At 33.8% G+C, this 57671-nt stretch carries 39 protein-coding genes and 1 tRNA gene (1 of these 40 running past the window's edge); 23 read left to right on the top strand and 17 right to left on the bottom strand.

Annotation, left to right across the window (positions count from 1 at the left end):
* On the bottom strand, nt 1-653 hold the start of the coding sequence (locus KAOT1_RS01065) for a glutamine synthetase III family protein (RefSeq protein WP_007092812.1). It extends 1531 nt beyond the left edge of the window; only the first 653 of its 2184 coding nucleotides appear in the window; it begins with the start codon at nt 651-653; its stop codon lies beyond the left edge, outside the window.
* Nucleotides 654-848: 195 nt separating this feature from the next.
* Here KAOT1_RS01065 and KAOT1_RS01060 point away from each other — a divergent pair, with 195 nt between their 5' ends.
* The gene (locus KAOT1_RS01060) at nt 849-1865 is read left to right on the top strand and encodes a glutamine synthetase beta-grasp domain-containing protein (RefSeq protein ID WP_007092811.1); all 1017 of its coding nucleotides are present in this window, start codon (nt 849-851) and stop codon (nt 1863-1865) included.
* Between the two features lie 78 nt (nt 1866-1943).
* Here the strand turns inward: KAOT1_RS01060 and KAOT1_RS01055 are convergent, their stop codons facing one another.
* Nucleotides 1944-2126, bottom strand: coding sequence for a hypothetical protein (locus KAOT1_RS01055; protein WP_007092810.1), 183 nt, complete (start codon nt 2124-2126; stop codon nt 1944-1946).
* 12 nt (nt 2127-2138) lie between these two features.
* Here KAOT1_RS01055 and KAOT1_RS23635 point away from each other — a divergent pair, with 12 nt between their 5' ends.
* Nucleotides 2139-2261, top strand: a complete 123-nt coding sequence (locus KAOT1_RS23635) for a hypothetical protein (RefSeq protein WP_262494768.1) — start codon at nt 2139-2141, stop codon at nt 2259-2261.
* 354 nt (nt 2262-2615) lie between these two features.
* On the opposite strand, the gene KAOT1_RS01050 is transcribed toward KAOT1_RS23635, so the two are convergent.
* The gene (locus tag KAOT1_RS01050; RefSeq protein ID WP_007092809.1) at nt 2616-3563 is read right to left on the bottom strand and encodes a calcium/sodium antiporter; all 948 of its coding nucleotides are present in this window, start codon (nt 3561-3563) and stop codon (nt 2616-2618) included.
* A gap of 131 nt (nt 3564-3694) precedes the next feature.
* On the bottom strand, nt 3695-4810 hold the full coding sequence (locus KAOT1_RS01045) for an alpha/beta hydrolase-fold protein (protein WP_162014325.1): 1116 nt from the start codon (nt 4808-4810) through the stop codon (nt 3695-3697).
* A 376-nt stretch (nt 4811-5186) separates the two neighbouring features.
* Here KAOT1_RS01045 and KAOT1_RS01040 point away from each other — a divergent pair, with 376 nt between their 5' ends.
* The 3 genes from KAOT1_RS01040 to KAOT1_RS23485 all read left to right on the top strand — a co-directional run bounded on the left by KAOT1_RS01040 (nt 5187) and on the right by KAOT1_RS23485 (nt 9154).
* The gene (locus KAOT1_RS01040) at nt 5187-5549 is read left to right on the top strand and encodes a BlaI/MecI/CopY family transcriptional regulator (RefSeq protein WP_007092807.1); all 363 of its coding nucleotides are present in this window, start codon (nt 5187-5189) and stop codon (nt 5547-5549) included.
* Complete coding sequence (locus KAOT1_RS21725; protein ID WP_007092806.1) at nt 5546-7282, top strand: M56 family metallopeptidase; 1737 nt, start codon at nt 5546-5548, stop codon at nt 7280-7282. Before KAOT1_RS01040 ends, KAOT1_RS21725 begins: the two co-directional genes overlap by 4 nt.
* A gap of 390 nt (nt 7283-7672) precedes the next feature.
* Nucleotides 7673-9154, top strand: a complete 1482-nt coding sequence (locus KAOT1_RS23485) for a thrombospondin type 3 repeat-containing protein (RefSeq protein WP_007092805.1) — start codon at nt 7673-7675, stop codon at nt 9152-9154.
* 140 nt (nt 9155-9294) lie between these two features.
* On the opposite strand, the gene KAOT1_RS01025 is transcribed toward KAOT1_RS23485, so the two are convergent.
* The 7 genes from KAOT1_RS01025 to KAOT1_RS21720 all read right to left on the bottom strand — a co-directional run bounded on the left by KAOT1_RS01025 (nt 9295) and on the right by KAOT1_RS21720 (nt 32844).
* On the bottom strand, nt 9295-9996 hold the full coding sequence (locus tag KAOT1_RS01025) for a hypothetical protein (RefSeq protein ID WP_007092803.1): 702 nt from the start codon (nt 9994-9996) through the stop codon (nt 9295-9297).
* A gap of 31 nt (nt 9997-10027) precedes the next feature.
* Complete coding sequence (locus KAOT1_RS01020; RefSeq protein WP_007092802.1) at nt 10028-17539, bottom strand: Ig-like domain-containing protein; 7512 nt, start codon at nt 17537-17539, stop codon at nt 10028-10030.
* A 94-nt stretch (nt 17540-17633) separates the two neighbouring features.
* Nucleotides 17634-26138: a YegP family protein gene (locus KAOT1_RS01015; RefSeq protein WP_007092801.1), complete on the bottom strand. Its 8505-nt coding sequence runs from the start codon at nt 26136-26138 to the stop codon at nt 17634-17636.
* Nucleotides 26138-26968 (bottom strand): hypothetical protein, encoded by an 831-nt coding sequence (locus KAOT1_RS01010; protein WP_157559964.1) that lies wholly within the window; start codon nt 26966-26968, stop codon nt 26138-26140. Before KAOT1_RS01010 ends, KAOT1_RS01015 begins: the two co-directional genes overlap by 1 nt.
* Before the next feature lie 19 nt (nt 26969-26987).
* Nucleotides 26988-29075, bottom strand: coding sequence for a hypothetical protein (locus KAOT1_RS01005; RefSeq protein WP_007092799.1), 2088 nt, complete (start codon nt 29073-29075; stop codon nt 26988-26990).
* 11 nt (nt 29076-29086) lie between these two features.
* A complete protein-coding gene (locus tag KAOT1_RS01000; RefSeq protein ID WP_007092798.1) occupies nt 29087-29668 on the bottom strand; it encodes a toxin-antitoxin system YwqK family antitoxin in 582 nt (193 codons plus the stop codon).
* Nucleotides 29668-32844, bottom strand: a complete 3177-nt coding sequence (locus KAOT1_RS21720) for a C15 family peptidase (RefSeq protein ID WP_007092797.1) — start codon at nt 32842-32844, stop codon at nt 29668-29670. Before KAOT1_RS21720 ends, KAOT1_RS01000 begins: the two co-directional genes overlap by 1 nt.
* 514 nt (nt 32845-33358) lie before the next feature.
* Between KAOT1_RS21720 and KAOT1_RS23480 the strand changes: the two genes are divergently transcribed.
* From KAOT1_RS23480 to KAOT1_RS00975, 4 genes are all read left to right on the top strand, one after another.
* Complete coding sequence (locus tag KAOT1_RS23480; protein WP_007092796.1) at nt 33359-33511, top strand: hypothetical protein; 153 nt, start codon at nt 33359-33361, stop codon at nt 33509-33511.
* A 119-nt stretch (nt 33512-33630) separates the two neighbouring features.
* A tRNA-Arg gene (locus KAOT1_RS00985) sits at nt 33631-33704 on the top strand.
* Nucleotides 33705-33948: 244 nt separating this feature from the next.
* On the top strand, nt 33949-34401 hold the full coding sequence (locus KAOT1_RS00980; protein ID WP_007092795.1) for a response regulator: 453 nt from the start codon (nt 33949-33951) through the stop codon (nt 34399-34401).
* A gap of 37 nt (nt 34402-34438) precedes the next feature.
* Nucleotides 34439-36700, top strand: coding sequence for an ATP-binding protein (locus KAOT1_RS00975; protein ID WP_007092794.1), 2262 nt, complete (start codon nt 34439-34441; stop codon nt 36698-36700).
* Here the strand turns inward: KAOT1_RS00975 and KAOT1_RS21715 are convergent.
* The 4 genes from KAOT1_RS21715 to KAOT1_RS00955 all read right to left on the bottom strand — a co-directional run bounded on the left by KAOT1_RS21715 (nt 36690) and on the right by KAOT1_RS00955 (nt 40903).
* The gene (locus tag KAOT1_RS21715) at nt 36690-37259 is read right to left on the bottom strand and encodes a biliverdin-producing heme oxygenase (protein WP_007092793.1); all 570 of its coding nucleotides are present in this window, start codon (nt 37257-37259) and stop codon (nt 36690-36692) included. The two genes, KAOT1_RS00975 and KAOT1_RS21715, sit on opposite strands and share 11 nt — an antisense overlap.
* 129 nt (nt 37260-37388) lie before the next feature.
* The gene (locus KAOT1_RS21710; RefSeq protein ID WP_007092792.1) at nt 37389-38414 is read right to left on the bottom strand and encodes a helix-turn-helix domain-containing protein; all 1026 of its coding nucleotides are present in this window, start codon (nt 38412-38414) and stop codon (nt 37389-37391) included.
* A gap of 168 nt (nt 38415-38582) precedes the next feature.
* Complete coding sequence (locus tag KAOT1_RS00960) at nt 38583-39626, bottom strand: helix-turn-helix domain-containing protein (protein WP_007092791.1); 1044 nt, start codon at nt 39624-39626, stop codon at nt 38583-38585.
* Between the two features lie 119 nt (nt 39627-39745).
* Nucleotides 39746-40903 (bottom strand): DUF3095 domain-containing protein, encoded by a 1158-nt coding sequence (locus tag KAOT1_RS00955; protein WP_007092790.1) that lies wholly within the window; start codon nt 40901-40903, stop codon nt 39746-39748.
* Between the two features lie 189 nt (nt 40904-41092).
* Between KAOT1_RS00955 and KAOT1_RS00950 the strand changes: the two genes are divergently transcribed.
* From KAOT1_RS00950 to KAOT1_RS00890, 14 genes are all read left to right on the top strand, one after another.
* Nucleotides 41093-42238, top strand: coding sequence for an AI-2E family transporter (locus KAOT1_RS00950; RefSeq protein WP_007092789.1), 1146 nt, complete (start codon nt 41093-41095; stop codon nt 42236-42238).
* Nucleotides 42239-42313: 75 nt separating this feature from the next.
* Nucleotides 42314-42868 (top strand): helix-turn-helix domain-containing protein, encoded by a 555-nt coding sequence (locus KAOT1_RS00945; protein WP_007092788.1) that lies wholly within the window; start codon nt 42314-42316, stop codon nt 42866-42868.
* 18 nt (nt 42869-42886) lie between these two features.
* Nucleotides 42887-43333 (top strand): response regulator, encoded by a 447-nt coding sequence (locus KAOT1_RS00940; protein WP_007092787.1) that lies wholly within the window; start codon nt 42887-42889, stop codon nt 43331-43333.
* A 2-nt stretch (nt 43334-43335) separates the two neighbouring features.
* A complete protein-coding gene (locus tag KAOT1_RS00935) occupies nt 43336-45129 on the top strand; it encodes a CHASE3 domain-containing protein (protein WP_007092786.1) in 1794 nt (597 codons plus the stop codon).
* Nucleotides 45130-45381: 252 nt separating this feature from the next.
* Nucleotides 45382-45957 (top strand): hypothetical protein, encoded by a 576-nt coding sequence (locus KAOT1_RS00930; protein WP_007092785.1) that lies wholly within the window; start codon nt 45382-45384, stop codon nt 45955-45957.
* Nucleotides 45958-45995: 38 nt separating this feature from the next.
* Complete coding sequence (locus tag KAOT1_RS22605; RefSeq protein WP_007092784.1) at nt 45996-46148, top strand: lmo0937 family membrane protein; 153 nt, start codon at nt 45996-45998, stop codon at nt 46146-46148.
* A gap of 60 nt (nt 46149-46208) precedes the next feature.
* The gene (locus KAOT1_RS00925; protein WP_007092783.1) at nt 46209-46502 is read left to right on the top strand and encodes a YtxH domain-containing protein; all 294 of its coding nucleotides are present in this window, start codon (nt 46209-46211) and stop codon (nt 46500-46502) included.
* 53 nt (nt 46503-46555) lie between these two features.
* Entirely contained in the window at nt 46556-46945 is a 390-nt protein-coding gene (locus tag KAOT1_RS00920; RefSeq protein ID WP_007092782.1) for a hypothetical protein, read from the top strand.
* Nucleotides 46938-47276, top strand: coding sequence for a hypothetical protein (locus KAOT1_RS00915; RefSeq protein ID WP_007092781.1), 339 nt, complete (start codon nt 46938-46940; stop codon nt 47274-47276). The genes KAOT1_RS00920 and KAOT1_RS00915 overlap by 8 nt, the downstream gene beginning before the upstream one ends.
* A 12-nt stretch (nt 47277-47288) precedes the next feature.
* Nucleotides 47289-47519: a hypothetical protein gene (locus KAOT1_RS00910; protein ID WP_007092780.1), complete on the top strand. Its 231-nt coding sequence runs from the start codon at nt 47289-47291 to the stop codon at nt 47517-47519.
* 191 nt (nt 47520-47710) lie between these two features.
* Entirely contained in the window at nt 47711-48739 is a 1029-nt protein-coding gene (locus tag KAOT1_RS00905; RefSeq protein WP_007092779.1) for a helix-turn-helix domain-containing protein, read from the top strand.
* 108 nt (nt 48740-48847) lie between these two features.
* Nucleotides 48848-49786 carry a serine hydrolase gene (locus KAOT1_RS00900; RefSeq protein WP_238528670.1) on the top strand — a complete coding sequence of 313 codons (939 nt, stop codon included), beginning with the start codon at nt 48848-48850 and terminating at the stop codon, nt 49784-49786.
* A 65-nt stretch (nt 49787-49851) separates the two neighbouring features.
* On the top strand, nt 49852-52623 hold the full coding sequence (locus tag KAOT1_RS00895; RefSeq protein WP_238528669.1) for an Npt1/Npt2 family nucleotide transporter: 2772 nt from the start codon (nt 49852-49854) through the stop codon (nt 52621-52623).
* 25 nt (nt 52624-52648) lie between these two features.
* A complete protein-coding gene (locus tag KAOT1_RS00890; RefSeq protein WP_007092776.1) occupies nt 52649-53119 on the top strand; it encodes a hypothetical protein in 471 nt (156 codons plus the stop codon).
* Nucleotides 53120-53356: 237 nt separating this feature from the next.
* Here the strand turns inward: KAOT1_RS00890 and KAOT1_RS00885 are convergent, their stop codons facing one another.
* Nucleotides 53357-54682 carry a serine hydrolase gene (locus KAOT1_RS00885; protein WP_007092775.1) on the bottom strand — a complete coding sequence of 442 codons (1326 nt, stop codon included), beginning with the start codon at nt 54680-54682 and terminating at the stop codon, nt 53357-53359.
* Nucleotide 54683: 1 nt separating this feature from the next.
* Entirely contained in the window at nt 54684-57587 is a 2904-nt protein-coding gene (locus KAOT1_RS00880; protein ID WP_007092774.1) for a PEP/pyruvate-binding domain-containing protein, read from the bottom strand.
* Nucleotides 57588-57671 lie beyond the last annotated feature (84 nt).

Here is a 57671-nt window from a genome sequence, read left to right as displayed (position 1 = left end):
AAATATTCTTGTTCCCAACCTAAAGAGGCATTTACTTTAGAAACATTTTTATCAAAATACTTACAAACTGCTGTGGCTGCATTGTCTACAGCTTGCAACGCTCTAAGTAGTGGTGCTTTGTTGTCTAGCGCTTCTCCTGTATACGCCACAAAAATAGTTGGAATACATAGAGTTGTTCCATATATGAAAGCTGGCGATGTTGGATCCCAAGCGGTGTAACCTCTAGCTTCAAAGGTATTTCGAATGCCGCCATTTGGAAAACTAGAAGCATCAGGCTCTTGCTGTACCAATTGTCCGCCACCAAATTTTTCCATTGCACGACCATTTCCTATCGTTTCAAAAAAAGCATCGTGCTTTTCGGCAGTTGCACCTGTTAACGGTTGAAACCAATGTGTATAATGTGTTGCACCTTTGCTTATTGCCCACTCTTTCATTCCTGTAGAAATATGATCTGCAATTTTTCGATCGATTTTTGTACCGAATTCAATAGCATTCATAACACTTTGATAAGCATCTTTCGTTAAATGTTGCAACATGGCATGTTCATTAAAAACGTTTTCTCCAAACATTTCTGAACGACGTCCGTTTTCTTTAATTTCAACAGGTTTTCTATTTAATGTTTCTTGTAAGGCATGAAATCTGAGTGTAGACATGGTATATTTTGTTATTTTTTACAAATATATCAATTTTAGCACATTTTTTCAATCAAAAATAATCATACCCCTAAAAAATAGGGGTTGTTAATAAATTTTTGATAATTTACACAAAATTAACCTCAATTTCCTAGAGGTGATTTTAAAAATAATTTATATTTGTCAACGAATTTATTAATATGAATTTCATTTATTATGAGCAAATCTAAATTAGAATACATCTGGTTGGATGGATATTTTCCAACACAAAACATGAGAAGTAAAACTAAAGTTGAGGATAACTTTAGTGGAAAATTAGAAGACTGTCCAATTTGGTCTTTCGATGGTTCATCAACAAGACAAGCTGAAGGTGGTTCTTCTGATTGTTTGTTAAAACCTGTTGCCATTTACCCTGATCCGGCAAGGAGAGATGGTTATTTGGTAATGACCGAAGTTTTAAATGCAGATGGAACGCCTCACATTTCTAACGGTAGAGCTACGATTGAAGATGAAGATAATGATTTCTGGTTTGGATTTGAGCAAGAATATTTCATCATGGACAGAAAGACACAATTGCCATTAGGTTTCCCAATTGGTGGATATCCTGCGCCGCAAGGACTTTACTATTGTTCTGTTGGTGGAAAAAATACACACGGAAGAGATTTTGTAGAAGAGCACGCAAATTTATGTATTGATGCAGGGCTAAATTTTGAGGGAATTAACCAAGAGGTTGCTTCTGGACAGTGGGAATTCCAATTGTTTGCAAAAGGTGCTAAGAAAGCTGGAGACGAAATTTGGGTTGCACGTTATTTGTTAGATCGATTAACAGAAAAGTATGGATATTATATTGAATACCATCCAAAACCATTAGGTAAAGATATGGACTGGAACGGTTCAGGTATGCACGCAAACTTCTCTAACACTACCTTAAGAACTTGTGGAAGCCAAGAAGTTTATGAAAAAATTTGTGAAGCATTTAGACCAGTTGTAAAAGAGCATATTGCAGTTTACGGAGAGTTTAACGACCAACGTTTGACAGGAGATCACGAAACGGCGTCAATTAATGACTTTAGTTACGGAATTTCTGATCGTGGAGCTTCTATTCGTATTCCAATTATTACTGTTGAGAAAGGTTGGAAAGGTTGGTTGGAAGACAGAAGACCAGCTTCTAACGGTGATCCATACAAAATTGCAGGAAGAATTATTAAAACAGTGAAATCCGCTGGATATTAGTTATATAAGGGTATAACGGATATGCGAAAAGAGCTTACGCCATGTAAGCTCTTTTTTTTGTTTTGTAGTTTATTGAATTTATGAAGATGGACAATGAAGTGCCGTGTTATCTTGTAGGTAACATAACTTTCTATGTACTGTTTTTGGATCTGGAAGTGCGCTTGGTGGTTTTCCTGGAACGCCGCCATTTACATTTTCATAATTCACTTTTGAGATTGCTTTTTTGTTTAATACTAATGATGTGAGATTTCTTTTTTTCATTATAATAGTTTTATGATTTATATCTATATGGGTGAAAATCATAAAATCATTACCCAAAAAGAAAAGCAACCCGAAAATCGCGCTATCTACGTAATATCAAACCTATTAATGACAAACATCAAACGACTCGCATAACATTTCGGTATGACATTGTGGAGTATCTGATGTACAGTGCTGTGTGCAATTGGCTTGTTCTGTTTGTTGAGGACAATGATTGGGTTCGATTGACGGACAGTTTACATGGCTTGGCGGGCAACCTCTTGTAAAATTAGGATCTGTTCCGCCATAAATTTTAAGACGATGTAATGCTGAGATCGTTAGTTTTTTTAAACGTAATTTTTTTTTGGTGAGTTTTCATGATGTTAAGTTTTTGATTATAGATAATAAAATACTAAAAACAAACATCAACCTAGTACGGAAACACTATAATTAACACATTTTCAAATACTTAAAATTTACTTTTTTATTGAAAAATATATAGTTTTATGATTAAAACACCAAGTATATAAAAGTTATGTATGCTAAAAATAGTAATACACCTTCATAACGTTCTATTCCGAACTTTTTTGGGATAAATGCTAGTGGAAATAACACAAAAGCGAATCCTAACATCCAAAGGATGTCTCTATCTATAATTAAAGTATCTTCTACACGAATTTGTGTTATTACCGAAGTAATTCCTAAAACAGAAGCAATATTAAAAATATTAGAACCTATAAGATTCCCCAAGGAGATTGCTTTTTCCTGTCGTACTGCGGCAATAACAGAAGCTGCCAATTCTGGTACACTGGTTCCAATAGCAATCATGGTAATAGAGATTACTGCTTCGCTTACACCTAAGTTTTCTGCAACAGCTTTTGCTCCAGTTACCAAAAATTCTGAACCAAAATATAACGCTGTACCACCAACGGCAAGCCAAATAAGAATCTTTATATACGAAATGGTTGCCGCAGCATCATCAACTTCTTCAATATCAATTGCATCTTTATTTTTTCGCGCAGAACGAATTAGTATGAACAAAAATACTCCTAAAGCTATTAATAAAACGATCCCTTCTAATCGTGTTAACAAATTATCATTCCATAAAAAGTAATAAATCAATAGTGAGAAGAACATCAACGAAGGCCATGTGAGTTTATAAAAAGTATTATTGACAGCTATGGGTCCAATAATGGCTGTAATTCCTAAAACCAAACCAATATTGGCTATATTAGAACCTATCACATTGTTAATTGCAATTGCAGACAAACCATTTAAAGCAGCGTTTATACTTACCAATAATTCGGGTGCAGATGTCGCAAAAGATACCACTGTAAGCCCGATAACCATTTTAGAAATGTTCAATTTAAAAGACAATCCTACAGAAGCTCTCACTAGAAATTCTCCTCCAGCAATGAGCAGTAACAATCCAAAAATTACGTAAGCGATGTTCTCCATTGAAAATATTTTTTTGCGAAGATACTATTTACTTTTACATGTTAAACATCAATTATATTCTTGTACTATTTATTTTAGATGTTATGAATTAAACAGAAATTCATGAGATTTACTGAATATACATATGTTAGTTATTCTTCCTGTAACTTTTTTAATTGTGCAGTTGCATAACTATTTTTATAGATGGAATTTGATTTTTTAAAACTTTCAATCGCCTTTTCTTTATTTCCTGTAAGAATATAAAAATCTCCTAATGAACTATATACATAAAAATCGTTAGGATAGTTTGTGATGTTAAGCTTAAAAAATTGTTCTGCTTTTTTAAATTGTTGAACCTCCATCAATTGATTTGCTAAATCTTCAATATAATACCTTTTGGGTTTAATTTCTCTTTGAAATTCCTTCGATAATTTTGTGTAATAGTTCTTAACTTTGTTTAAAATATCGTTCTCTTTATCTATCAAGTCTTGCGTTGTAATATGTAATTGATAAAAATCAAATATGTAACGCAACGCATCATATTCAGCAATAAGTGGTACAGAACCGTGCGAATCATTTTTGTAATATTTTCCTTTGTATGACAGCTTATTTAGCGGATCTTTTTTTAATAGCGAATGTAATTCTAGAATAGCTCTAATATGTCGCGTAGTATAACTTGTATCTTTTTTAACTGTTATGGTGTCCATATTCTTGCCCATGGTGTTTGCTATTGCTAAAAAAAGTTTTTTATTATCATATCGTTCGTTAAACGTTGTCTTCTTAATTTTTTGTAATAAATTTTTATCATTCCACCACATTGAAGGATCAATAGCAACATAAGCATTGAATAATTCAGGCTTCTGTATGAGTGTGTTTATTACAGTCAAACCTCCAAGTGAATGTCCAATAAACATACGATATGATTCTGTTGCATACATTTTATCTATATAAGGTATTAGTTCTTTCTCTATGAATGAAATGAACGCATCGCCACCACCAGAATTTTCAACTTTAAGACGACTTAAATAATGTGGTACTTTTGTTGGTTTTGTAGGAGTTAAATCTCTAGTTCTATTTGTATTGGGAATTCCTACAATAATCATTTTTGGACAAATTGTACTTTTACTTAGCTGTTTCACCATTCCAACTACAGAATGAAAATGAGAATTTCCATCTAATAGATAAAGAACTGGATATTTTCTACTTTGAAGCGCAGCATTGGCATGTTCTTCAGGGAAGTGAATCCATATTTCCCGTGTTTCATTCAAAATTTTAGAATGTATACTGTCTTTTTTTCCAATAACAATATCACTTCTATTCTGACTGTAAAGGTTGTGAAAACAAAAACTTATAAAAAAGATTAAATATATTTTATGCATGCTTGACTATCATCTTTTAAGTGAGTCATAACTCTTTAATTTTATTTTACAATGTAGGAATGTTTTATAAATTATCAATACTTTTTCATCTTCCCCATACATAGTTATCATTTTTAAATTGATAAACCTCGCATATAATTGCTGTTGGTTTTGTTAAATAAACTATAAATTTCGTTGATTAACTATTTTTATAGTTGATTAACTGTTTTTTTAGTTTATATTTGTTCAGAATGAAACTTGAAATCACTCAAATTTGTATTGAATCATGCAAAAACTCACAAATAAAGAAGAAGAAATCATGCACATTATCTGGAAGCTAGAAAAGGCTTTTGTAAAAGATGTCATGGCAGAAATTGAAACGAAAAAACCGCATTACAACACACTTTCCACCATTGTCAGGAATTTGGAAGAAAAAAGATATGTAAGTCATAATGCGTACGGAAATACACATCAATATTATCCTTTGGTAACCAAGGAAGCGTATCGTAAAAAGTACATGGCTTCAGCGATTCAGCATTATTTTAATGATTCATACAAGAACGTTATTTCATTTTTTGCTAAAGAAGAAAAGATTAGTGTGGAAGATTTGAAAGAGATTATTAACCTTATTGAAAAAGAGCAATCATGAACGAATTCATCTTATTTTTCGCGAAAAGTACAGGAGTTTTATTATTGTTCTCGGGCTTGTATTTTTTAGTCTTACGAAAAGAAACATTTTTTAATGAAAATCGATTTTTCTTATTAGGAGGAATGATTTTTTCATTGCTAATTCCGTTTTTGGTCATTACAAAATATATCCAGATTCCCGCGAAAGTCATTGCCACCAATAGCGCTTTTGTTTTTGCAGAAACAAGCGTAACGCCTGAAACTACAATTTCATGGACAACTGTATTGTTTTATGTATACGTAACGGGCGTATTGCTTTTCTTTTGTAAATTTTTGATCGAACTTTTTTCGTTGTTCAAATTACTTTGGAAGGCTCAAATTTCACGACGCGACGAACAATTTATTTATATTGAAACCACAGCTTCTTTTTCGCCATTTTCATTTTTTAATTATATCGTGTACAATCCTGACTTGTACTCAGAAGCTGAGTTAAAAGCGATACTAAAACACGAACAAGCACATAGCCAACAGTTGCACTCTGTAGATGTTTTTGTAGCAAAATTGTATTGTATTTTTATGTGGTTCAATCCTTTTGCGTGGCTTCACAAGAAATTTATACTACAAAATTTGGAGTTTTTGGCAGATCGTGCTGCTATTAAACAAACTCCTTCCAAAAAAGAATATCAACTTACATTATTAAAGGTTTCTGGACATGCATATTGTCCTGCATTGACCAATAATTTTTATAATTCATTAATCAAAAAACGAATAGTTATGTTACAAAAAACTCAATCCAAACATTTTAACAGGTGGAAACAAGTCCTTATTTTACCAATGCTTATTGCGTTTGTATTTCTTTTTAATACGGAAGTCATCGCAAGAGAAATTGCTACTACTCCAACTACTGAAAGAGAAATTGTTGTAGGACAAAATGAAGTTGCAGGCGATTTAGTTGTCGTAATCACTAAAAATACGACTATTGAAGAACTCAAAGCATATAAAAAATTGTTTGCTTCACAAGACATCAAATTTAAGTATAGTGACGTGAATTTGAATTCTAAAGGAGAAATCAGCAGTATTTCATTAGTATTAACGTCTAAAAATAAAGAAGCTGCCAACGGAAAATTTAAATCTTCGGGCGATAAAGCAATTTCTGAAATTCAACTTGGAAAGCGCAATGACGAATTATTTATCAAATCAAAAGCATTTGAAAGTATTTCTAAAAGAAGTTATGCTTTTAAAGTAAATTCTGAATATGTAGAAGGCGACGGTGAAGACAAGAAAATTATCATCCGATCGAGTAAAGATGGAAAAGATAAGGTAAATACTTGGGTTCAAAAAGATGATGTAAAAACGATCAACATTACAAAAGAAAATGGAAAAGAAGTAATTATCGTAAATGGCAAAAAATTATCTCCAGACGAAATTATTGAAGAAGAAATTGAAATTGAAGAAGGTAAAAGCGGCGAAAATATCTTTGTATATGCTATTTCTGATGAAGATGATGTAGAAACAGAAGTTAAGATTGTAAAAAATAAAGAGAAAAAGATCGTTTTAAATACTTCAAACGAAAAGGAAATACCATTATTTATTTTGGATGGAAAAGAAGTTTCTAAAGATAAATTTTCGGCATTAGATCCTGATACTATTGCAACAGTTTCGGTGTTGAAAGGAGATTCTGCTACTGAAAAGTATGGAAAAAAAGGGAAAAATGGTGTTGTTATCGTAGAAACCAAAAAGAAGAAGAAAGAATAAGCAAAGTATTTTTAATTTTTCTACAATATTGTAAGCGACAAGGATGAAAATCTTTGTCGCTTTTTTTGTCAGCATCCATATTACTACTTTTTAACAAATTTTGAACCTCAAAGATCAATTTTCACTTTTTAAGGTGTACAAGTAATCTTCAAAATAACAAACAACAAAGCAATTATTTATAAAATACTAACAATCAGTTTCTTGCAATTTAATTTCACAAACTAACATTTATAAATACCAAGCGTGATATTTATAAATGCCACTATCGTGTCCTTTGTTTGCACAAAATAACGTCATTATTTAGCACTGTGATTCTGTTGCAACAAATCATTAAAGGTGTAAGCTGAAAAACCTAAAATAGAGTAAGTATATCAATAAATAAATTTAATCATGAAAACCAAAATTTTAAAGTGGGGAATATTCTTTTTTACGGCGATTTCCTTTATAGCGTGTAGTGAAGATCCAGTAATCAACTCAACATCTGATGAAGTCATTACACAAAAAGAAAGACCTTCATCAGGAGGAAATTTAGTATATTCTGACTTAGGATCTACCTATTCCAAAACACAAGCGAGAACTATTTTCGCAAAAACTCTTGCCACAGCAATTAGCGGCAATCGAGAAATAAAAGAATTTATTTACAACGAAGCTGCGACACAATATAACGGTGACTACGAAGTGTTATACGTTATGGTAAAAGACAGAAATATAGGAGGCGTACCTTTTCACCAACTTTTAAATGACACAGCAAGAAACTTACAATATGCACAAGAAGTTACTCCAGATTTCTTCTCGAATGAAATTTTAAAAGCCGATCCAAAACTTACGATCTTTTTAGAAGAACGTTATTTTAACAATGTACAAGCATATGACATGCCTGTAAATGTGGGTGTACAACCTGCTGAAATTCGTGAAGCACAATCCTCAGGATACACAGCATTTAAGGAAGATGGTTCAGAATTTGTTGTAACTGATTATTCGCAAGACACTGTTTTGATGGGTATCAAAGAAAATGAGCGAATTGAGTTATTCAATGTAAATACCTTTAATACAACTGATGGAAGACATATTGCTAAATTTTTAAGCGGTCCTTTGTGTAATACATTTTTACAACACATTATTCAATTGTTTTTCACGGCTATTATTAATGGAGACCAGTACTTAATTATACAAGTAACCAAATTATATGACATTTACAGATGTATTTGTTTAGGTGACTGTGGTGATCCAGATGCAGACGGCGATGGAGTTCCAGATGCAGAAGACGAATGTCCAAATGAAGCAGGTCCTGCATCAAACAATGGATGTCCAGAAGATCCAGAACCAGATTGTGTTGCTCCAAACTGTCACAGAACTACATTTGACAAAAAAGATGAAATCTACAAATTCAAATTCAACAACTGTTCGGCATATAGCTCAACATCAGAGTTATTTGAAGGAAAAAGAGAAATGCGTGCTGTAGTTGTATATAGCTACATGGATCCAGTAACAAACACTGTAATATCAACAGATATTAAGAAGGCAGGATCGTTTAGCAAAGGAAGCCTACGTGACGCTAACTTCTGGGGTACTTGTCAATCTACGAAATGGGTAACAACTAATTGGGAAACATTTAACTGGGATTACTGTACACACGGAGAACAAATTAAAATTTTCTGGTACGAAGAAGATCCAGGACAATGGGGAACTTTCAACTTGACTGTGAAGTTTAAATTAGGTCCTGTTGACGTAAACTCATCATTAGATATTCCTCTTAAAAATAATGATGATATACTAGGAGAATCTGTAGTACAGTATTGTGATGCAGCAACAGGAAGCGGAACCTTATATAATACAGGTAGTATTCAGTTTTATTACAGATTACAGCCATAAGAATATTCTACTATTTTTATAGAAAAAATTAAAAGGAGCTATCTGAAAAAATTCACGATGGCTCCTTTTCATGTTTTGGGAACAGAAAAAGCGACAAAGATGAAAACCTTTGCCGCTTTTTTTAGTTTGAATCAATTTGTTTAGACTGCAACAAATGACAGTCCAGAAATACTTGTCCAAGAAGTATTGTAACTATAACAAGATACTACTCCTGCTGCCGAAATATCAACTCGCCTCATTACATTTCCTGACACAATTGTACTTAAAATCAATTGCTTATCAGGTCGGTATCCAACTGGTAATTGAAAAATGGTTGTTTGTGCTCCTGTTGGTGTTCCATTTCGTACCAAACCTTGAATGTGTACGACACCATCTTTTTTACGATATCTTGCGGCTCCGTAACTTCCTACAGAATAGTTTTCTATACCATTCTGTAGCGTTGCATTTTGCCATCCTGAATCGCTTCCACCTGTTACTACTGTTACCGCTCCTGTTTGTCCGTTAACGCTTGTTACGGGCGCATGTTCTTCTGCCGCACGCTTTGCTCCTGCTGGAGTTACTGCTCTGACACTATCTGTACCCGTAGTAACTTCTGCAAGTGTTGCCAATTCTACTTTTCCGCGTGTAGTCGTTGTAGCATTTGGCACTGCGTTGTCTACAATATGATTTGCCGTTCTAGGCGTAATGTATTTGGTGTCGTTGGTAGATAAAGCTTCCGCTAAGGTTGCTTTATCTTCTCCTCTATTGACTTTACTATCAATGAGGTCTACGAATTCATCTTGTGTTGGACGATCTCCTGTTTCAAAATATGATTTTAGGGCTGTTCTGTTTTTTTCTGCCATGATCTATTTTTTTAATATGTTATTTTACGATTTATCTAATTGTGAATGTAGTTCCGATAACCATGTCTCCTATTCCTCCGATGTCAATCCAATTGTCTTCGTTTGGAATGGTCATGATATTTTCTTCAGTACTCAACATTCCTGATGTATTTTGTGCCACTACTTTAAAGTGGTGATATATTGGGTTTCCATCCGCATCTTGCGTTGCCAAACTGTGATCTTGCAATGTAGTATCAGCAAGTAAAACAAAAACTTCTGCTTCATTTGTGGTTACTTCATGAATTTTTTCCCAATTTCCTTGTGAATTCATTTTGTACACTGAATATGTTCCTTTGTAACATGTTTTTTCCCATTGCAATGCAATTTCGTTTACGTCACCATTTGCCGCAATTGGCTCAGAGATGTATTTTAAAGTTGGCGCTGGCGGATTTGCCACTTCAACCATCATACTTGCTACAATTTTTGAAGCTTGTGAAGGCGCATATTCCGTAATGATTTGTGGTGTGTTTGTACCAAAATTAGCTTCAGAATATTCAATACGCCTTGACACTGTTATGCGATAGAATAATCCGTCTCCGTATGGAACTTCTGCCAAATCATCAAAGTTGTCGTATACTGTCCACAGTTCGTTTCCTTCCAAACCTTCTGCTTCAACATCGATAGAATTTACCAATGTCATCGTACGAATTGATTGTGCATCAAGCTTATTGAAAGCTCTGTAAATATTCACTTTTTTAATGTTTTGCACTTCTGGATATGAATTGATTTCTAGCTGAATTTTTGGCTCAATTCCTAAGATTTGATTTTCCAATACTGGCATGATTCTTTTTACTTCTGGCGCTTCTGGAGCATTTGAGGTTACCAATTTTATTGGTCCTAAAGCTTCACTGAATTCTCCTAGTTTCATTTGCGAACTTAATTCTCGTGCCGCATAGAAATAGATATTGTTAGAAGTACCATCTAAGTTAAAGTCTGTAAACTGCGTTGTGTGCGGACTCGTGCTTGTTGTCTTCATCATTGGTGCCATTTCAAATGCTGGATCTGTTGGTAGTAATACACTACCATTTTCATCACGTAACACTTGTTTTTTGTTTACTGGCTCGTAACTTGGTCCGTTGATGTATGCATAAACCACAGGAACTTTTGTCAATGGTACAAATGCATTGTATAAAACTCCTTTTACAAATCCGAGTAATCGTTCATCACCAACAGCAATCTTTCCTACGTCTGTATTTACGGTATCACTTACATCGGTATTAAAAGGCGTTATAGGCGTATCTGGTGGAAATGCTGTATTTTCATTGATTCGTTGAATAATCACATTTGCCCATTCAAATAAGGCTACCTTATCTGGATTTGGAAATTTGTAATGATTATCTGGATCTACATCTACTGGCGGATAATATCTGTAATCGCCTTCATCTTCAAGTGTTTCAAAGTCTAGGAAGTTTTCCCAACGGTTTGCAAAGTAATCTTCTTCGTTTCCTCCTAATGCTTTGAGTTCTGCTCTAATTTCACGAACCGTTTCTTTTTCATAAAGCGCATTTAGAATAGCTTCGTCATTGGTTCTGTAAAATAATACGCCGTGAGGTTTGTGCGCATACTTTGTGGTGAGTGTGTATGTAGAACGTCCAAAGAAATCTGGGCGTGTTGCATATTTTGCTCCATCAGGTTGTTCTGGCTGTTCTGCTTCCACAATTTTTTGTGCAAACATGATTTTCGGAATACTGATGTTTGAGTAATATGGATTGCCTGTATCATGACTTCGCAAACCAACAATAGAGTTGCGAACTTCTTCGTTTTCTCCTGGCAACAGGTTTGCTTCTGTTAACCCATACGTCTGGTTTTCATATAAGTATACTTTGTATCCTGGATAGAAATTTACGGAAACATCAACACCTGTTTGAATTGGATCGTATGATGAATCTTGTGAGAATAAAGGATCAAGCGCTAATACTTCTACATCATTTTCTATTAAATCGCCATCGTGAACAATGTTTAGAATTTTTGCAACTTTCAATACTTTACGTTTTCCATTCGGATTGTCTACTGTGCGCACTCGTACTATTCCTCTGTACCATTCTACCGAATCTGAATCTGGAGAGAATTGCGAATGTTGGTGAAGTTTTACTCCGTGAAATGTAATTTTATACATTCCTTTGTGTCCCATTTCAATACTTCCATCAGGATTTAAGCTAATAGCTTCATTTTCAGGAACAATCGTTGTGTGATTGTTTGCAGGATCGGACCAAATTCCACGAGTTTTTTCTAGGTGACGTTCTAGTTCTCCATTGTCACCTTCTACCATAACAACTTCACGATGAATTTGATTGAACTCATTTACTTTTACTTGTAATGGTTGCGGATTTGGAGTTCCCCAACTTGATGGTGTTTGCATGTTTTCTATCGCAAGAAAAATACCATCATTCGTAATTTCAATCGCTTGCAAATTGTCTGCATCTGGCGAAGGAATATCGTCTACTAAAGCATCACTAATTTCTTTTTTGTATACTTTAAATTGTGGATATTCTGAGGTTTGAATTACTTCATGAATGATGTGCTGTTGCTCACCCAATACAAATACACCTCCTTCATAATTTGATTCCAATCCGTTTGGAATGTCTGGCGTTAAGGTTTGATCGACACTTGATAGATAGTATTCATCAACCGTAACGATAGATACTAAACTGTTTCCTGGATCGTCTACCACACTGATGACTTGCCCTGAGATGTTGTTTGGAATTTCATTTCTGAAAAAGATGTCTACGTTTTCTGCATGAATTTCATCATTATCATCAAAGATAGAAGTTGTGTCGGTTACCAATTCTGCATCTGTAATTACAGAGTCTGCTGGCACTGCGTAATCGATCAATTCTTGGTATGAGTGATAGTCAAATGAGATTCTCACTAAAGTTTGATCGGCATTTTCATCATCTTCAATAATCTGGTCATAACGTTGTTGCTCTTGTTGTGATGTTAATAACAATGGCTGCTCCTTTTGAATGAGATGCGGCTGAATGTTAGATGGTGGCAACAACGGATTTGCAGGTTGCAATTCTGTAATGATGGAAACTTCCGTTGGACTCGACGTTGCTCTTGAAAACCAGTTAATTCCGTAAGAACCATAGTAATGCCTTCCGCTTACAATTTGTTTGTGTACAAAGATTGGTTGTCCAACTTCTGGTAAGGTAATTGGAAATGCTTCGTAACGTTTTGATGCTTCTGAAACAGTTGAATCAATGTGTAAATAACGTTTGTCATGCGAGATTTCTGGTTTTTCCCAAGGACCAGGTAATATTTGTGTTTCTGGTCGTTTGCGGTATTCTAATCCTGCGTAGATTGGAATGGTGTATTCTTTCGCTTCAAATTGTGTATTTACCTGATAGAAAGGCGGATTGTATACGTCTTCTGGAATTTCTTCTGCGTATAAAGTTACGTAACGTTTTTTACCGTCGTGCGTGTATCCATCTTCATCTGTAATGCTAGAAGGTTCGCTAGTTTCTGTACCTAAGAATGCTCCAGGAACCACAGGTTCTAACGATATTGGCAATGGCAAACGCTCATCTGATGTTGCGGTTGGCAAACTCATACTTAAGTGTTGTACTTCGCGTGCGCCTTGTCCGTCTTCTAAGTCTCCGAAGGTTACATATGCTGCGATGTATACAAATTCTCCGCTTTGCACTTGTGAAGCTAAGTCTAAGAATCCTAAACCTAACATACGCGCCATATGATAGTCATACGAAGCAATGTTGAGCATGTCTAAGTTTGAAATTTCCATTACATCGTCTTCATCTTCTACTACAATGTTTTCATCTAGCGGAATTTCTTCAATGGCTTTTGGATTTGTTGCATCGTCACTTAGTGTGATGTATTTTTCAACAACTTGCTTTAGGTTTCTGTCGTAGATATCTGGTTCTACAACATTCCATTTATCAATATAGTTGGCAATATTTACGGTTGCATCATCATTAAATCGTGGCCATGTCCCGTTTACATCTCCCGAAGTTGGTTCTAACTGCTGTAACGCTGTGTTGTCATCTAAGGTTAATGCATAACTTCCCATAGCTGTCCAAGCACCGTTTTCATTCGCATTTTCGATGAAATCGCCATATAATTCGAGACGAACTTCCGTGATATACGTGTTGCTTCCGAGGAATCGGAATGTACGTCCGTTTTCACATAGTAATCGTACGTTTTGTAAGCTACTTCCTGAGAATGTTTTTCTATTTGTTGCTTTTTTGAGCGCAATTAAGGTGTTTGTTGATACCGATAAGGTTTCCGTTTGCAATGAGCTACTTGAAGCTGACGAACTTACTTTTGCTTCTACCGCAAAGAATAGGTTTCTTTTGCTTTCTACTTCAATGAGTTCATTTCCATAGTTTTGAATGAATCCTTGTGTGTTTGTCGCTGGATTGATCGCATTTCTAACTTGCGCATATTTTGTCGTATTTTTAAAATATACATGAAAATCTTTGTCTTCAATTCTGTAAATCCATAATGCATTTGCGTCGTCAACGATGTTTGGTGCTTGTGCAAAATCGATCGTTTTTGTGACTTTGGTATACGGCGCTCTGTACACACGTACAAAATCATCTTCTTTGTTGAAGTTATGTGCTGTCGATGCATAGTTTCCTTTTGGCAAGTGTTTTTCTCCTAATGCTCCAGAGAATACCCAACGTGTATGAATACCTTGCGCACTTCCATCATTTCCTGTTGATCCTGCTGCTTGAATGTAGAAGTTTGGTGACTGAATCGCAGTATGCTCCGTGATTGGAATTGAGGTATTCCCACAGTTTTCATTACAGTAATCTGTACGTTCTGCTTCTACGTCTGCAACAATTATTGCAACATTTTCAAATGTATGTGGCAAGTCATCAATAGCTGGTGTAAACGTGTCTGTTGTATAAGTTGCTTGCGCATATTGCGATGTTGGAACGTCTTCAGAAATACAGTTTTGCAATTCTAGGTTTGTTTTTGCTAGATATGCTGCGCCTGTTTCTGCGACCGATCCGACAAGGAATAATTGCTGATTTGCATCATTTACCAATTGATTGATATCGTTTTTACTGCCAAAGTCTAGTTTTCGCTTCCAGAGTTCATTTAATTGCCCATCAAATTTTATGACTTCACTCGCGCGATCGGTAGTGTAGTTTGCAATACAATAGAATGTTCCATTTTCTCCTTGAATAAGTTTCGTGTTTGTACTTAGCAGGTCTTGCGAAGCTCCTAAACTTGTTACTTTTACAGTGTATGAGTTTGAAGAACTGTTTAAAGTACTAAGAAACAGTTTGTTTGTATTGTAATGCACACCTGTTATGATATAACTTTCTAGTGGTGAAGCTATTGAAATTCCGCCTGTAATGTGCAATAATGCGTTGTTTCCAAAACGTTTTCCCCAGTTTAGAGCTAAGTTATTATCAAATGATAGTACAGCACCATGACGTATTGTTTGCCCAGATGGAGTTGTTGCCGAACCGACAATGGTAAATCCGGCTGGAGTGATGACTACATCCATGATTTGTTCATCTGATACGCCAGTTACTCTCCTTGATGAAATCATGTTTCCGTTTTCATCAATTTTGTACAATTCCATATCGTCTTCTAGCTGTTGTTCGTTATACCAAGCTGTGATAAGGTATTGCTGTGTTTGAGGATTGTGGTTAAGTTTTTTGATTCCTACTCCAGAACGTGTATTGGGAGAATACAATAGTTTTGACCAAAGAATGTTTCCTAACGAGTCAATTTTAAAGATAAAAAGATGCGACCTATTATTTTCTGTAGTTCCATATTGCCCTAAAACGATGGCACTTTGTCCATCATTACAGGTTACTACTGATGTTAGTGAGATTTTTTTACCCTGAATTGCCAATTGTTTTCTCCATACTATATTGCTATTGGCGTTTAACAACGTAACAATTCCGTAAGGTGAATCTGTTCCAACAGTAAGTACATTATTTGTTCCTATTTTACAAACTCCGTTATTGGAATTAGGTGAACCTCCATTCTTGAAGGAACTCGTAAAGAAACATTCACTTGAAATGTAAAACGTAACTGTCGTCGTTTGTGGACTTAGCGCACCATTTACAGAAAAACTTAGGTTTGCAGTTTCTTCTACACTTGTAGATTGCAATTCAGCTGTATACGTACCATCGCCATTATCATCTGCTGCGGTAATGGTTCCTGCGGAAGTATTTATTGCTACAGTTTCTCCACCAGAAGTGATGTTGTTTCCGTTGGCATCTTTTAGCTGTACTGTGATTATTGAAGTACTGCTTCCATCTGCTGGAATTGCATTTGGATTTGCCGTAATTGTACTTTGCTCAATATCTAGTGTTGGACATATTTGAATGATGTTTGGATCGTAGAAAGCGGTTTCCAATCCTAAATCTGTTGCGCTTACTTGTATGACCGCAGCTTCCACATCATTGATTGGTTGCTTTTCGATATTAATTTCACTGATTTCAGGATTTCCTACTTGCGTAAACGCTTCAACGCAGTCGTTTCCTTCGAGTTCTACATTGGTTTTGATGACATTTCTGTTAGATTCTTGCAAGAAGATGAAATTGTCAAATACCTGAAATTCTTCTGCGCCAATTCCGATGGAATTTCTTTTTGTCCAAAGACAGTTTAAATCCCAATCAAATTTAAAATAGCTTGTTGTTGAAGCACCAAACTCTTTGTAGTTGAAGTAAAAGTTGGAATTTGTAAATTCTAATTTGTTACTTTGTTGACTACTGTTTGCACTCAATCCGTCTATGATGATTGCTTTTTCAGGTACCAAGTTATTGTTCAAGTTGAGCGACGTTACTAAACGGTTTCCACTTGGAGAATGTGCTAGGTAGAGTAAGTCATTTTTCGGATAGATATGGTAATATCCAGATCCGCCACTTGTTTGTATTGATGAAAGATTTCGGTATCGAGCTCTGTCGACAATTTCTAGGTTAGTATTTAATTCCGTGATTCCGAAAGGAATGTTGGTAAATACGCCTGTTCCTGCCAGAAATATTCTGTCATTATAAACTGTCATTCCTGAAAACACCGTAAAGTTATTTTGTTCTGTATACGCTAGGTTTACACTTTTCACCATGTTTCCATTGTCGTTAATGATACAGACTGATTGACCTGCTATGAATACATAACGGTCTAATGAAATTTCCTGAATCATTGTTCGGTCGATATTGTATTCTGTATATCCATCAGTATCAACATCGTACTTCTTACTCCATCTTATTACACCAGCTTCACTCATTTTAAGTGCGACTGCTTTTGGTGTATTGCTTTCAATTTCATAGTGACCTCCGTAGATGATTAAATTTCCTTCGGTACCTGGAATGATTTGATTGATGAAGTGTAAGTTATCTATTTGCTTCGCCCAAATTAAATTATAGTTCGTATCAACTTTTACCACTTTTGCAGGAACGTTACGTACAACATTTGAGTTCTGTCTGTAATAAATACAGTAGATAAAGCCGTTGTGATGCAAGAATGGTTTGCAATACGCCAAATTTATGTTTTTGACGAAAAAATTATTTTCTAGTGCCATTTGATATTTTTTTTACTTTAGAAGTGATCTAAACTTTTTTTGATTTGAATGAAAAATTTAAATCACTTCTTCAAGTTCCTTTTTTGTTTATTGTTTATATGAGCGAGATATCATCTACGCGTACTGTATCGTCTATTACGTATTCACTTCCGTTCCAAATCAAGTATCTGAATCTAAAGCTTAGATTGATTGCTGTGATTTGTTGACTTTGGTGCATGATAAGTGCTTGCGAATAGTCTTTGGAATACAATACTTTGTATGTAGGATCATCTTGATCGTTTGCTGTATTGATTACACGTATTGCACCTCTTTGTCCGTCCGTACTGTTTTCTTCAAAGATTTCATCAGTTCCGTTGATTTTTTCAATTGGAATTTTTGGAATGTTGAAAGGTTCTGGATTTCTAACGAGTATTGCAATAATGTTTCCGTCGCTATCTAGTATTTTATTGAATTCTGTATTTACTGGTGGATCTAATGGAGTCATTCCTAATACACCTTCTAATACTCTGTCAAATACATCAAGGTATTGCGTTTCAATAGCATCACTGTCAGCATCGTTGTTTCCAACTACAATGTTGTACGCCGTTGCTACTTTATCTGCCATTAGCGTTGGTAATGCTACTTCAAATACCGCTTGTCTGGTATTATTGGTATCATTTTCATCTACCAACATGTAACTATTTACTTGCGCTCCAAAGTTTTTATATCGTGAAGTTTGGAACACGTAGTTGTGTACTTGTTCACTTGATAGCACATCGTTACTTTCCGTTTCAAACGCATTGTAAATTAACGCTGTATATAGCTTTTGTGGCTTCAGATTCGTCAATACAACTGAGTACGCATAGCTTTGTGGCTTGATAGCGTTTCCTACTGTGAATGTACATTCGATTGCATCATTGTTTGTGTTGATGTAATTGATGAAGTTGTTCAGTATTCGGATGTTTAACGGAATTCTTGGATCGTTGTCATTTACCCAAGTTGTGTCTTCCTCACCTGTAGCAAAGATTACATGTTCTATATTGACACCTGGATTTGCAGGATCTTCCCAAATAATTTTGCCGCCTACAACTGCTGGATTTTCGTGCAATTCTGTATCACTTATTCTAACATGCTGTTTTTGCAACGCGCTTCTGTATTCAGATAGTGTAACATTAAAGGTTCCAAGATCAAGTCCCATGTTGTCTTCAATTGTTACCGTTTCAGGAATTGTGATTTCAACAGTACTGTCAATTTGTAACCAAGTTGCTGTATTGATTGGCAATGGTACCGTTTCTTCATCAAAATTGATTGGCAATGGATACGGAATAACTACATTACTTACGGGATCTTTGATTGCAATGTGCATCGATCCTGTCAATTCTGGTGCACCTAAGTACGATTCCCAAGTACGTAACATGTGATATGTAAGTGGTTTGGTAAAGTACAGCGTTATTCTACATTGTTCTTGTCCATAGAATACAGGTTTTGCTTGTAATAAACTTCCGTCTGCATTTGGATACGATCTGTCGTAGTCAATGTATTGACGTAATGATGTTAGTGGATACGAATCAGGATTTGTAAGGTTTCCTGTTTCCGTGAGGTTTCCATTGGCATCTGCACGGTTTAAGATTGCATTGGTATCTTCGTCGTATTCATTACCATACGTTACACCATCTGCATTGTGGAAATGTCCTATTGGTCCTGCCGTTTTGAATCCGTAGTAATAGTCAAAGATACCTTCATTTTCGCCGTTGTCTACTTCATCTTTTAGCTTGTAATGCACGTAGAATTTAGAGTTTGGTCTCCAAATTGGTTGCGCAGTACGTTGTACAGCTTCTTCCATGTCTTCCTGTTCTTGCTCAATAGCACCTATTCCTGGAATGGTTTGATTGAACTCAAATTTTTCAACAGATAACCAACATACTTGTTGTAGTGATGTGTTACAGATATGCGGATCTTCATCGCCACCGCCATCACAATCACATTTTCCTAGTTCATATATTTTGTCTAAGATAATGTTAGCAAGATCAATTGCTGTTGATAGTATTGGTGGTCTCGCCGTTTGTGGATATGTGATTAAGTTATTGATATCAACTTCTAAGATTTCTAGTAATCCGTATTGAGGATATTGAGCGTCAAAGTTTTCAATGCTTTCAATCATTTTTAAGAAACAATGCCAATTGTCATAGAATGGCTCTTTTGCTTCGTAGTTGATGCAAGCGAATAGTTGTGCTTTTATTGTCTCATAGAATTCGCAGAGTGTTTCATCTTTGTTACAATCATTATTTCCTCCATCGTCCACAGGACATAATTCTTTTTCTAATTTTAGATTTTGTTCTGCAGTACGAATTTCATCAATGATTACTGGCTTAACTCCGAAATCTGCTACTTTTACAGACAACTCTGTGTATGTGAATGCACGTTCTTTTAGTAGCGTTGTTTTTTCGGTTTTCTTCGTCACACAACTGTCCATATCATTTTCTAAAACAGCTAAGTATTCACTTGAGACTAATGTGTATTTTTTCAATTCTTCGTCATAGAAAATATCTTTGATTCCTGCAACGTCTATTGGTGTGTTGAATTCATATTCGGTATCAATAGCTAAACTTTCATCACCCTGAATACTGATGTTGTATACCGGAGTTTCTACATTTACTACTGTAACACTTTTGTCTCTGTAAGAACCTGTAAGCTTCCAATTTCTGTACGCTGGTAATTTATTTGAACTTATTTCTTTGAATTCTTTATCACTGTATGGAATGTACGTGATGGTAGATTCTGACGATGAGATATTGTCTAAGATGAAGTATAGTTTTCCTTCATCCATAATCATATCTGTAATTTTCACTTCAAATTTACTATTGATGAGATAGTTGAATTTGAGTTTTAAGTTTGCATCAAAATTTATAATTGTACTACTCACTCTCAACGTTTTCACTTCAGTTTGTTGAACACCGATAAGTAATCCTTCTTCTGGATCTAAACAGCTTGCGCCAACTTCATACTCATATTGACCGCCATTGTCTATTCCTGTTTGATTAATGATATTACCACCTTGATCTATTTCAAGAACGTATAAGTGATCTTTTCTACTTGATAAACATGTGATGAAGAATGTTCTTTTTCTCGTTTTTACGACAGACATTCTGTGTTCATCTAATGCTTGTTCGCAAGTAAAGTAGCGTTGCCAGATGATTTTACCATCACTACTGTCTATTTTTAGATAGTACAATCTGTTAGTGTGACCTTTACCAACAATTAGTAGATTTCCGTCTGAGAGTTCTTCTATTTCATTAAATCTTATTGGTAGTGATTTTTCTGAGTAGTAGACTTTGCTAAACATTACTTTACCAAGTACATCTAGTTTTGTTAGTACACCATCATTGTCATTAGACCCTGCTACGTTTACAGATGGATATCCGATAGCAAAACAGTTTCCGCCAATGATTCTCATTTTAGCATACGAATTCACACGTTGTGAATCTGAAGCATCATAGTATTTGTACGAATTGAAAATTGTATTTGAAGTTGCAATAGCAGCTTCAGCCATTGGAGTTGCTTGTTTTGCTGTAACTAATACAGGTTGACTCTCGTCTGGTTTACAACCTTTTTCACCTATGACCATATCACTTGTACTTAGTAATTGTTTTAGACTGGCAATTTCGTTTTCACATTCTTTTAGTGTTTTGAAATATTCAATTCGTCTTGCAATTACTTCCCCTGTACTATCAATGATATTGAAGTAGAAACGTTGGTCTACAGTTTCTTTGATTTCAACACTATTGGCTTGAGTTAGCAATGTATTTACTGAGGTTTTTAGTTCTCCAACTGCTGCAGCCATGGAAACATAGCGCGTACTACTACTTAATACAATTTCACATTTAGTATTGAAAACTCTGAAACGATATTCATCAATTCCATCATTGTCAATTTCGTTGTAAATTTCAGCTACAATTCGTTTTTTTGGTGTTACAGATTGTACCGAACAACCTTCTGCTTCTAGTTGTGCAAGTCTATCTTCCAATGCGGCTAATTCTGCTTGTTGTCCAGCAGTTAATGGGATAATTTGACCTGTTTCACTATCGTATGTAGCTTCTTGTAATTCAGCAATTTCTTCACGAATTGCACGAATTTCTTCAGCATTGGCAGACTTTGGTGTTACCGTAATTTTTGAAGTTAATTCATTTTCGTTTGTATATGAAACCACACTGTTGAGTGCTGCTTTTGTTTTATATACTTCATGAATTTCTTCGTATTGCGGCGTACTATTTGTGTCGCTCAATATCGTTTTGTAGTAACGAATGGTTACTCCTTCTGCATAGGTTGTTAATTTTAAATCGGTTGTAACTGAAGCTTCTGGCAGAATAATTACTAAACGATCAGCATTACTGAATTGTAATGATTGTTCGTAGTCAAAATTATTTTCTACATCAGTAACTTCCATGCATCCTGCTGGTCCAGAATCATCTGATTCCGTTAAAACAATTTTTGAGCTTAGATTGACAGTTCCTTCCGTTGAGTTTCCACTACCACTTACTCGTTCTCGTGCCAAGTAAAGATTCGCAAAAAACATATCGTCTGAATCTGGATTTGGGAACGGAATATCAGATTCCACTTGAACATCAACTATTAAATTCCCTTCTGCGATAGTTACTTTTTTAATTTTGAAATTCGTGATTTCTTCTCCATCATTATTACTAAGAATCGTATTGATTGCTGTAAAATATTGCTGAGAGATTTCAGTTAAGTTGGTTGCAACTCCGTTTTCTTGTGTATAGATATTTTCATTTACTCCTAAGTTTGGAAAAGTACTATTTCCATCTTTTCTTAGTTTAATTCTATCAAAGTACACTTCATCATATGCTCCATCTCCATCAGATAGTGCAATTGTCCACTGTGTATTTAAAACATATACTGTTTTTTCAAAATCGTCGCCACCTTCTTCAATGGAATAGTATGCGCCATCAATGTAATGCCCTACGTAACCGTTTGGTCTGTAATATTTACTTCCTAATGGTTTTTGTAAGAAGTCAGAACAATCTCCTGTTTCTCGAGTAGTAACACAATATAATTCAGATGGTGTAATTCCGTATTCTTCAGGGATAAACCATCCTGGTTCTCCAGCTTCCATGTATGAGAATGGATTTGTAGCTAATAATCGAATGGAATCGTATTGATCGCCATTTCGTTGCCAATATCCAATACGTAAATGATCTACGCTGTCTCTTTCTGCCGTAGGCACAACCGCTTCAAACGGATGATAGTCTTGCCATGAACTTCCATTCCACATTTTTACTTCTATGTCTTCTATAGAATATTTGTGTTTTACTTGACGTAATTCATGTCCTCCACGTACAACTTTGTTTGGTGGAATTAAGTCTGTAAAGTTGTTTGCGCCACCTGTATGTCCTCCAATTTTACCAGAGATTGCACCAGGAACGAGTCCTTTCATTGCTTTGAAATCAATGTAGGTATCTAATGGAATTACTTTGTCAATACTTCCTGCGCTTGGTACATTTGCAAAGTAGTTGAGTTCAAATGTTTCGTTGGTCATCATGTGAACACCTTGTACTGCTTCTCGCGTTCTGTCTGGATAATTTGGATTACTTCCGTCAGATAATGCAGGAATTGGCGTTCTGTCTACCGAATTATTCTTCTCCCATTTAAGTTTGACTTTGAATGTTTTACAGATTTTTACGATGATTCGGATACATACTCTAATTCGAACTTTTGCATAGAGTAAGAATGGTTTTGCCGCTTCCGCAGATAGAATTGCATCGAGACTCACTCGGAATCCAACAATTTTCCATACGCTGATAGCGATGGTTCCTCCGAAGGCAATGTAACCTCCTAATTGGAATCGTTCAAAACTGATGAATCCGCCAACTTCTACATACGCACTGATTTCTACTTTGATTCCGAAGAAATTTTTCTTGAGTGATAAATCGACTCTAGCACCAGCTTCAATTCCTCTTGCCGAAAGCATTAAGTATGATTGTGCCGTAATGATCGTTAAGACACGTGCGGTGATTGGAGCATCTTTTGTTCCGAAGTTTAAGTACCAAGCTGATGGATTGTTAAAGAAGAATCCTGCTTGTACTTCCGCATAGAGATCAATGATCCAACCGTTAGATTTTGGCAATTGATAGTCTGCTCCAAACCAGAATTCGAAAGAGTTATCACCTACGGCAACTCCTGCAAAGAATGGTGGTTCTGTGTCATCAATGATTCCTAAACGTTCTCCGAGTACGTTGGCTCTACCATCTAAGATAAATACTGATGGTAATGATAGGATTGCCATGAGTCGTGTGGAGAAAAGGAATCCATCATCGTGCATGGTTCCTAATACGGTTCCGGCACCAACTGCTACGGGCATATTGTATTGATCGGTTCGCGGTGGCCCGCTAAATTTATCCAGATTGACACCTCTTTTTGGATAAGTATAGTATTCATACCAAGTGTTTTCACCTGAAACGAGTCCGATAGCTTCTTTTTCTGCTACGTATTTGTAACCGAGTAATCCTCCAAAACCGTAGAATGCTAATCCTGTTGCGGCTAGTGGAATTGGCGTTGGCATTTCGATTCCAGCTTCAATGATGAATGCAGGTTCTTTTGGCTGTAAGCGCATTTGTGCTGCTCCGCTGATTCGTGCTTTTGGAAGTTTTAATCCAATTTTCCCTTCGTATTCTGGAGATTCTCCTGGTTCTGGGATAGATAACATTCCGTTGATGATTGCTAAAGCATTATCTGGATCTGCGGTTCCTGGAATGATTAAATCAACTTCAATAGTTTGAATACGTAAGAAACTGTCGCCGTCGCCTCCGTGTTCGTCATTGTCGGTTGTGTAATAGTATTTGATTCCTTCTCCACGTGCGTCAATTCCTAATGGATCTAAGCTAATTGCTCCATCAAATCCCCAATAGTTGTATTTGCGCATGACTCCATTTTTTTCTTGCTGATGCGATCCGAAGTGGATTCCTGTCACTGCAATTTCGATTGGTCCAAGATTTAGTGAGATGTTTGTTGGAATGAATGCATTTCCACCTACGATTTCGATAGAACCATCTTCGTATACACGTAATTTTGGAATAACGATTTTTTGATCGCCCAATACGCGTTCCATGATGGCGTTTTGGAATGAGATTTCGCAGGATGTTCCTACATAGAAGTTGTCATCTTCTCTACCAAGTTCGAGCGTTAGGAAATTGATTGTCATGAAGTCAAATAGACTTAACGGAATTCCTTGTGGCTCGGAAGCTGTTAGGTTGAAATCACCTTCTTCATTTAAGTGTCCTTTGATTCCGATTAGCGCTTCGTTTCCATCACTGTTTTTTAGTTTTGGAATTTTTAAACGACCTTCTATGTTAGATTCTATGATGGCATTTTGTTTGAAGCTGATGTCAAAACTACTGAAACCAAGTTCCCAGCTTCCGATGTTTACAGGCATAAAACCGTCCCCTCCAGAGGCTACAGTTTCTAAAGCTACTGTTCCTGAAACGCCTCCTGTACCGATGAGCATATTGTAACCCGCGACTCTTAGTGTAGCATTGTCTACATTATTGAACCATTTTTTTGGTAGTGTGATAGCTACTGTTTCGGCATAAAAGCCACGGAATTCATCTGGTCTTCCATCGGCAGTTGCCTCAGGAATGTTTTTATCAGTTCGGAAATCAAACTTTAGGTTATCGATATCAATTAGTATTCCTGTGTTTCCTATTTGTGATGGTGTTAGATCGAAGGAATCTGCTTGATTAAATTCAAATCCGTGCTCAGAATGATAAGACATGCTTCCTACATTGTAAGTTAACATTGATTTACCGTCTTCAAGCACATTACCGTTTGCATCTACTGGTTTTAGCCATGTTCTAGGAAAAGCTAAAGCAAGCTCTAATTGTGGTAAGGTAACCGAAAATTTTGGAATGAAAAGGTCAATAATGGTATCTAACGTGAATTCGCCCATCCACTTTTTAAAGATTGTTGATAGGTTTTCAAAACCCCCTGAAAAATCAACAATATCAACGTAGTTTTCTAGTGTATATAGTAATAAGTCTAGATTTCTAGTTTGAAATTGCGTTATGAGATTTGTTATTTTTTCATATTCGTTTGTCTCTTGCGGATTGGTTAAAGGTGGATGAGAATTATAATCAGGGTTATTATTGAAATCGTCAACAAAAGCTAAAAAAGGATCTGTTTCATCTCCTAAGAAACCATATATTACTTCATATAGTAATTCTTCTTCTGAGACATTAAACATTTCTAATAGCAAATTAAAATAGTCTTCAATAGAGTTTAAGTCTCCAAGTTGAATTTGTTTTATATATTTTACTATTGGAAGATTGTAATAAATTGCTAATGGCAATTCTGTTGTATTTTCTGCGCTTCCTGGATTAAAAAGTAATTCAAAACCTTCTTCACCACCAAAGAGATTGAATCCTATTTCTTTGTTAAAAACCAAGACAATATGATGATATGCTGTTTCACCATATAGACTTTTTTCAACATAATATGTTTTATAGAATAGCTTGTCTGTTGTATTATCAACAACCGATTTTATGGGTTCAGGTAATTTGTCTGAACGTATCAATTTGCTTAGCGCCGGATAAAATTGTGGTGTTGGCATTATTTCTTGATTTTATTTAAATTATTAATTGAAGAAAATAGATTAGATTCCCTGTTCACATAAGGAGTCACTAACTCATATGGAATCTGTATGAATGATGTATATTTTTCTATTCTATTTTGCTCTGTGTTTTCTAAGAAGTTTTCGTCCGTTACATCTACGTTGAAAACGATTCCTTCTGTATCAAAATGTGAAAAAGAAGCATTGTTTGTAACACATGTGATTTTTTCTAAACTGTATGTCGTTTTGTCAAAAACTTCTGTGTAAGCCTCTTGTAAGTGATCTACTCTTTCTGCCAATTTTAAAAGATAATTGTTTACTACTTTTCGCTTTTCTGTATTTATGTAGTCTGAAATAATTTTTTGAAATTCTTTCTTTTTCTTTGTATCAATAATGGCTGAAATTTCTATTTGCTGTAAGTTTTCTATATCTAAATTTATGTATTCAGTATATGGAGGTTCTTTTGATAATTCATACTGTTTTGTAATAGTATACGTAAGTAATTTATCTGAATTCATGACCATTGTTGAGAATACTGGTACATGTTCTATATCTAAATTTTCGTTTATGATTTCTTCTTTACTTACTAAATCAGTAATTATAATTTTGTTTATGGAATCTCCTAATTCTTCTTTGAGTAATGATGAAAGTCCTAAAATTTTATAATTTATGGCTTCTATTAATTCATCATCCTGACTTATGGCAAGTTTCAACTCACCCTTAATTCCTGTAGTATTTGTATTTATGAAAACAGTCTCCCATTTTTTAATATTTTCATAAAAATATGCTTCTTTTTTATTGGTGGTACACGAAAAAAGAGTTGCAATCAATACTATAAGAATTTTATATTTAGTCCTCAATACCATGATATAGTTTTGATTTGACACTTGGTCCGATGAAACTGTTGAGCGCATCTTTTCTGTCTTTAGTTAATTTATTAATCGCACTTTTTAATTTTGAAATACTATGCTGATTAATAGCGTCAATTAGACTTTTAAGTTTTCTTCTGTACTCAGATGGATAGTTATAATTCAATAGTACAATTGCAAATAACTCTGCTTGGTTTGGTTTGGTTTTTAATCTTGAATCATTTAAAAGGTATTGTACACTATCTTTTCCACTAGACCCATTAAATTTTTGCGTTCCATCTTTTAGAGTTCGTTTTAAATCGTAAAATCTTGGAACGAAAAACTTATGGTATGTTGCCCGCAAGTTTCTGGTATAACTCTTAATTTCTATATCATTTATTAAATCCTTCTGCTCATCCCAAATGTGATAACTTGCTTTAGATCGACAACCAAAACTTCGTTTCAAATATTTTCTTCTGTCCAATATATCAGAATAACTTCCTGGAGTTTGCAGTTCCCAATGTTCATAATATCCAGGAGTAGGATTATTAGAAAAAGAATAGTTTAATATTTCATTATAGTAATACCAATCATCATTATCTGCTACAGTTCGCTCTTTCCAACGATCATTTTCTGCATTAGGAGAAAGTGTTACACTTGCTGTACCTGTTTCATCTTCAACATAAATTCGATGATTGTAGGCTTTCTGGTTTGAAGCATATTGACGAAGAATTTTAATTTTTGCAGGTGTTCCCGAAGTTCCTCCTGTACTGTTTGTTACTTTTGTTCTTTGTGATGTATCTTCTATTAAAGTTCGAATGGTATTTCTTAATGAAGTACAGCTTACATTCACATTAATTGGTGCAGATCTTCTTCCTCCATAGTAGAGTCTGAATGTTCCCGTTCCAGAAAATTGTATATCAATTTCTATATTGTAATATCCTTGAAAAGTGGCTCCAATATCCACACCCATTCCAAATGTAAGACCTGAGTTATTGTTTAATGTAGGATGATCGTATTTATCTTTCCACACAGCTCGTAGTCCATCAGAATCTTTTATGACTTCATCAGCATCAGACAAGCTTAAACCTTCAAAAGTAAGTGATGCTGTATCCATTTCTTCTATATACACTTTGTGCGTCGTCTGTTGATTTGTTGTTGCATCAGTCTGTGTTATATTAAAAAAAGTTCCTGTTGTATCATGTGCTAATGTGTATGTTGCATTAGCTACAGTTACATTATCAGGATTTGAAGATTCTTTAACAAAGTGTTTACGATAAACTTTTGTTTTTATGCCTGAAGGCCAATGCGGTATTCTTGAGATTAACTGACTATTTATGTTTGAATTCAACCAGTAACGATTCAGATATGGGTTTTCAACTTTAGCCAATAAATAAAAGTATAAAGGTATTTTTGTAATATCTAGTGACGCCTCTCCAGCTACAGCTGTTTCATCGTTTTGACCAAATAACATGGCTTTCTCTGTAGCCACAGAGTTCAAACCTGCTGGTACGGTATATGTCCCGTTAAAAGGTGTTTCTCCCAAATAGCTATAGGCTTCTTCTTTATACCATCCTTCAATGTCTACACTACTTCCATCAACTGGTTTTCCTGAACTATTTACTTGTTCTCCGGCTGAATTAATTTTTTTTATGTCAGAACCCGTTAAGTTTCTAATGTAGTTTGCATATTTCCCCCAAGTGGTTGGATTGGTTGCGATTGTACTTGATGTTTCTCCGTCAGCAATGTCTTCATATGTAAAGTTTGCATGCGTATAAGGCAATTTAAAAATTACATAGAAAGTTAATTTATCTAGAGATACATCTGCACTGGTAAAATCGACTGTGTTTGTTGTTGAATTGTGAGAGAATCCTGCATATTCTGCTATTTTATTTTTTGCTGCAGTTGTCAGATCACTATTTCCCAAAATACTTTTTAACAGCGTTTTTACAGCTGTTGTAATTGTTGCATTTTTGATAACACTTCCTGTCAATTCTTGATCGACTATTGTTGATGTTAAAGCAACATTTTGAGTTAGTAGCACCAACTCTACATCTGCAAATGCACTTGTATCTGTTATTGCAATCATATTATTATTTTTTACAAGCCATTATTGGCTTTAATTTGTTTTCCTTTAGTATTAAATTTTCTAATTTCTACACAGCGACCATTTTTAAATTGCTCTTGTGTTTTTACTTTTCCTTTTTTATGAAAAGTGGTTCTAAATATTATTTTGTTTTCTTGAACATGTGTTTCTCTTTTTATAGAGCCATCTTTGTAAAATTCTTTTATAACACCATGTATTTTTCCATTCCTATAGGGTGTTAATTGCTTTTCACGCAGATTGTTAACACTTGTCCATGTTCCTTCTTTTGAGTTGTTTTTCATAATACCATTTAGTACTAATCTATTGTTTACATAAACTTTATATCTACCGTCAGGGAGCTTTTCTTTTAGAGTATAATGAACACTTGAGATACGTCCCATATCTTCTTTATACTTAATGTTTATAAAATTTAAATCTGCTGAATCTTTAACTTTATATATATATTCAACTCCTTTAATTTCACTCTTTTCTTTTGTAAGATGAATCTTAGTAAAGTTCTGAGAAACACAACTTATACTTAACAGAATCAGTAATGAGACTCTTAAAAAACAATATTTAAAACCTTTTTTTAGCATTATAATCCGGTTGCTGCATTATTAATTCCTTCTGCGACTATATCAATTAAATCTTTCGTATCATTTCCATCAAAATCATTTGTTCCGTTTTGAAGTTTTGAAATATGAAAATGCCCAGTAGGTAGTGTATCTCTTATTTCTTCACGTAGCTTTGCAACCCTGTAAAAAATTTCATTTGACAGATAATCACCTCCTGGTCCTTCATTCATTCTTTCCCCAATAGTTGGCGGTGCAGTTCCATTTGTGTTTGCTATATGAGCTCCTGTACTATCTTTATAGGAATAATTATAAACAATAGGAGGATCAATAAATTGAGCTGGCAATGTAGTTTCAATCCACTCTAAATCAGAAGTATTAATTTCGATAGATCTACTTAGTTCTTCTCTTATATAATTTAAGTTATCATTAAATCCACCTCTGGTCACAGTTGCATACCTGTCAATATTATAATCTCCAGGTCCAGATTGACTTACCGTTATAATCATGTCTACTTGATTAATGAAAGGTTGAATATATTCTTCAATAATTCCTTCTCCTTGTCCTTCTGTAGAATTGGCTTTGCCATCAAAGTCTTTGTATCTTACAGGAACTATTAAAGTTTGGATGTATCCTAAATTATTATCTGTAGTTGTACCGTGTAGAGATAAAGCAACACAGCCAGAAGGATTACTTTGGCGCTTATTTGAAAAACCTCCTAAAGTAGGATGATTTTCATTTAAGAAAAATGGATCAAAACCAGTAACTAATATTTTTTTTGCTCCAGATGGTGCTCCTGAAAAATCAACTTTCGTATAGTTTCTACTTTCTTCTTCCATTAACTTGATCGTTTTATCCAAGTCTGAATTAGGAGCAATTTGTGATTCTTCTCGAATATCGCCTAAGAAATATGGATGTGCTTTGAGTAATGCCGCCATTTTTAGACGTGCCCAATACAAAGGACGATCATCAGCATCTGTAGGATTAGCTTGTACATATTGCACAGCTTCTGTCCATAATTCTCTAGATTTTTGACTTACTAAAGAAGTAATTTGAGAAAACAGTAGATCACTATTAACGTCGATATTATTAAGTGTAGTTTCAAAGGAAGATACTACAGCTTCAATAGCTGGTTGTAATGCAATAAAATAATCTTCATTTGTAGTTGTCCCTGAAAATATATCAGTACCTATTGCTTCTTCATAATTTCGTTCATATGCAACACTTTCAAGCTTTTCATCTGTATATACAATAATATCAGTTGCTGGTTCCGCCTGATGTTCTACAACATCTCCTGAACTATCAATTTTTAAACCACGTAGTACATACTTGAAGCGTGTGTAAGGTCTTCCATTATCGTCTATTCCTGTGATTATATCATCAACAGCCAAATAGGTTTTAAAAGCAGGATCAAATTCAGTCTGATTTAATTGTTCTAAATCTTGGTATTGTTGTACCGTCATTCCAAGAATGGAAACATCTTCAAATGTATATTTTTCAGCATCATTGACCAATCCATCTTCTTGTACTTCAAATTTGAGATATTCTTTTGAATCTCCTCCAATAAGAAACTCATGCTTGATAATCTTTACAGAACCAATTTGAGCGTCTAAATCATAAAGAAACAAGTTATTAATTGCTCCTTCCATACCACTCAAAGGAAGTTTGTCGTCAATACTTTGCTTTACATTTAAGTTATATTTTGCAGGATATGAAATGAAGGTTACAAATTGATTGTCTTTAGCTACTCCCAAATTAGAAGTATAATTTGCTCCATTTATTCTTTTTTTATCTACATAGCCACCATCATAATAGACTTTCAGATAACTTTTTCCTAAACTCTCATCAAAAGGAACATCCATATTAAAGAGAGGAAAAATATTGTCTAAATATGTATTATTTACTAAAGAAAGATCTTGTTCACGGAAGTTTTCTGTACTTCTTAAATACCCTATTTTAAAATAATTTGTAAAAGCTCTTCCGCCAGATTTTGGTAATGTAATTTTTTTAGATTTCACTTCGTCATCTGTAATTACAGGTGTAAAAAAGATATCTTTCGCTTCAGGTAAGGTTAGCCCGACTTCTTCAAGAAATGCTCGTTTGTAATAGAATAGAGGAAATTCATTATCACCTGTAGGGAAAGCAAATAAAATATTCTTATCGGTGTTAGCTGTTCCAAATTCACTTACTGAGCTATCGTCATTTATTACGAGTAAAGGCCATTTAAAGTTTCTGTAATAATCTACATTTGTTAGAGTCTCTGTATTATCTAAATTCCATTGAATGATATTACCATAATTGTTATAGTAATTAAAAGAATCATTGAATTCATTTCTTATATCAACATAGATTCTGTTTTTATAAAAATGTTTTGCTATGATTTCATTATATATATCATTACCAGTTTTGGTGTTGAATTCTGTTCCATCATAAACTTCTATGCCTTCATTGTAAAAAGCACCAAAAAAAGCTGCAGAGTCCATGAAGGCTAATGAATCTTCTTTGGCATGTTTTCTTTTGAATTTTTCTGTATCTGTTGCTCCAGATGGAAGTGCTGTAAAGCTCAAATTAGAATCTAGCTCACGAGCTAATTTAAACGTAGGTTGAAAACCAATTTTCTCAAAAACTACTGCAATTCCAAAATCAGAAGTTGTGTCAAAATCTCCGATATGTCCTCCAGCAAAAATGAAAGGTAATGTAATATCTCCATTAGCATAAAATGCTTCATTGAGACTATCCGTGTCTTCTCTTTTCAAATCTGGATCTGTAGTAGTTGCATTATACACCAACCCTAATGACGTATCGGCAGCAGGCTCTGTAGCTGGCATAACTTCATCTTCAGCTGTGTACCACGCAATTGCACTTTCGTGAATAGTTTTGGTTAGATCATTTTTGTTAATGTTTGCTACTTTTGCACCATCTATAATACTATCCTTTTTTATTCCTTTATATATTATATAATCTATTTTGGGCAGATTTAAGTCTGGTTGCACAGTAGGCTTGAGTACAATATTGTACTTATTAGTGGTTCCTATTTGTTGCACTAATATTGTTCCATCTGTTATAGCAAATGCTTTAGGAGCTGTACTTCCTGAAAATAAATTATTTAGTCTATAATTATCCTCATCGACTGCTCCAAACGCCTGACTCTGCGTTTGTGCATTTAACTTTGATGGTTCTGTAAAAAAATAAAAAGCCATACTTAACTTATTTAAAATTGTTTAGTTTCGATAAAAAATGTTTTTATCGAGGGACATGTTTTTGATTCTATGGTTGGAAGCCAAATTAGCAGTTCGATTAGCTAATTTTGGGTTATAATAGGAGGGAATAATGAATAACTTTTGCTTTTGTTATTCTACTCAAAGTTAAGAAAAAATCTTACGCAGCCGCGCCTCTATTTTTAAAAAATCTGTTATTTTAATGTTAATTTATTGCATTTTTTGCACTGATGAGAAGATTTTCACATTAAAAATTTAGTTCTTTAAACCAATAAAAGAGTTTTTCACTCCTTATCTATCCATTCATATTTTCAACAAATAACCAAATAATTATTTAATTTTTTTAGCTTTTTAAGTCATCCATTCTGTAGTTGCAGTACTTACCAGTTTCAAAGATTTTACAACTCTATTTTATTTTCACAATAAATGTATTCATGTTTATAGCTATCCTAAGATAAATGACTCATTATAGATTGTTTTTAGTATTTTTATGATAATGAAGAAGTCATTTTTTAAATTTTTAGCCAAACTAAACAAGGTTCTGTTACCTTCTTTTTCAAAAAAGCAATTGGATTTGAGCAAAGCTACCAAAGTACAACTCGCTATTATTGGTTGGCGTTATTACGTCACAACCAAAGCGTTAGATTGATGAAGTCCTTTTTAGGATTTTGACTTATTTGTTTATGAACTGAAAAAAAGCAATTTTTTGCGCTCTATTGTTTGGTTTTATTATAAAAAGAAATATATTTGCACCCGCAATATGCAAAAGGCCTCGTAGCATAACTGAATAGTGCACTTGATTACGGCTCAAGAGGTTGCAGGTTTGAATCCTGCCGAGGTCACAAATAAACGAAAAGCAAGCTAAAGTAAATAGCTTGCTTTTTTTGTTTTTATTTTTTTATGTCAAATTTAAAGTAGATTTTTGTTGATATTCCACACAATGATTCAACGTTTAAATAATTTTTATTGAGCACAAAAAAAAGAAAAAAATACTTAATTTAGCTTGATTGCTAATTGCCGTTATTTGATAGCTGATATTAATTTTACCTAAATAACCTATACTATAAACTCTAATGTAAATCGCCCATGAAAAAATTTACAATCTTCTATGCAGATGATGATGATGATGATTTGATGTTTTTTGAAGAAGCTGTGACTTCAATATGCGAGAATGATCAGAGTTTAATTGAATTATGCCTCCTTAAAAACGGACTCAATCTTGTAGATTCTATCGAAAAAAATAAACAGAAAAATTCAGTGGTATTTCTAGATTTAAATATGCCGCTAAAATCAGGATTTGAACTTTTGGAAGAAATACGATCTAAGCCTGAAATAAATAATATTCCTATCATTATGTACTCAACAAGTTCCGATCAAACGAACATTTCTTTGAGCCATAAATTAGGAGCAAATTATTATGCAGTAAAACCAACCAGTTTTAAAGAATTGATGAAGATTATTTCGAATGCTACCCGACTCAATTGGGAAAATCATTCAACAGACGCCAATAATTTTATATTCAATAAAATTGCTGTCTAACAACCGACATACACATCTAATCTTACATGAATAATTTATGGAATATAAGAATATTACCAATCAAGATGTCGTAAATTTAGAAAATTGCGAAGATGAACCTATTCATATTCCTGGACGTATTCAGCCGCATGGATTTTTGATTTCTGTTAAATCCGCTACAGATGTTGTCAATGTTTGCAGTGAAAATATTCATGATTATTTAAGATTTACACACGAAGATGTTTTAGGAAAAAATATTGCAAAATTATTCAATGATGATTTTCTAAAAGCCTACAAAAGTTTCAAAGAAGATACGGCAACATCACATAAAGAATTTAATTTTTCTTTTGATGATACGCTGTTCTCAATCTGCATTCATCTTAGCGATCAACATATTATTATTGAAGGCGAACCTACCGAAAATCAATTTGGACAAGACAGAAGATTATACAATTCATCCAAACAATTATTAGGATACATTCAAGATACATTAACGCTCAAAGAACTCTGTGATTCAGTCGCAAAAGCACTGAAAGAAATAACGGAGTATGATCGCGTTATGATTTATAGGTTTGATGCCGATTACAACGGTGAAGTTTTTGCCGAAAGTAAAGAAGATCACTTAGAACCATTTTTAGGTTTGCACTATCCGCATACTGACATTCCTGCACAGGCCAGACAATTATATATAAAAAATCATTTGCGAATTGTTGGTGATGTAAATTACAAATCAGTTCCGCTGTACACACACAATTCAAGTGCTGTAAATACGCTCGATTTAAGTTTATCCGTTCTTCGAAGTGTTTCACCAATTCATATAGAATATCTTCAAAATATGGGCGTTGGAGCAACACTAACTGTTTCGTTAATTCACAAAGGAAAATTATGGGGATTGATTGCCTGTCATCATTACTCACCAAAATATTTAAGTCAAGAAATTAGAAACACAGTTACGCTTCACGGACACTTTATTACTTCTCAAATTGATATTAGAATATTGAATGAGGAATATGAAATTGCCAGAAAAGCAAATTTGGCGGTAGATACATTAACCACAAAGAATCTTAATTTTCATCGCAATTCATTAAAAGAACTGTTCGCAGAAGATGCAATTATTCAGTTATGTAATAGTTGTGGTGTATCACTTTCTGTAGATGGAAAAATGCATTCAAAAGGAGATACACCTTCTGATATTGAAGTTAACTTGTTAGGTGATATTTTATTTGATTTTAGTAGAAATAAGCATTTTTCGACTTCTGAATTATCCCGAATAACTTCAGATATTGTATCTATTGTTGAAAAATTTCCAGGAATTAACTATTATTCTTTAGGAGACGAGCACAATTATATCATTTGGTATCGTTATCCTACCTTAAAAGAAATTAATTGGGCTGGAGATCCAAGCAAATCTATTGTAAAGAAAGAACAAAGATTATCACCAAGAAAATCCTTTGAAAAATTCACAGAAAGTGTCAAAAACACCTCCAAACCTTGGCTTGAAGCAGAATTGGCAGCAAGTTCCAGTTTTACAAATTTTCTCATAAATCACCTCAGGTCTATTCGAACCAATGAAGAAAAAGAAAAACAAAAAAAGCTGAGTGAAATATTGAAGCAAGCCAATGCTGAATTGGAAAATATTAATTGGATAAGTACGCACGATTTACAAGAACCTTTGCGCAAAATACGCATGATGGCTTCTACGCTATTGACAAGAAGTGATCAAAATTTGCTTTCTGACAAGGTAATCGATAGAATCACGAGAATGCAAAGTTCAGCCGAACGTATGCAAACGTTAATGGATGATATTTTAAAGTATACCAAGACTAATAATATTGAAACTCCCGATTTAGAAACAGTAAATTTAAACAAGCTGCTTCCGCAAATTAAAGAAAGTATTTATGATACGCTCGTTGATGCAGAAGCATCTTTGGAGATAAAATCATTACCTATCATTAAAGGAATTCCATTTTTGCTCAGGCAACTCTTTCTAAATATTATATATAATTCAATAAAATTTAGAAAACCTAATGAGTTACCTATAATTACAATTCACACCATAACAGAAGAACGTAACGAAATTAATCAAAATGGTGCATTTCATATTGTGGAAATTAGCGATAACGGAATTGGATTTAACAACGAATACAAGGAAAAGATTTTTAAGATATTTTCTAGATTGAATAGTAAAACAGATTATGAAGGTTCTGGTATTGGACTCGCGCTCTGCAAGAAAATAATGATAAAGCATCATGGTTTAATTGATGCAGTAGGAGAACGAAATAAAGGTGCAAAAATTAGATTGTATTTTTCTAAGATTTAGTCTGTAATAAATGATTTTGCAAAGATGCAAATATATCTTTCGCACCTTGTATCATTAGCTCTTGATCTATCTTTAAAGTAGGATTTAAAACATAATTCTTAAATTTTGACCACATTTCTGGTGTGTTATCGCCATAAGAATTAAAATAATTGTTTGCATTTATTGTTGAAACTGATAAATGTTTGTCGAGCATTTTTGTAATAATTTGTCCACCTAAGGTAGAACCTTCAATCACATACAAAACACCCAAAGCGTACGATGTATTTTCAATATGTACAGTGGAAGTCGTTTCGTTTGTTACAACAGCATTTTTACGTATAATTTCAATATCCTTACGAAGATTTTCTACGTGTTGACGCGCGCTTATATCTGGAATTACTGAAGCTTTAATCTTTGTTTGTAATTTTTTTTCTATAGGATTGTAAAACGCGTGAAGTCGTTCAAGCAAACTCGCATAAGCATCAAGGGAAGCTAAATTTTTGAGTTCTTCCACCAAAACTTTTTCAACATTTTGATGATTGGTTTTAGTTTCTTCTTTTATTCTTTGAAGTAGGTTCATTTTATATCAGTAACACAATTTCGCTTTTAGAAAAAAATAAGCGAAAAATTTCCTGTAAAGATATAAAGACCATTAAAAACAACTTAGGCTTTTATTGAAAAAAAATTCTTCTTAAAAATACCAAATATATTAGCGTGCTACACGTGCTTTGAGTTGATACTGTTTTGGAGAATCGCCATATTTATTTTTGAAAATTTTACTGAAGTAACTTCTGCTCGTAAAACCAACGCTATAAATGATTTCTGCAATACTCATATCTGTCGTTCGAATTAATTTTTCAGCAGCAGTCAATCGTACATAACGTATAAAATCGATCACAGTTCTATCGCAAAGAATTTTAAAACCTTCTTGTAGTTTTGCAGGCGATAATCGTGTCATTTCACACAACATACTTATTGTATATAATTCTTGCGGATTTTCTTCAATTGTAGCAATCAAAGACACAATTTTAGTCAATTCGTCATCCTTTAGCGAAGTATTATTTTCAAGTTTTGATGCGTTTGGGTGAAAAAGTGCAATTTGGTTGACTAATGCATTACGAATAAGGCTTTCAAAATGTGTGAGTACGGTAGTATTATCTTCACGATCTGCTTCTAAAAATGTGTGAATCAAACTAGACATTTCTTCATGCTGATTTCCGATATACAACTGTTTATCTGACAGTTGCAAACTATTTAACCAACAAATCAGTTTCAGCAAACTCAAATTATATTCATTATTTCGAAAAGTTGTAAACATGCTCACATCTAAAGAGATAATAGAAACTTCAGTAGCAACATCTTTGGCAAATGTGTATGACTTTATGGATGGATATTTGTTAGAAATAACCATACTTTGGTTGCGACTTTCATTTAAATATGTAGAAACTTTACCTTCGCTAAAAATAATATTTCCAGCAGAAACACCAATAAACTCAATGATGTTCTCATTATTATTTTTGAGTAAAAGTTCGGTGATTTCTTTAAAATTTCCTTTAAAATTTAGAAACGAAAGTCCCGAATCAAAATCTATACCTGTAAGTACAATAGCGCCTTTTAGGTTGTTTATTGTACATGTATACAAACCATCTTTTTCTGTAAATTTGCCTTCAAAGAAATTACTAATTCCAATTAGAACGTCTTTAATATGCGTATTTTTTATGTGCGTTTTCTGCATTCTTCATCCTCCTTTTATAACGGAATTATCACGAAACAAAGAACCGTAAAGTGTTTAATATGTGTTAACACTATTGACACAATAAATAACACTATTGCACAAAAATATTAACACAAATGAATAGTTTTGTTGTGTTTTTTTGAAAAAAGGCTAAACAGTTATACGTTGCTAGGCAGATTTATCTTCACGTGATTTTTTGAGATATGCGTTTGGAGAAATGCCGTAACGTTGTTTAAAAATCTTTGAAAAGTAACTTCGCGAATTGATACCTATTTTATAAGTAATCTCAGAAATATTGAGATCGGAAGTTTCCAAAAGTTCCTTTGCTTTTTCTATGCGATGATTTTTAATAAATTCATTCACAGAAGATTTATACAAATATTTGAATCCATTTTGCAAAGTATTTGGATTGACGCCTACACGTTTTGCCAATACAGTTACATTTTCAACACTTGCAATTTCGTTTTTGATAATCTCAACAGCTTCTTCAATCCGTTCGACTGTTGCTTGACGCAGAATTTTACGTTTCTCGGGCGTATACGTATCGTCTAAATATTGTTGTATGTAGTTAATGAGAATTTCATAGGCTTTTCCTTCAAGAAAAATAGACTTCATAAAACCGTCTAATTCGCACTCTGTAAATTCTTCAATAAACTTAGCGATGTCTAAGCTATATTGATCTTTATAATAAAACTTATTGATTCCGTTGCTATCTCTAAATAGTGAAATCAAATCTTCATTCATATCTTCCAAAAAAGATGAAATTTTTTCTTCAAACAGTTTTCTGTTAATTTCAATACTAAAGGTACAAATAGGAACTTCTGCAGGAATTTTAAAAATATGATTATTGGTTGGAATACTAGAAGTCATTACGCTTTCTAAGCGACCAATAGTATGTATATCTTTATCTTCTGCAAACTGATGTGTAAAAGGAGATTGCCTGTTAAAGATAATTTTCAAAGGATGAACAATTCCTTTTTTCAGTTCAAAATGCAATTCTTTCTTTAAAAGATAATCGGTTTCTAAGACTCCAATTCCAGCATCAAAAACAGTAGCTTTTATATAGCCTGAACCTATATTTTTTGGAATTCTTAAGCAATATTCGTTGTGATTTTCTTCAAAATCAACAGACAAAGCGGCTGCCATATCTTTTACAATATCACTAGCTTCTACGTCGCCTACAATTAATTTTTTATTCTTTTTTTTTCCCATTTACATAATAAATATACTATAATAAAGCGTAGGTATTACGGATGTGCTCATAAAAGAAAAAATAAGCAGTATCGTTGTATGTCCTTTTTATTATTTACAAGATTGATTTTTTAATTAGTTTAATTAATTTTTGACACTAATTTTTGCTTAAACATCATGGCAGCAGTTGTATAACCGCCTTCAGTACCATCTACAAAATGAATATGATTTTCTTTTCGATCTTGCACATAGCACGACATAATGGAAGCGTGCGTAACATGAATTCCGTAAGTAATTTCCTTTTGAAACTCCATATTATCTAAGAAAATTTGAAACTTCCGTATTTGCTTATCATTTCCAGAAATTACGGTATTTATTGCGCCATCTAGCATAATGGTATCACTCAATTGTGTAACGCGAAACAGATAGCGTTTTCCTTCAGGGAAGATTTTAAAATAATATTTTCCAAAAACAGTAATCAACCAATTCCTAATGAGGTATTTTCGATCGTATTTACCAATCTTAGTCATCATTTCCTTCTTAATTTTTTGGATAGAAGTATTCAATTTTAATTTTAAAGTTGTGATTGGTCTTCGCTCATCTAGTGTTCCAAAGATGTAATTTATTTCATCCATAACACTTTTATAAACTTGTGCTTGTTTGGTTTCATCGCTGCAACTAAGCAGCAAACACATTACTTTGTCTCCTTCATTATTTGGTTTTATCTCATCCCAACGACATTCCATTCCGGTCAAATTGATAAGATGTTCGTCGTTTTCAGTAATGTCAGAAGATTTAAAAGTATCTTTTATATGCGCCTCCGCAAATTTTAATCCGTTACCAATAATTATAGGCGTTGTTAAATATTCATTATGTCTAAGCTTTGCAATACGTGCAGTGACATTGTTGCTATAAATATCATCTAAAATGACTGAACCAACTCTTAAGTTAAGGTTTGCCGTTTTTTTAATATGTGCGCTGTAAGTATTTAGGGCAGTTAGGATTTGCGGAATAATTTCATCAGGTATGATAAATGTTGCTCCATCACCTCCAAAAAAGTAGGGAACTTTTATCGCAGCATCAATTGTTTTGATTTCATTTAAAACTGTGATGATGCTTCCTGTAGCAATTAGATTAATATCATTATGTCTCCCGCTAGCTACAGCTTTGCTTGAGTTTTCTATGTCGGTAACAACGATGTGCCAATCTTTGGGAACACCTTCAAAAAGACTTTCGTCTTTCAATAAATCCCGCAAAGGCATAAAATGCTTTGGAAGATTAGCGTAAAAACCTATCATACAATTAGTAATGGTTGCAACACAAAATTACGCTATAAATACTTATAAAGTGAACTCTATAAATTAAAAATACACGTAATTATATAACGAACATTTAAAATTATGTAATAAATTTAGTAAATGAATAAACTATTTTTGTAATTGTAAAATTCGATCATTTTAAAAAACACCATATACACACCAACGAAAATGACAATCCAAACTAAAACTACAAGCCGAGCAGTAGGACTCTTTACAGTTATTGCTGTCGTTTTTGTACTATATGTGTTAAAACCATTGGTAATGCCATTATTGTTTGCCATGATCCTCGGCGTTATGATCTTTCCTGTACAACAGTTCTTTGAAAAAAAATGGCGATGTAGCAGAATGTTTGCAACAATCTTCTCAATATTTTTAATCTTTTCAGTAACCGTAATCTTACTATTTATCATATTCTTCCAACTTCAAGAATTTACAAATGGTAGCGAAGATTATGTAGGGAGAATTTCCGAACTATACGAAAATACTGTAGCTTACTTAGGCGATGCATTCAACATGAGCAATAGCAAAACTGTTGAAGGTGTTGATAATACTGAAAGTTCTAGCGGTGTCGATTTCAATTTGAACAATTTATTAAAAGGAAATTTTGATAAAATAACGTCATTACTAACACGCTCAGGTTCTTTTATGAGTGATCTTGTGTTGGTTCCTATTTACCTATTTTTCTTTTTATACTATCGTAGATTTTTGCGCACTTTTGCATATAAACTATTCAAACATAAGTCACAATCATTTGTGAATAAAATGATTAATAAAATATACAATGTACAACAGAACTATTTGGCTGGTTTGCTAAAAGTTATGTTGATTGTTGGCGTATTAAACACTATTACTTTGCTCGCTTTGGGAATAGAAAATGCTATATTCTTTGGTTTTTTTGCAGCAATATTACTGCTCATTCCATACATCGGAGTTATTATAGGAGCTTTGTTACCTGCCATGGTTGCATTGGTCACAAAAGATTCTATTTGGTATGCTTTTGGTGTTATTGGCTTTTTTGGCTTCATTCAATTCTTGGAAGGAAATTTTATCACTCCCAAAATTACAGGTTCAAAGGTAAATATGAATTCGTTTGTAGCAATCTTATCCTTAATAGCGTTTGCCATGCTTTGGGGAATTTCAGGGATGATTGTCGCCTTGCCCATTATTGCCTCACTAAAAATAATATTCGATCACACACCAGGTTATGAAGCGTATGGTTTTTTAATGAGCGAACCTGTAGATGCATTACTGCAAAGTAAAGCTAGACAGCGACTTAAAGTTTGGAAAACAATACGTCAGAAAAAAAATAAATAAGTCGTTCGCGATTTTCTTTTGAAACACGCGAATAAATCAGAAATAGTTTAAATTTACTCAGTAAAATTTATCAACATGAAACTATTTGTAAAGTTTGATTTTAATGTAGTTTGTACCAAAATACTCGTAGAAAAACTCGAAGAATTTGGTATCAAGTATGCAATGTTGGGTTTTGGCGAAGTAGAGGTTTTAGAAAAAATTCCTTCTGAAGTCTATACTGCTTTTACGAAAGCCCTTGACGAATACAGCATTGAAATTGTAGAAAATCAGAAAAGCATTCTTGTCCAAAAAATAAAAGATACGATTGTAGATATGGTTTTCAATGAAGAAACCATCAATATAAAAACTTCAGCATATCTTGCTGACCAATTAGGACACAGTTATGGATACTTATCCAACTTATTTTCTGAAGTAACTTATACTTCTATCGAAAACTTTATCATTCTACAAAAAATAGAATATACCAAACAATTAATTATAGAAGGAAATTTGACCTTAACCGAAATTGCCTTCAAGCTCAATTATTCAAGCGTAGCACATTTAAGCACGCAGTTTAAAAATACGACCGGAATTACACCAAGTGCATTTCAACGCATCATTAGCAAACGCCGCGACATACTTAAGAAATAATAATCAGCCTATTTACAAATGAATCAAGATTATATACATATAATATTAGCAGATGATGATGAAGATGATCGTCTGTTTTTTACAGATGTTTTCGAAGAACTCAAAATGACCACAAAAGTAGATACATTCAATGACGGAGTCTATTTAATGGATTATTTAAATAGTGAAGACGCCATTATTCCCAATGTATTATTTTTAGATTTAAACATGCCTAGAAAAACGGGAATGGAATGTTTAAAAGAAATCAAAGCCAATGATAAATTTAAGGACATGGCAATTGCCATTTATTCAACCTCAGCCTCTGAAGAAGATATAGAAAACACCTTTGTATATGGAGCTAATATTTACATCAAAAAGCCTGATAATTTCAAAAAGCTCAAAAAAGCATTGTCAGAAGTTGTTACGATCAATTGGCAATATCATACAAGCGGATTAAACAAAGATAATTTCTTACTAAGACTGTAATTATGCCTCTAAAAACTATTTATAAAGCGCCTTGGTTTGTGAAAGCGGTATTTATCGTTTCCTTTTTCCTCATATTTTTTGTGGCAGGTATCACGTTTAAAAATATGAATAGCCTTTCTGATTCTTCTGATTTAGTCACAGAAAAATATGAACTTGCCATTAAATTGGAACAGATTCTTTCTTACCTAAAAGATGCAGAAACAGGACAGCGCGGTTTTATGGTTACTAGAGATTCCACGTATTTAACACCCTATATTTCAGGTAGAGAAAATATAAATGACAGATTTGTTGAGATCAAAGAATTAATCATTGACGAATCTAAACAGCACAAAAACCTTATAGAACTTGGTTTTTTGATTGACAATTGTTTGGATAATCTCGAACAAACACAGCGATTTATACTCAAAGATCAAAATAATTTTGATAGTCCTACTTTTGAACGTTTATTTAATCGCGGAAAAAGAATAATGGATCAAATACGAGGGAAAATCAAAGTTATGATTGATTTTCAAAATGAAAGATTGGAAAAGCATCAAGCGACTTACGAAAGTAGTTTAAAAGTTACGCCGATATTTTTGTATTCATTAATGCTAATGTCATTACTATTGCTCATTGGCGGATATGCCAAAATAATGTCTAACCTGAAGAAACTAGAACGAACAAACCGATCGTTAGAATTGTTTAAAGAATCTACCAACCAATCAGAAATTGTCAGCAAACATGGTACTTGGACTTGGGATATTGACGATGACAATTTTAAATTTTCAGACAATTTATATCGTTTGTTAGGAGAAGAACCACATTCATTTGAGCCAACAATTGAAAATTTCATGAAATTTGTTCATCCTGAAGATGTGGAGACATTGTCCGAGCAAATAGCTAAAATGCAAAAAGAATACGATTTGCCTTTTGTCTATTATCGTGTCATTCATGAAAATGGAAACGTTAAGCACTTAAAAGCCTACGGAAAAGCCATTGTAAGTAGTAATGGAAAGCGTACTCTTTTAGGTACTACGACAGATATTACGGATGAAACACGCAGTTTTAGAGCATTGGAAGAACGAAATTTAGAGTTGGAAAGAAACAACAAAGAATTATCTGCTTTCAACCATGTGGCAAGTCACGATTTGCAAGAACCACTTCGTAAAATTCAAACATTCCTTTCACGATTAGAAGAAAAAGAAGAAGGTAACTTATCAAAATCTGGGGAAATGTACATGTCGCGCATGAAAAATGCTGCTACACGAATGCGCTTACTTATAGACGATTTGCTACAATTTTCTAGAACCAACAAAGCCGACAAAGTACTTGAAGTCTCAAACATTAATTTATTACTTGAAGCAGCAAAACAGGACTTGGCAGAAGTTATCACACAAAAAAATGCAACTGTAAAAGCAGATACATTTCCTGTAATGAAAGTAATTCCTTTTCAAATACAGCAGCTTTTTGCAAATCTTATTGGAAACTCTTTAAAATACATAGCCGATGATCGCAATCCTGAAGTGACCATTACTTGCGAACAAGTAAACGCAGATGACGAGGAAAAGCTAATAAATGTAAAATACGACGCGTATTATAAAATTACTTTCAAAGACAATGGAATTGGTTTTGACAATGAATATGCCGACCGAATCTTTGTTTTATTTAGTAGACTTCACAATAAAGACGAATATTCTGGTACAGGAATTGGACTTTCTATATGTAAAAAAATTGTAGAAAATCATCTCGGTTACATTTTTGCAGATGGAAAACCTGGTGTTGGAGCTACATTTACAGTTTACTTACCGATAGATTAAAATTTATATTATTACCTCAAAAAAAAAGCTTTAAACCTCGTGTTTAAGGCTTTTCTAGGTTTAAAACTACCCAAATGTAGAAATCTTATAACGATGATTGGAAATCATGTAACGCGTGAAGCCAGTCTTTGCGCTACTTTTGTAAAGTAATCATAAAGCACATATAAATACAAATGTTATTGATGTAATAGTTGAAAAGTAATACGATAGATTCTGTTGCATCTTTAAGAAGAAGAAGAAAAAATGAAAAGGATGAAATTTAATAGATATACATTCATAACAACAGGAATCATACTTATTACAACTATAGCGGTAAGTCTAAACTCTTGTGATTTTTTTATAGAAACTGAACAAGCAAGAACTGAAAAAGAAACCATCGCTAATAATGCTATGACAGCACAAAAGAATGAAGCTAAACTTTTAGTAAAAGCTTCTAAATATAATTTAGATGTTATTGAATTATGCACGATCATAGAAAGTAAAGATATCGAAGAAGAAGTAAAGGAAATTGTTGCAGAAATTAAAGATGAGCAATTAGATATTCTTGAAAAGTATGATAAAGTAGCAACCGAAAATGTAATATCTATTCCAAAATATTCAAGCATAGAGTATCAGGAAATTAAAGAAATGATAGATGCAGAAGGTTTGGAAAAACCATTAGAGTTGCTAAGTGACAAAATTTCCTCTCAAAAGGAATTTGTTGATAAGCTATCTGACACAACTAATAATTCAGATTTTAAAGCATTAGCGCACTATGCTAACTTAACGCTAAAAAAAAGCATCAACAAAACAAAAGAAACAATAGAAATTATAAACACTGATAGTTAAAAAACTATCAATCAATAATAACCAAAAAAAAAATTACTATGAGAAGTTTATTATACATCATTGCCGTAATATTAGTTATAGGATGGGTCTTCGGATTTTTTGTGTACAGCGCAGGAGGACTAATTCACATTCTATTGGTAATCGCAGTAATTGCAATATTACTAAGATTAATTGGCGGACGAGGAGTCTAAATCTACTCTAAAAGATTTAAATAAAAACATTTAATAATTAATTTAAAAAAACAAAAAGATATGAAAGTTAACAACACAGTATTAGTATTAGGAAGTGCATTAGTAGGAGCTGCAATTGGAGTTTTATTTGCACCAAAAAAAGGATCAGAAACAAGAAAAGAAATTGCTGACGGAACAAAAGACTTAGCAGATTCAGTAAAAGATAGCGTCGATCAAGTAATGAACGAAGTATCTCAAAAATTTAACGCTGTAAAAAGAGAAGGTGAAGAAATTATTCAAAGAGGTAAAGAGAAAATCAACACAGCGACACGCGTAGCACAAGACGCTAAACAAGAATTGCAAGAAGAACTGTAATCATTGATTTTCAAATCATACAGTCAATTACCAATAATAACCAATAATCACTAATGGAAAGTACTACGTCACATATAGAATCTATTTATCAGAAAGCAAAGGCATATACTGAGACAAGTATAGAGTTGTATAAACTCAACGCCATCGATAAAACTGCCGATGTGATATCATCACTTGTTTTGTGGATCGCTTTAGGAACTATATTCGTGGTATTTCTATTATTTGTCAATATAGGGATAAGCCTCTATGTAGGTGGATTACTCGGAGCGAGCTACATCGGATTTTTAATAGTTTCCTCCTTTTACCTGCTCATAGGTTTATTTCTCTATATTTTCAATAAAAAACTCATCACCAAACCTGTTACTGATCTTGTAATTTATAAGTTGATGAGAGAGAAAAAAGAAGATATTTTAATCTCTAAAATGCAAGAAGACAATGAATAAGGTAAGTAACAACAGAGAATTAGAACAAGCTATTTTAAAGTTAAAAGCTCAAAAAGAAGCTGATATGTTTGAATTAAAATCACAAATATCAGCATCCATGGAAGAACTAAGACCAACACGTATTATACAACGTATTGCTGATGACTTAAAGAATGAGCCACAAGTACAAAACAATGTGATTCAATCTACCATAAGTTTGGCGGTAGGATATTTGACCAAACGACTTCTTATTGGAAAATCGAACTCGTTCTTCAAATCAGTCTTAGGATATTTAGTCCAAATTGGAGCTACTAAAATAGTCTCTAACAAAATAATAACTAACAATAAATAATAACACATAATAATGAAAAAATTAATCTTAGTAGCAATTGCATCATTATTTACAATAACAACGTTTACTTCTTGTGAAGAAAAAACGAAAGAAGAAAAATTGATGCAAGAAATGAAAGAAGACGGAGCTGAAGTTAAAGTAAAAGACGATGGCTCAAAAATCAAAATGGAAACTGAAGATAAGAAGGTGAAAATCAAAAAAGATGATGATGAAACCGAGATCAAAGTAAAAGAAGAAAACTAAAACATACAAAATAACAAATTACTGATTTAAAGCTACTTAAATATTTAAGTAGCTTTTTTTTGTTTAAACTTTTTATAAAATTATATAACAGTTATAGAAAATTGTGTAACACAAAAAGGTCGTATAAGTTGCATCTTTGTATTGTAATTGGGAATAACCTAAAAACAGAATATTAACCTAAACCTTCAAAGATGAAAACTATACAAATAAACATCAGCAATATCGCAGCTACTTTCAATAGTTTAAAAAACGAATGTCAAGGTCAACTGCAAGAAACAAGTACGGAGAGAATTCTAAAATTCCAAAATGAACTTGGTAGTGGAAACATCTCAGGTTTTAATTTTAACGACAACATTTCGTACATTACTTACGACGTACAGTTTAATGAAAATACAACACTTATTTTCGATCAAGACACCAACAAACAATCTCTCAACTATATATATTGTTCTCAAGGAGAACTATTGCATAGCTTCGGAGCAACGAAAAAAAGAGCTCGTTTCTCAGAAATGCAAACAGCTATATTTTCTAATTCGTTAGGAAAAGCAAATCACATACATATTCAAAAAGATGGATATCTAAAGTTTACCATGATTAGTTTCTTGGCAAGCAAACCAATCACGGAAGAAACAGATGAATTCACAAGTCAATTAATGCAACTATTCCATTCAAAAGAAATTGATGGTAAATTCTCATACACAAGTTCATACAACCTCAAAATAAAAGAACAACTAGATCAAATTGATGGAGTTTCTAGCGACAACATTGCAAGCGCATTACTCAAAAAAGGAATGTTGCAAGTATCACTATCTATGATTGTAAAACAATACTTTGAAGATATGGAACGAATTGTTGAAAACAGTTGTGGATTAACGAGAAAAGAACTCGAAGTCATCAAAGATGTTGGGGAATTTATCAAAAACTATCCAGACAGACAATTTGATATAAACTACTTAAAGAAAAAAACCGGATTGACACCTGCAAAACTACAAACAGGGTTCAAAATGTTATTTGGAAGAACGGTATTAAGTTTTATAAAAAATGTTCGTGTAGAATTAGCTGAAAAGCTGATAAAAAATTCAGACTTAAGTATTTCTGAAATCGTTTACACCATCGGTTTTAGTAGTAGAAGTTACTTCTCAAAAATATTTAAAGAAAAATACAATTGTAGTCCAAAAGAATACCAAGATGGTAAAGTTACTCTGGCAATGACTGCATAAAACAGCCAAAATTAGGCTAGAAAAAATATAATAACTTTTTAAGCACTTTTTATACTAATTAGTTTAAATAAAGTACATTGTGGTATGCTAATTGTACTATATAATAGTATGAAAACATATACTCAATTTATGCAGATTAAAACGACAAAAATTTTCACAATATTCTTTCTATTAGTCAGTCTTGTCACTTTCTCGCAGCAATTACCAATTGCGCATGATGAGGAAATTGACCCGATTGGTGAACTAAAAGATAACACACTTCAACTTTTATTAGAAGCTCAAATAAATAACAATCCGAAATGGAAAACTTTAGTACGAAATAAAAAGCTATCTATTGGTATTGTAGACATGAGTGATATTAGCAATGTACGATACGCAGGAATCAATGACAAAGAAATGATGTATGCCGCAAGTTTACCTAAAATTGCGATACTTTTGGCAGCTATGGATGCTATTGACAAAGGAGAACTTAAAGATACTAAAGAAGTACGTCGCGACATGCGATTAATGATTAGTAAATCTAACAACAGAGCTTCTACACGTATGATTGACAGAGTCGGTTATGAAAAAATAGAAGCCGTATTGCGTGCGCCAAAAACAAAACTTTATGATGAAGAAGTTGGTGGCGGACTTTGGGTTGGAAAACGATATGCCGCAGGCGGAAAACGAAACCCTGATCCAATGAAAGGATTAAGCCACGCAGCAACCACACGACAAGTTTGTAGCTTTTACTATCAACTTGCAATGGGCAATTTAGTCTCTACAGAACGATCAAAAGAAATGCTCGATATTATGAAAGATCCTGCATTACATCATAAATTTGTTAATGTATTAGATCAAATTGCACCAAAAGCAACAGTATACAGAAAATCGGGTTCTTGGAAAAATTACCATTCCGACTCCGCTATGGTTTGGGGACCAAAACGTCGTTACATCATTGTAGCACTTGTAGAAGACGGATCGGGAGAGCAAATAATGCGGAAACTCGTAAAACCTCTAGACGTATTGCTGAGAAAAAACAGAAAAATTCTGATTAAGAAATATTAATGCTTAAAAGCTTTTTAAATAAAACATTTGGACTAAGAGATGGTGAAATATACATCTCTTTTTTAATGCAATTATGTATTTTTTTAATCATTACAGTATTACTTATTGTAAAACCTACCATAAACGCTATATTTTTATCGCAATTAGGACCTGAACATTTGCCGTATGGATATCTCTTAGTTGCGATAGTTGCAGTGCTTACCTCCTATTTTTATAACAAAGCTATTCAACGGTTTTCACTCATAAAAGTAACCGTTTCCACACTAATCTTTTTCAGTCTCGGATTTCTCATATTCAGCGCATTGCTGCAATTTTCCATGATTAACGACTGGATTTTATACGTATATTATCTAGGCGTTTCACTTTTTGCTGTTATTGCAACATCGCAATTCTGGATTTTAGCCAACATGGTGTACAACTCACGTGAAGCCAAACGTTTGTTTGGTTTTATTGGTGCGGGCGCAATTGCTGGTGGAGTTTTTGGTGGATATCTCACAAGTATTGTCGTATCTGCTTTTGGAAACGAAACGGTAATGCTACTCGCTGCAGTTTTGATTCTCTGTTGTATTCCAATACTCCAAAAAGTATGGAAATTACGCTTAAAAGTGATGAATACGTACATTCGAAATCAGCGAAAATTTAATGAGACTTCAAACTCGGAAACCTCGCTCAAAATCATTTCCAAATCAAAACATCTTACCTATTTGGCGCTCATCACTGGAATCAGTGTGGTAGTTGCAAAATTGGTCGATTTTCAGTTTAGTGATTTTGCCAACAAAGCCATTGACAATCCAGAAGAATTAGCTGCATTTTTTGGCTTTTGGTTTTCTACTTTCAACGTGTTGGCACTATTATTACAACTCTTTTTTACCAATCGTGTGCTCAGTAAACTCGGTGTTTCAAGCACATTACTCATCTTACCTTTGGGAATTGCCATGGGAAGTTTGCTATTTCTAACCTTTCCAGAATTGTGGGTTTTAATTCTCATCAAAGGAATTGACGGAAGCTTCAAGCAATCAGTCAACAAAGCTGCTTTCGAATTGTCAATCATGCCAATTCCGCTAAATATAAAAAATCAAGCAAAATCGTTTATAGATGTCGTTGTAGACAGTATTGCCACAGGTTTATCTGGTTTTATGCTGATCTTTCTCATTAGAAAATTAGCTTTAGACACAACCTATATTACCGTTATCATTCTATTTTTTGTTTTTATATGGATTCTTCTCATTTACAAACTTCGCGAAGCCTATTACAATTCGTTCCGAAAAAATATAGAAAGTACCATCTTAAAAAATGATGATGCAGAAAACGACAGAAGAAAGCCAGAAACTACACTTACTGCCGCACGCCGTATTCTTAACGGAAATAACGAGCAAGCGATATTGACTTTGCTAGACAGATTGAACAATTACAAATTAAAATCGCTCAAAAGTACCATTGTAAAATTGTTAAATCACCCGTCAAATAAAGTAAAAACAGCCGCTATAAAACAGCTATACATGTATGACGATGCTACAGAAATTGATCGGATTACAAAGCTAATTCATCAAAAAGATGACGAACTTGTGTATGCTGCATTAGATTATATTCTTTACCATTCCAACTCAGAAACACAATTTTTTGAAACCTATCTCAATCATGAAAATGATTACATTGCCAATGCCGCTTTACTATGTTTGGCGAAAGACACGGCAAACAACGAAGAATTGGCTTCAAAATTTGAACTGAACAACAGAATTACTAAAAAAATAAACGCGATCAGTGGTGCTGAGGTTGATACGCGTGAATCTCATATAACCGACCTTCTCATTGCAGTTGCATATACAGAAATGCCAATCCATTACAATTTCATTGAAAATCACTTAAAAAGCCACAATACTAACATAAAATCGCATGCTATTGAAGCGGCAGGAATTACGAAAGATCCGCAGTTTTTAGATCCGCTATTTTCGTGTTTATCTGAGAAAGAATTCCGTAAAAAAGCAATCAAAGCGCTCAAAAATTATGGTCCAGGAATTACGACAACTATTCTTGACATGGACAAATCGCAAGTATTAAAAGCAAAAAACAAAAGATTTGTACCCAAAATTATAGAAGCATTCAAAACGCAAAATGCGGTTAATATATTGATGCGCTTAATGAAAAGTCGTGATTTTATCATTCGGATGGAAGCGTCTCGTTCGCTCTTAAAACTTAGCAATAAAAATAAAAAATTGGTTTTCAATGCACGTTTGCTTAAAAATTTGATCCTAAAAGAAGCCAAACATTACCGACAAGCCTTAGTGACTAAAAACATCTTGAATCAGCTTATCAATGTAGATACAAGCACTGAAAGTGAAACAGTAAATGTCCCAGAAATTACGGAAGCTAGAAGCGCTATAGTAGAAATTTTGGAAGAACAAATGGAAACGAGCCTGCGTACAATCTTTAAATTACTCACCATTATTTATGACGAAGCTGATATTAGCATTGCGTATTCAGGATTATTGAGCAATGTAGAAGATGCAAGGGTAAATGCATTAGAGTTTTTAGACAACTTGCTCAAAGGACAATTAAAGTTCAAACTGATTCCACTATTAGAACATTTTTTAGCAGAAGACGATTCTTCCAAAAACAAGTTTATCAAATCTAAAATTTTAGATGAAAAAACAGGATTAACAGTACTTATCAAAAACAGAGGAAAACGCACCAAACTTGCAGTATTAGCACTAATTCGTATACAAAACGACCAACGTTTCGTTCCGTTAGTAAAAAGCTTAAAAAACCACAAAAATATTGAAGTAAGATATGCCGCGAAGCAAACTTTAGAAAAGTTAAATCGTGTTGAAATTGTGTAACTTAGTGATTTCATAAAATACCTCAATGCAAAATCCTTATATATTTAATCTCCGTTTAAAAAATAGAAAAATTGAAAGTTGGACTGAATTTAAGTCAGGAAAAATACTAGCAACACTGTCAAGTCCATTAACTGGATCAGATTATAAAATCTATGTCATTACATGGCAGAAAAATATTGTGTACATCGGCACAACACGTGACCGAATTAAAAACAGATTAAATAGTGGATTGAAAGGAAGTCCTAAAAAAGGATATCACGGATACAAATGGAAAGATCAGGAAGAAATTCGCGTGTTTATCTGGAATTTCCCAGCGTTGAATAAAGAGCAGACTGAAAATATTGAAGCAGAATTGGCATACATTGTTCGCAAAAAAACAGGAAAATGGCCTAAGTTTCAAAATGAAATTCACTTTAATAATAAATATGAACAGAAAGGTAAGCACATGGCAGAAAACATCTATGAAACTGTAATGGATAATTTAAATTTGACATAGAAGTGATTTAAATTTTTCTGGTTTAAGCGAAAATTAGAAGTTTTAAGTACTGTTGAAGACTTTTTTGAGTTTCATAGCAGCGCTACGGAACGAAAAAAAGTCAAAAATAGGGCTGAAAACAGCAATTTTTTAGCAAATCAAAAAAGTTTAAATCACTTCATAAAAAAAAGCCATTTTTACTTTTCAGCAAAAACAGCTTTTAGATATCTAGTATTAAAATCTGATGGAATTTTCTAGCTAATTCCCGTCGCCTTCATTTCCGCCTTCATCTTCAGGGTCTTTATAATTTTCGTCTAAAACGACCAAATCGTCATTATTTTTCGTGATTAAATTATCAATCTTACTTGCCAAGTACATGTGTGCACCTGCCGAATTTTTATTCAACACATTGCTCATCAAACAAACAATATATTTTATACCATTTGAATGTTCTACAATGATTACAGAATTCATATAATTGAATACGTTTCCTGCGTATTTAGCACAATTCGGATTCTTTTCACGATCACATTTATAGTAACTTCCCGATTTAAAATATACCGATGCGCTGTCTAATTTTCTCGATCGTGCATAGCGAATACGTCTGTCAGTTAAGTACAACAAACGTTTCATTTCTAGACTAGAAGCTTCATCCACAACTTTTCCTTGTTCTAGTTTTACTAAAAATTTCATCAAACCTCTTGGCGTTCCAATGCTTCCTCCTTTTCTTCCTACATAACGTCCTGCAGGTCGTGTAAACATTCCGCCCAAGCGCCAATCATCTTCAGAAATTCCCAATTTACGTAATGGTTCATTTACTACAGTATTGGCTAAGTTTGTCAGCGAATCTCGTGGTGTTTCCTTAAAATATCGTTCGCCATCTTCTTCCGTTAAATTTACATAATCTTCTTCAAAAGCCGCCATCAACATTGCTTCTCTGTACAATACACTTGCGGCTCCGTTATTACTCACAGAAACCATGTGATCTAGCCATTCAAATAGTGAAAATTTATCGTCTGCGCGAACACGTCTTTTGGTTAATTTATCATTCTCAATATCATAAATTGGCACCGTGTGATGATCGCCTGTTCCCCAATAACGTGCAGAAACTTCAATTCCTTTTAGGTATGCAATACGTTCTTCAAAAGAATCGGGACATATTTTTGCCATTTGTGTAAAAACTGCATTCAATACGGCAATTTTCCCAACACTTCCAGGTTGATAACCTACATTTTCTCGATGTGAAGCATATTTTAATGCATCCGGATTACTCATGTCTAATATTGCCACAGAATACGCTCCGCCAGGAATTAAGCGTTTTACTTCACGCATAAATTCGGCATCATCAACTAAAATTCTGTCAATACTATCTTCGTTGTTTGTGGCTAAATTTAGTTTTATTTCGTCTAACTTTTTATATGCTCCAAACGGAATTCGATTGTATGGAACGCTGTCTAGTTGCATTTGTCGCAATTGATACAAACGCTTGATTCCTGTACGCTCATAACCATCAATCGGATACGAAATAAATCCGAAAGAGATTAAAATACATAGCGCAACAGTTATGTAAAGTAGTTTTTTCATGTTATAATTTTGTGTTAATCGAAACCATTTTTTCGGCATCTATTTTTGGTGTGATTGATTGTAAATACTCCGAACTTTTCGCTTTTTTGTTTTCTACGAACGGACGAATTTGAAACAACCATAATTTGTTGTCCTTAAATCCGAATTCTACATCATACGCTTGATTTACAGAAGCGGTATGTTCAGTCATTTTTGCTCGAACTCTTTCAGCGATCTTGCGAATGTCTGCTATATTTTGTTCATTTAAAATTGGCGATTCAAACGATGTATAATGTTGTTTTGTGCCGCCATAATTTGGCAATCGGATGTAATTTGGCTGTCGTGCAGGTGCTAATAAATAGTTTTCTGTTTTGGTAATAAGTCTTGTTTCTGCAGATTGACCATCTACAGCGCCACCAGCACCTCGACTGAATGCAACCGTTAAATCTTCATCATTTCCGGAGTTGATTCCTTTGGTAATCATCACGCCAGAATAATCGACATCGACACTCGGAATGATAAGTATTGAAGGAAAAACATTTTCAGGATTTGACAGGTATTTTTGTCGCCATTTAAAACTACGCTCTGTATATGCAGACGCCCAAACACGCTTGATTCCTTTGATGATTTCATCTTCATCTTTGATGTTGAAAAGCGTCAAATTTAGACCTGCACCCGTAAATTCCTTTAAATCTTCCATGTTGGTATCACTTCGTAAAAATACAGGAACTTCGCCCATTTTGCCACCAAAAGTACTTTTGAAACTTGTGTATAAATCACGTTTAAAATCAGCATCGAGTGGCATTTGAATGATGGCATCGTGTAATTTTTTCAAATTTGCCAAAAGGAAAGCTTCTACTTTATCTTCTGATGAATTGTTTTTGCGCATTTTATCTGCTTCCGCGAATGTACTATTTAGATACGTCCAATAACTCATTCCTTCGTTTGGCATGGTTTGGTTCATGTGCGATCGGAATAATCCGAAAGGAATAATGAGTCCTTCTACAACTTGGTCAGGAAATAATTCTTTTAATTCTCCAAGATTTGCTGCTTTTGGCCCACAAAGTTTTCCAGAATCGGAAGCGTTTACATCACGCATGTTGATGACTTTTGAAACGTCTAATCGGATATCTTTGATAGGAACTTCAATGACATTTTTGCTGCGTTCTTTTTTACTAAAAAGTGCCGTTTCGTTTGCTAACATGTCACTTTCCGTTTTTAAGACTACATTTCCTTTGTTAGAAACTGCATAGAATACCTTTTTACCATGGTACTTTTTCAACGCTTTCAAATTCTCATACGATAATACTGTATTAGGAATTCCTAAGTTACGTGCCAATAATTGCACGTGCGATACTAGATTTCCTTCTGAAACTGTCATAATTCCTGCCACAGGTTTTAAATCGTGCGGCGGTTTTTCAAAAATGTAAATTTTGTCGGTACTTACTTCAATGTTGTCAGGATTTCCATCTACCACCACCAATTCACCAAAAGCATAACCAGGATTCAATCCTCTAATTGCTGTTTGATTGTCAATGGACATTACTTGATTGTTAATATTGGACATTTTAGAGACAAATGCTCCCAAATCACTTACTGTTTCTCCTAAGCTTAGTGCGATACTACTGCGAACTCTATCATCAATAAAACTGTATGTCTTCGGTTCAAAAGTTGTGTATATATCCACATCTTTTTGATACGTTGCTTTTACCATGGAAGTACTCCATTCCACAATACTTCTGGCTTGACTTAGAATGCTGTTGAGCGTTTCAATACTTAAATCGTTGTTTGAAAGACTTTCGCTGAGTTTTGTTTCAATAGCACTGTATTCCCAGTTTTCAATCAAACCTGTTCCTGCAGAAGCACAAACCAAAGCGTTTATTTTTTCCAAATTGTCTTCTAAAGTAACCACTTCCCAACGTTGCACTTCTTTGAGTAGAATGTGTTCCAATTCGTTAGAAATGTCTAATAGCTTTAATCTGTCTTTGTTATTTTTAAAGGTGTTTACTCCTGATCGAATTTCATATAATAGTTTTGAGATTTCTGTCACCAATGTCTTGGGAGAAGCCTCTGTATTGTATGTTTTTAGGAAAGTTGTAAGTTGTTGTATTGTATAATTTTTTTCTGAAATTAAATTTACATCATTCAGCAATTTTGCAAAGTTGATAGGCGCGTAATATTCACGCATGGTTTGTAATAGTTTTGAAAAATCTTTTTTCTCCTTGTCGGAAAGTTTTGCGTTGTGTTTTGCTAGATAACTTTCTACGAGAGCAATATCAGAAGCATCTGGTTGCCCATGAATTTTTATTCGAACATCCATAAAAGAAGGAATGTCTTCAGCAAGTAATTTAGATTCGCTTCGCATGTCTTGCGCCAGATTGTTATCTCCATTATGCGGAACGTCTTTTAGTGCTTGTCTTGCTAAAAAATAATTGCTATGTAAAAATTGGTCATCTATAAATAAGGTTTCAAAAAAATCTTTTCCCCATTCTTGTTCGTCTTCACTTTGAAATGCGCCTCTGTAATATTGTGCGCGTCGCAAAACCCAACCATCGTCAATGCTTGCAAGATATTTTCCGATTTGATATTGTTTCAATCGGCTGAAATTATTAGAAGCATCTAAAAACTCTTGAAGCGTTAAAGAAGCTAGAATTTCACCAAAAAACAAATGATTGCTTTTTCGTAAATCGATTGCACTTCTTTTAAAACTTGCATGTTGTATTCCGCCACCAATACTGTCTGGACATGGATCTCTTGCTTCTCTGATGCTTCCGTTTTCACAAAACCAATTGATTCCGCTGTACGGTCCGCGACGATCTTTTTTATAATCTTCAATAAGATTTTTGATTTGCGAAGTCGTTTTCTCTTGAGCATGTAAACAACATCCAAAAATGACACAGAAAAGTAATGTGATTTTTTTTATCATGTGTTATGCTTTTTTCCCAGCGATTAATCCAACAAGTAGAGCAACAACACCAAATCCAATAGCAATGTATGCGTTATTATTATC

The sequence above is a fragment of the Kordia algicida OT-1 genome (assembly GCF_000154725.1).
In the GTDB taxonomy this organism is placed as follows: Bacteria; Bacteroidota; Bacteroidia; order Flavobacteriales; family Flavobacteriaceae; genus Kordia; species Kordia algicida.
Note: the sequence above shows the minus strand (reverse complement) of the source record. Positions and strands in the feature narration are given on the sequence as shown.

What these genes read in the sequence shown, in the direction of transcription:
- KAOT1_RS01015 (WP_007092801.1), bottom strand. Translation starts at nt 26,138, where the DNA reads ATGCCAACACCACAATTTTATCCGGCGCTAAGCAAATTGATACGTTCA.
- KAOT1_RS00975 (WP_007092794.1), top strand. Translation starts at nt 34,439, where the DNA reads ATGGAATATAAGAATATTACCAATCAAGATGTCGTAAATTTAGAAAAT.
- KAOT1_RS00980 (WP_007092795.1), top strand. Translation starts at nt 33,949, where the DNA reads ATGAAAAAATTTACAATCTTCTATGCAGATGATGATGATGATGATTTG.
- KAOT1_RS01055 (WP_007092810.1), bottom strand. Translation starts at nt 2,126, where the DNA reads ATGAAAAAAAGAAATCTCACATCATTAGTATTAAACAAAAAAGCAATC.
- KAOT1_RS00950 (WP_007092789.1), top strand. Translation starts at nt 41,093, where the DNA reads ATGACAATCCAAACTAAAACTACAAGCCGAGCAGTAGGACTCTTTACA.
- KAOT1_RS23480 (WP_007092796.1), top strand. Translation starts at nt 33,359, where the DNA reads ATGAAGAAGTCATTTTTTAAATTTTTAGCCAAACTAAACAAGGTTCTG.
- KAOT1_RS21715 (WP_007092793.1), bottom strand. Translation starts at nt 37,259, where the DNA reads ATGAACCTACTTCAAAGAATAAAAGAAGAAACTAAAACCAATCATCAA.
- KAOT1_RS00925 (WP_007092783.1), top strand. Translation starts at nt 46,209, where the DNA reads ATGAAAGTTAACAACACAGTATTAGTATTAGGAAGTGCATTAGTAGGA.
- KAOT1_RS23485 (WP_007092805.1), top strand. Translation starts at nt 7,673, where the DNA reads ATGAAAACCAAAATTTTAAAGTGGGGAATATTCTTTTTTACGGCGATT.
- KAOT1_RS00955 (WP_007092790.1), bottom strand. Translation starts at nt 40,903, where the DNA reads ATGATAGGTTTTTACGCTAATCTTCCAAAGCATTTTATGCCTTTGCGG.
- KAOT1_RS00905 (WP_007092779.1), top strand. Translation starts at nt 47,711, where the DNA reads ATGAAAACTATACAAATAAACATCAGCAATATCGCAGCTACTTTCAAT.
- KAOT1_RS00920 (WP_007092782.1), top strand. Translation starts at nt 46,556, where the DNA reads ATGGAAAGTACTACGTCACATATAGAATCTATTTATCAGAAAGCAAAG.
- KAOT1_RS01000 (WP_007092798.1), bottom strand. Translation starts at nt 29,668, where the DNA reads ATGCTAAAAAAAGGTTTTAAATATTGTTTTTTAAGAGTCTCATTACTG.
- KAOT1_RS00915 (WP_007092781.1), top strand. Translation starts at nt 46,938, where the DNA reads ATGAATAAGGTAAGTAACAACAGAGAATTAGAACAAGCTATTTTAAAG.
- KAOT1_RS00910 (WP_007092780.1), top strand. Translation starts at nt 47,289, where the DNA reads ATGAAAAAATTAATCTTAGTAGCAATTGCATCATTATTTACAATAACA.
- KAOT1_RS21720 (WP_007092797.1), bottom strand. Translation starts at nt 32,844, where the DNA reads ATGGCTTTTTATTTTTTTACAGAACCATCAAAGTTAAATGCACAAACG.
- KAOT1_RS00890 (WP_007092776.1), top strand. Translation starts at nt 52,649, where the DNA reads ATGCAAAATCCTTATATATTTAATCTCCGTTTAAAAAATAGAAAAATT.
- KAOT1_RS00945 (WP_007092788.1), top strand. Translation starts at nt 42,314, where the DNA reads ATGAAACTATTTGTAAAGTTTGATTTTAATGTAGTTTGTACCAAAATA.
- KAOT1_RS00880 (WP_007092774.1), bottom strand. Translation starts at nt 57,587, where the DNA reads ATGATAAAAAAAATCACATTACTTTTCTGTGTCATTTTTGGATGTTGT.
- KAOT1_RS00930 (WP_007092785.1), top strand. Translation starts at nt 45,382, where the DNA reads ATGAAATTTAATAGATATACATTCATAACAACAGGAATCATACTTATT.
- KAOT1_RS00900 (WP_238528670.1), top strand. Translation starts at nt 48,848, where the DNA reads ATGAAAACATATACTCAATTTATGCAGATTAAAACGACAAAAATTTTC.
- KAOT1_RS23635 (WP_262494768.1), top strand. Translation starts at nt 2,139, where the DNA reads ATGATTTATATCTATATGGGTGAAAATCATAAAATCATTACCCAAAAA.
- KAOT1_RS01025 (WP_007092803.1), bottom strand. Translation starts at nt 9,996, where the DNA reads ATGGCAGAAAAAAACAGAACAGCCCTAAAATCATATTTTGAAACAGGA.
- KAOT1_RS22605 (WP_007092784.1), top strand. Translation starts at nt 45,996, where the DNA reads ATGAGAAGTTTATTATACATCATTGCCGTAATATTAGTTATAGGATGG.
- KAOT1_RS00940 (WP_007092787.1), top strand. Translation starts at nt 42,887, where the DNA reads ATGAATCAAGATTATATACATATAATATTAGCAGATGATGATGAAGAT.
- KAOT1_RS00960 (WP_007092791.1), bottom strand. Translation starts at nt 39,626, where the DNA reads ATGGGAAAAAAAAAGAATAAAAAATTAATTGTAGGCGACGTAGAAGCT.
- KAOT1_RS00885 (WP_007092775.1), bottom strand. Translation starts at nt 54,682, where the DNA reads ATGAAAAAACTACTTTACATAACTGTTGCGCTATGTATTTTAATCTCT.
- KAOT1_RS01005 (WP_007092799.1), bottom strand. Translation starts at nt 29,075, where the DNA reads ATGATTGCAATAACAGATACAAGTGCATTTGCAGATGTAGAGTTGGTG.
- KAOT1_RS21725 (WP_007092806.1), top strand. Translation starts at nt 5,546, where the DNA reads ATGAACGAATTCATCTTATTTTTCGCGAAAAGTACAGGAGTTTTATTA.
- KAOT1_RS00935 (WP_007092786.1), top strand. Translation starts at nt 43,336, where the DNA reads ATGCCTCTAAAAACTATTTATAAAGCGCCTTGGTTTGTGAAAGCGGTA.
- KAOT1_RS00895 (WP_238528669.1), top strand. Translation starts at nt 49,852, where the DNA reads ATGCAATTATGTATTTTTTTAATCATTACAGTATTACTTATTGTAAAA.
- KAOT1_RS01050 (WP_007092809.1), bottom strand. Translation starts at nt 3,563, where the DNA reads ATGGAGAACATCGCTTACGTAATTTTTGGATTGTTACTGCTCATTGCT.
- KAOT1_RS01060 (WP_007092811.1), top strand. Translation starts at nt 849, where the DNA reads ATGAGCAAATCTAAATTAGAATACATCTGGTTGGATGGATATTTTCCA.
- KAOT1_RS01040 (WP_007092807.1), top strand. Translation starts at nt 5,187, where the DNA reads ATGCAAAAACTCACAAATAAAGAAGAAGAAATCATGCACATTATCTGG.
- KAOT1_RS21710 (WP_007092792.1), bottom strand. Translation starts at nt 38,414, where the DNA reads ATGCAGAAAACGCACATAAAAAATACGCATATTAAAGACGTTCTAATT.
- KAOT1_RS01020 (WP_007092802.1), bottom strand. Translation starts at nt 17,539, where the DNA reads ATGGCACTAGAAAATAATTTTTTCGTCAAAAACATAAATTTGGCGTAT.